This window comes from Clostridium sp. C8-1-8, from assembly GCF_009928445.1.
Taxonomy (GTDB): Bacteria; Bacillota; Clostridia; order Clostridiales; family Clostridiaceae; genus Clostridium_AR.
In genome coordinates, this window is the sequence record NZ_JAABNO010000030.1 from 1 (window position 1) to 57,671 (window position 57,671).

The following is a 57,671-nucleotide window of genomic DNA, read 5'->3' on the forward strand; positions in this document are numbered from 1 at the left end:
TAGCATTTTAGGCAATACTTTTCATACTGCAACGTGTCGCACCGGTATCATACCTATATCCTCTATACAGGTAAGGATTCTTCATTCCTACTTGATGCAAGTACTTCTGTAATTGCAATCGGCTTACCCCAAGTATCATAATAATTATACGCTACAACTTGTTTTTCATTTCCATCTACTTATAATATTATAACACCTTGAACTTCTCTAATATAATAAGAAAAAACCAACAGGTTTCCCCATTGGTTTCGTTTAATTATTGGTATCATTAATTAATCCGGTAAAAGATAGTCATCAACTATCTCACCTACAAGATTAAAAACCAGTTTATACTCTGCAATATTAATATCGTCATACTTTATAGATGCATATGCTATAATGCAATCATTCACATAGTCATCTGGCCAATTTACTATTGTCAACGCAACCTTCGATAACTTAACACAAATCATTTCTTGCTCTAGTTTACCATATATAGAGTAGAAGGTTTCTGAATCTTCCTCCAGAAAATTGTTATAGTAGTTCCAAAAACCTTTTATTGTTCTTTTTTCAATATCATTCTTTACAGCCCATTCTCTTAATTCAAGTGTATTCAATTCAATTTCTCCTTATAATATTTTTTAATGTAATGCTTTATCAAAAACATCCCAAACATATTCACCTGTGCTTTTGTCAAGGTTGCCATATAATCTATAATTCGCAAAGTCATCCTTTACTTTAACCTCAAATTCAAAAGCTTTACCTCCCACTTTAGTATTAGGAGCTAGTCTTTTTATCCCACTCTGTCCCTCTGGTCCAACAATACCTTTATTCATAGCTTTCGTAAAAGATTTGACTCCTGCTTTACCTAACTTTTTATTTAAGTTCTTTAGAGCACGGTTATTTATTCTCGAATTATTGCCAATCTTGCTTGAGTTTTCAGCCACCTTTTCCCCATTGTTTGGATCAGGACTATTATCACCATTTGTTCTTTCGACTGCATTTTGAACAGTAGAAGTTAACTGCGAACCATAGTTAGAAATAATCATATTCATTTCATTTATAATAGGTGGTCCGTATACTATAACTGCTGTAACTATAGCAGTTATTGCACCAATAATTTCTGGTGCAAACAATAATGGTAATAGGAAAGGAAAGTGTCCATCTGGATCTTGTAAATTTACAGGATTATTCTCGCAATATGCAAACATATTATGCGATAACAACTCGCCAGTTTGTCCAGCTAATCCATCAGCATTAATAAATCTACCCCACTCAGGATTATAATATCTTGATTGTAGATAATACAACCCAGTCTCGGTATCATACCTATACCCTCTATATCTATAAGGATTTTTAACTCCTACAGTATCTTTTAGACTTCCTGTTATTGATATAAGTTTTCCCCAAGTATCGTAAGTATAACTTACTACTTGGTTTCCTGAAGTGTCTATTAATCCTATTATATCACTTTGGGCATTTCTTATATAGAAGTATTCTGTGCCGTTTAGTACCATGCTAACTAGTTTTCCATTAGCATCGTAATTATATCTTATGCTTGTACCTTCTTCATCTTGCTGAGATATTACTTTATCTCCATCTAGATAGTACTTTGTAGTTACTCCATTTACACGCTTTTCTGTTCTTATTCCTGCATCATTATATTTAAATCCTACGACACGACCATCTCTTAAACTCATATACGCTAGTTGTCTTCCAGACTTCCAACCAAAGGTATTGCCATCATAAGACAATGGATTTCCTATTTGGTCATAGGTTATGCTCTTTCCATTGTAAGAAGTTAGTTTATCCTTCCAATTACCATCTCCATAGCTGTAACTAACATTATTTGTTGCAGCTCCTAAATTTCCTGTTGTGTATGGATACTGTACTTTGCTTACAATATTTCCACCAGCATCATAGCTATACACCATAGAATAATTTAATGTTTGATTGTCTTCTCTTGTAACTTCATTAAGCTCATTATAAGTATAAGATATAACTTGTCCATTTTGTGATATACTTTTTATATTTCCGTTGGCATCATAGGTATAACCTATATTGTTCCCATTATTACTAATGGTACCTATTTTATTGGAATCCTTCGAGTCTGCTCCCGGCTTAACTATATATATTCTTAAAGCCTCAAGTCTTAGGCTCTGACCTGTAGTCCCTGCCATAGCTCCGTCCTGTACTGGTTCTGTCCATCCTTTATCTTGTAATTGAGCTTGATACCAAACATGATAACCTGCTGGGGCATTTACTAAATTTATTTTTATTGCCTCAATTTGATAGTTTGACGCTATAGCACCTGCATTTGTTCCACCATAAACAGGATCTTGCCAGCCTATGTTAGATACATGGGTCTGATATTGAATTCTCATTTTATTTAGAGGATTATTTGTATCTGTAGGAACGTTAGTTAAATTCATATTGATTTCTTGATACTTCAAGGATTGTCCTACAGTTCCAGACAATTCACCATCTAATTTTGTTCCTTGCCAGCCCACAGTGTCTACATAACCATTATAGTTTACCCCAATACCTGAAGCAGTAGCCCCTGGAGCATAACTATAATTAACATTGTACTGAGTAGATCCTGTCTTTATAACATTGTTTGTCAACCTTCCCAAAGAATCATAATTATTATCATACTCGTCGGCTCCATAGGTAGTACTCTTTAGTTTATTATCAGCATCATAACTATAGTTTACGGTGTATGATTTGCCAGATGAATTGTAGTTTACAGAGCTAATATTATTATTATTGTCATAATTATAACTTATCATATTTCCAGTTGAATCAGAAACTCTTACTAGCCTATTAGAATTATCATATACATATCTATAACTAACGTGATTTTCTAAATCATTTTTATAAGCTAAATTACCAGCAGCATCATATTGGTAAGTATAGCTCGGCAACTCTACAAGTATCTTTACAGCTTCTATCCTTCTATTCTGTCCTACTGTTCCTGCTATATCCCCATTTGATACAGGATCCATCCATCCAATACCATCAGCATATACTTGATATCTTACATTATAACCTTCTGGGGCTCCTTCAAGTTGAATTCTTAATGCCTCTATACTTAGTGATTGTCCAACAGTCCCTGCTATACCTCCATCATATACCCAGTTCTGCCAGCCTACATTCTGAACATGAGCCATATACTTTACTTTCATACCAGATGGTGCATTGGTTAGCTGAACTTTTAAAGACTCTAATCTTAACCCTTGACCTGTTGTCCCAGCTAAACTGTTGTCACTTGACCAAGGATTCTGCCATCCTATATTTTGAAGTTGTGCATCATACGTAACTCCAACAGTAGTATTACCACCTACATTCCTTGATAAGATTCTATTAGAATTGTCGTAATAATTGCTTACCGATTGTCCATTTCCATAAGTGGATTTTGTCAATAAACTAGTTCTTGGTTCATAGGTATTAGTAATTAAATTTTGGTTTCCCACAGATACACCGGTATTGTTTCCCAAAGAATCATAAGCAAAATTATAGTTAAAGCCATTATGGGTAATCTGACTTATTTTATCATTCTGATAACCATAGCTATTAGTTATCTGCTGTCCGCTTACAGTCTTACTAGTACTTGTTAGATTATCAACACTATCATAAGTATTACTTGTCTTACTTCCTTTCGGGTCAGTTATACTATTTAATAACCCTTTGCTTTCATCAAAATCATAGCTTACTGTATTACCCATACTGTCTGTTAAAGACTTTATATAGTTACCACTGGAAGTATAATCAGCTTTTGTTTGAATATAGTCAGCTCCATCGCCTACTCTTGCACTAACTGCATTTCCATTGCTATCATAATTAAAGCTGTAATTTACGTTAGCAGCTGATGTTCCTCTTGTAAGATTATGTTTACTGTCATACTCGTACTTAAATGAGTTACCTTTTGGATCTACAGCTCTTAAAACGTCATTATTGCCATTATACTCAAACTTAGAGTTTTGTGTTGCTAGATCAGCAGTGGATACTAAATTACCCTTTGAATCATATTGGTAACTCTTCGAAAACTCTTCTTTGTATAATTGGACTCCATCAAAATATGCAGTATTTGCATTATCTCCATATATATAATATATATCTATTTTTGAATAATCTGAATTAGTTACGCATCTTCCAGATATATATTGCCAATCATTAGAGTCTTTGTTGAAATCGAAATTCACACTTTGACTTCCACTTGAACCGCTAAAGACAGCCTGCAACTGAAAAGTACCGCTTGGAACTGAATACGCTTTTGCCCAAGCACCAACTGTGTAAATATCTCCTGCTTTTCCTTTTATATTAATTGATTGACCTAATTTCTTTTGTACTCCATAAGAACCACTTACTTGATATACAGAATTATCTAGGTTTGCTGGGTGATCAGAATCACTAGTAGAAACTAATCCATCAGACCCTCCTGTGCTAATAGTATTCCATCTATTAGGCGTTCCTGAGGAGCCTGTTAAATCACCATTATCTACTAAGTTATATCTGTTTGCTACACCACCTTCTTCTAATTGCATACTATCAAAATACGCTGTGCCAGTTTCTTGTAGCATACTAACTCTAGTTAGTACATTGTAATCCGCTGCATCCATAGGAAGATTAAAAGTCGTTTGTAACTTCTGCCAGTCATTACTTCCATTTAAATAGTTAGAATCTATACGCTGATAGTTACCAGATTTATCTTTATAATAAAAACTTATTACCGCACCTTCTCCGTAGGTATTAGATACATTTACAGTCTTTACATAAGCTGAAAAAGTATAAGTTTTTCCTGGTTTCAATATATTCCACTGATCAAAATACTGTCTACTTACATTATCTGTTTTATTTATCGCTAAGCTTTGATTGCCCATATAACTAGCTGCTGATGTAAAGCTGCTTGATCCACTACCACCATCTGTACCAACTCCCCATGAATCTGAGTTTTCAGCATCATGATTTGTAAGCAAGTTAATTACAGTCTTTTCAAGCTTTGATTCTGATGTTACCTTTGAAGCATTTGTGCTGTCAGTATATTTATAATACTGAGCACTGCCATCTGCATCCTTCATACACAGTGTCTTACCTACATTATCAAATTGGTATATACTTCTTCTTCCTTTTACATCGGTAAATGTAGTGCTGTTATTCCCGTAGGACACACTTAATTCATCACCTAAGGTTCCATTGGTATTTGATTCTAAGAGATGACTTACTCTATACGGAGCAATCCCATAATATTGATAAGAGATTCTGTATCCATCATAATTTGTTGCACTTACTAAATTATGATTACCATCATAAGAGTAACTTGATGATTTATTATCTGGATAAGTAATTGTAGTCAAATTGCCATTTCCATCATAATTATAAGCTATAGTCCTGCCTGCTGTATCTTGAATTGATGTTAGTATTCCAGAAGAATTATAATTTAAAGATGTAACTCTCCCTGATCCGTCTGTGACTTTTGTAATATTCCTAACTCCACTACTTGAAGTACCTCCATAGGTAAATGTAATAGTATTACCATTAGCATCCTTTATATAATTTAAGTCATTAGTTGAGGAACTAAAGTTTATCTTATTATTCTTCTTATCGCTAATTGATAAAGATCCATCTCCCTCTTTTGTCAATGAGAGTCCTAAATTTAATTCATCATTTATTGGCATTGAGCCTGAATTTTGAAAATAATGTTTAGTACCATCTTCATCTGTATACTTATAGTATTGAGTATTATTTATGGTCTGACTCTCTAATCTTTGATTTATATTAAGTCTCCATCCAGCTCCAAAACCTATATTAGAAGTAGTAATATCATTACTATTAAAAACATGATTTATTGATACAGGCATTCTGCTTCCACTCATATCAATGTCATTGTGAGTAAATACTAGATTACCATTATAATCATTAATATAGGATGTACCGGCTCTCCCTACATTTTGAGAGTGATATGTCCAGTAGTTCTCGATTCCACTATTATTTATATAGTTGAAAGAAATCATTGGTCTTGCGGAAGTAAAAGCATCATTCATATCAGAAGACCAAAAGGCAGTATAATTAGAAGAATTATCTTGTTCCAACATAATTCCATAATTATTTCCCGTTGTGAACCACTGCTTTACAATACTAGTAACGTCCCAGTTTACCCATTGATTCTGATTACTTGTAATCATATTTAAGGCCTCAATATGAGAATCATAGCTTGGTTGAGTACCCCAAGTCAATTTACTTGCATCAAAGTCTTGAGTTACATTGTGGACATTTACTTGATTTGAAGACACGTTGCTTACATCTGAACATTGAAGTAAGTTTAACTGGGCATTGGTTATCATATCTCCGGTGGAAAGCTTAGGCAAATCAAACTTAATGTAAGTTCTACAAGTGCCTACATTACGTGGTGTTAGACCAACCCTCACATATTGATTATTGCATTTGTTTTCAGTATCAATTGATGCTACAAAAGTATCGTGAATCTTGCTACGTTCTAATGAAGTTTGCATTGAAGGGTCTATGGTTACTGGATATACTCTATCACTACTACTTAACCAGGTTTTATCAGGAGTTAAGGTTAATAAATATCCATTCTTAGATTGATTAATCGCTACCTCAATTTTATCACTGGAGTTGTTTACCTTATCATACATATAAGGTGCTTCTATTTGAAATACTTTTTTTGACTTGTCTTTAGAATCAAAGAATATTATTGATTTATCTTGTTGTAAAATTGGCGTAACATTCTTTGTATTTATGTTAAACGAAAAGCTAGTATATCATTATATTTATTAACAATTAAGTTCTCTTTAATATCACTACCATTTAAAATATACTGCAAATCAGTATTGTCATACACATTTTGAAAGTTTACCTGTGAAGTAATATTCTTTAAATCTTTAATTTTTTCATTAGTCTTTAAATCTTCCTTTATCTGTTGTTTTTCATCTGAGGTTACTTTTGTCAACTCCTTATCGTTATTAACCTCATTTTCTACACTTTTATCTATATCATCATTTATTTTATTTTCATCTGCAGTAACCACCGATGCTTTTGATGATTGGACATTTGATAAGCTCCAGTTTATTTCGTACTTATCTTTTTTCATTTGTACAAGCTTCTTTGAAGATGAATTCTTTGAAATTTTAACCTTTATGTTATTTTGTTTATTTTCCAATACATTATTTCCATCATCATCTTTATCTTTCGATTCCTCTAAAGTATTGTCAATATCTTTCCACTGACCACCGTCTTGATAGTGAATCGCTGAGTTGTATTGATCTACTTCAAAGCTTCCATCTTCCTTTTGAAATTTTTTGCTGTTTTCTGTTCTTTCATTTGTCAATTCTTTTGTTATTTTCTTTGACTTTTGATTTTTTACAACAGATGTATTAGTACTATTTTCAGCATTACCACTATTACTCTTGTTATCTTTAGCATAAACAGGTATCTGCATTGAAGAAACTGAAAAACAAATAACCAATAGTAATGAAATAAGTTTTTTTGTATTTGACATATAGACCCTCCTTATAACATAATTTAACAACTTCATTGTATCATGTTGTATATATCCTTTTATGTAAAATCATAGTGCAACTTTTTATTTTTTTGTTATGTTTTTTATCGTTAAATTTATAAATATTACATATTATCCCACAAAATCGTAACAAAGCAAGTAATTATCCAGTTATTTAAATAATTGAATAAATATTATGCAATTATTTTCCACAAAACCCTTTCTCTTATCGTTAGTTTTTGATATTATAAATCCTGTCTAAAAAAACTAATGATAAGCTGGTGACTTACGTGAGCGAAGGCCAAATAATTGAAATCTATAACGAAGGGATTTCTGAAGTAACTGATGTTATCAAAAATTTATCTAATCAAATAAAAGAACAAAATGCTCAAATTGAGTCATTGACATCACAAGTTAAATCATTATAAACCCAAGTTAATAAAAAAAGTAATAACAGCAGTAAGCCACCATCATCAGACGGTTTCAAAAAGAAAACTAAAAGTTTAAGAGTAAAGACCGATAAAAATTCTGGTGTTCAAGAAGGTCATGAAACAAAAGCTCTTGAACTTAATGATAATCCTGATAAAATAATTATTCCTACTGTAGATAAGTGCGATATTTGCGGAACATCCTTACAGGATATAAAATCGGAAAGAAATGTTATTCGACAAGTAGTTGATATCCCGGAGATAAAAGTTAAAGCTGTTGAACATAGAGCAGAAATTTAAAAGTTCCCAAAATGTAGAATAAGAAACACCTGTAAACTCTATTTCACCACTGCCAATACTAAAAAGGCATTTGCTCAATTTAAAGGAAATCCTTATATAGAATTTATAGTAACAACTTCAGACTTTGCAACAATTAGACTAAGTGGAAAATTTGAGTTTGCTAAAGATCTAGCTGAAAAGCAATTAGTTATAGATAATGCTCCTTTAGTAGCAAAAGGTTATAAAACAGCTGACAACCCAATTTTCGAAGTTTTTTATCTTCAACATGGTGAAGCTATATACTCAAACATATTATCTGGTAAGCCAGATGAAGTTTTCACTTTCTAAAACTAAGCAATAGAATAACTAAACAATTAAGAGAAGTCAATTTACCCTTTGACTCCTCTTATATTTTGGATGTACCATTTCATACTAAAATTATTTTTTTGGATTGAAGTATTGCTGATTCAACTATTTAGTTATATGTTCCCCATAACCCGTGATTATCGAACAGCTACAACTAAAGTTTAGATACAGCAATCCTTTATGCATGTGATAAAATAGGAAACATTAACTTGTGCTCTTCAAAAACTTTGCTTTTTTCTCCCAAGATAAAAAGCGTTGTATCATCTTCTGTTAGAGGCTCTAGATCGTACCCTTCAATAAACTTAGGAGTAAAACCGAAAAATACTTTTTTTATTTTTTTATTTACAAATCCACTAACAATGTTATCTAAATCGCTTTCTCTAGATGCAAATAAATCATTAATCGTTAAAGTACCTTTTTCAATATCTGCAACTACAATTGCATCTTCATTTCTTAAGTAATAGATTGAGTCACTATTATGACAATAAAACATTAGTAGCCATAAATTATTTCTAGCTGCAAGCTTTGAAAAGACTACTGAATTTGTAGCCTTATTCATAAATAATTGTCTATTACTTTCTAAAGACATGTCTAGCTTCTCAGCTAAACTCTCGCCATAGCAAGCTGATACATTTCTAGAATACTGATACTGTCTTGTTTGCCTAAAGCCGAACTTAGGATAAAAATCTAATACACTACTGTTAGCAAATAAATAAACAATATCGCATTTATCCTTCCACTGTTGCAGTATTCTTTCCATTAAAAATCTACACAAACCTTTATTTCTATAATTAGAGTCTGTCATCACAGTTCCAAGCTGTATAAATCTTTTATTGTTGTCTAATTCAACAAAGTCCATTATACTTACAGAAATATTAGCCACAACTTTGTTATGATGAACAAAAGAATAAGGTATATAGCTTTCTCCCCAATAACCTAGCATATACCACTGCTCAAAGTCGAATCCAAAGTTCTTTCGTGTTAGTTCATTAAAGCTTTGTCTATAATAAGTTTCATCTTTAAAATTTGAAATGAAGAAATACTCCTCATTATTTATAATTATACTCTCCATACCCTTATTCCCCTCTATATCTAAAAGAACTAATATCACCACCTTCTGAAAAAATCCTTATATATCTTTCTTCAAAAAAAGGCAACCTTTATCAATGTACCCTGTGGTGGATTTTTTAAGAATAAAAAACACTAATGACAAGATACTCACTAGTGTTTTATGGATATACCCCTTCATAACAAAGTTTATCTGTAAACGAAGAGATACTTCTATATCTAAATTAAATATCACCCAGATTGCTTAACAATCACTTTATTTCCTTCTTTTTCTTAGAAATAATTCTCTGTATAGATTTAGGTGATAGAAAATATTTCTCAGCTAAAGTATTAACTGAGTTACCTAATAAATAGTCTCCGTAAATTTTATTATTGCGCTCTAAAAGCTCTTTCTTACATTGGGTAAGCTCCCCCCACGCAATTCTGTTCTCTTCCTTTTTAGGTATATAAATATATTCTCCATCCACATACTTTTGTATTATTTCTAATATATCTTCAGGGAAAATGTCCCTGGCATTTGCATAGCTCATTTTATGCTCCTCCTAAATATAATTTAATTTTAGGATTGAGCAAAGGCTATTCTATATTTTAATTATTATCTTATGCAATAGCCTCTGCTACGCATAAATAACATATTCTGTCATAAAAACTTACCCCTTTCAATCATTCTTTTTCGTGATTAATTAGAACTTAATATCGATGATAAGACTATATATTCTTTGAAATTAAGCTCAATTATATTATAGTATATTAGAAAGTTATATGTCTATATTTCCCAGTAATTTAAATTGTATTATATTCATGTATAATATAAAAACTTCACCAAATCATATTTAATTTACTATTGCTGAACAATATATGTAGATTGTAAATGATGATTAAATATTTTACACACTTATCTATAGGTATGTTCAGCATAAGAGGAAATCTCAACAAACCCATTTCTTTCATATAACCTTTTAGCACCAGTATTTGTTTTCACAACTCCCAGTCTTATGTTATCAATAAATTTGGTTGCTTTCATATTTTTTATGCAATGTTCTAATATGTAACTTCCATATCCTCTATTTTGGTATATTGGATTTACAACAATATCCATAATATAGTTCTCTTTAATAATGTAAACACCAACTAATTCGTTATTTAGACAAAATGAATAAACTTGGTTAAAGCTATTCAAAGTATTAAGTTTTTCATGAAATTGTTCTTCATTTTTAGCGTACCCATTTATTTCCCAACCATTATCTATACTTAACTGATAATATGCACTATCAAATAAATCAATGAATTCTTTTAGCATACCGCTTTCAAAGCCTTTATCAGTTAAGTTGCTATTTTTTAATTTGGGTAGTTCTTTACTGGCATATTCAAGGTAATATCCTTCAATATCTAATTTAAAACCTAAATTCCTTACTAAATCAATTATTTTGGGATTATTTCCATACACGTTAAAACATACTTCTTTTGTATTTATGGTTGAAATGTATTCAGTAGTTTTATTATTAATTATTTCTAAAATATCTTCTATATTATCTTCATTAAGAAAAGAAGCATAAAAAATACAGCAATCCTTGTTGTCAACTTTAACAAAGACCCCCTTGTTCTGTTCTGTATGCATATAGTATAATACTTCAACATTTTTAAAGGAATTATATACATAATCCCTTGCTTGGGGGGATATATTACCTATTAACATCAATATTTCTTCTTGTGACATTATATCAATCCTTTCAATGCTATTGTTCTATAAGAAGAGCGAGATAACTTCGCCTTAATTTACTATATATATCTACATTGTAAACTAATTATATATTTTTTACCAAAACTTGTAGCAGATAGAGCCTTTGCAAAAATTAGTGTAAGGTTTAATGTAATTTATTATATAAATACCTTTAAATTATTGATTTAACCCAAAATAAAAGAGTGCAAAACCAATGTAATTTTGCACTCTTTTATTATTATATCTTTTGACTTTGCACCCTTCAAGTGAACCCATTAATAAAACCGGTGGCTTATTTAATTTTAGAGCTACAAAAAAACTAAAAGAGTTATCCTAGATGAAAAGTCCCCTTAAGGATAAAGTAGACGCTTTCATATCATGATGTCAGTAATTACAATTCTTCTTCACAAAGTCTTCAACTATATCTAACACTGTGTCTGTCCAAAATTGAGGTCCTCCATGATAGGCACCCTTTAGCTTATAAAAATCACTTTCCTTATCATGAGCTTTTAATGCTTCATAGAATAATATACTTTGTTCAAAAGGCACCAAAGGATCTTTATTTCCATGCATAATGAGAATGGGAGGGATAGTTTTTTCTTTGGATATATAATTAATAGGATTAGTTTTCTCAGCTTTCCCCTTATTTTCTATTACATTTACTCCTCCAATAAGTAGACCTTCTGGACTATCTGATGATATATGATCAGCTATGGATGCTACTTCATTCATCTTAGTTATATCTGTAGGTCCATAATAATCTATAACCGCATTGACCTTTGCAGAATACTCACTATATTCTTCCACATCAATATTTTCCATTTCCTGGGTAATACCAACTAAAACCGCAGTATGACCACCAGAGGAATCTCCCCAAACAGCTATGTTATTAGAGTCTATATTATACTCAGATGCATTCTTTCTTAGATATCTTATGGCTGTCTTTACATCCTGTACTTGAGCTGGAAATGGAGCTACTTGAGAAGGTCTATATTCTACTAAAGCCATAACATACCCTCTTTCAGCGAATTTTGATAATTGTGGTATGTTGGCATATAAATTTTGCTTCATCCATGCAGAACCTTGTACGTAAACTATACATGGAAACTTTTTACCTCTCATATCAAAGTAAGTTGGAATTATTATTTGAAGCCGTAAGTCTAAACCATCTCTACTTACATAAATTACATTCTCTCTATATTCTAAGTATCTGTCTTCACTATTTGTAGAAATAATCTGTACTCCCTCTGTAGTAGCTTCAGTCTCAGGAAAATCTTCGTATGGACAGTCCAATGGTTCTATCATATAATCTCCCTCCTAATTTCTTATTTCATTATTAGTCTCTCCTATCTTGTAAATAATGTCAATATTATACTATAACTTTTACCATACTTATTTAGATACCAATTTTAAATAAAGGCTATGTTTAATAATATTGTTGAAATTAAGTGGTCATGAAGGAGATGCTATATGAGCGAGCAGTTAGAATTAAATGATTTTTTCAGATGGAATGGCGTTAATAAACTGTATGTTCGAACGTAGTGAGTTTACAGTTTTAGCCATGGAATATGACAAAATCATATTAATTCTTTGCGCAAGCGAATCTAAGCATCGGATGACTGAGCACTTAATTTCAACACAGTACTTTAACAGATCCTAAATAAATTAGAAGGGGTTAAATTTCTAGCTCAACTTATGCTTCTTTTTTCACAATTGGTATCCAAACCTCAGAGTAGCACTTTCCATTACTTAAGTCGAAATAAACTTCAAGCTCCGGACCATCTGCATGTTCATAGCCTGAAGTCAGAAACCATTCTGGGAATATTCTAGCCCATACCTCTTGTATCTTCTTTGTGGTTTCATCTTCATTGTGCTCTTCAGTTCTAAATACCACCCAAGTATAGGCAGGTATTGATATTGAAGTAAATTCTTCAGGAACTTCTGCATTTCCTTCTAAATCAAATACACCTATCATATATGGGAAAGTATCTTCTCCAGTATTTCTGTAACACATAATTGCGTTTACACCTGTTGTTGCATCTTCTTCTAGTTTTGCCTCAGGCATAACCTTATTCAATCGGTCAATTGTTCCATTTTTGAAGCAATCTTGCCAAAACTTTGGTATTCTCACCAAATTATTGCCATTTGTCATGTCCTCTACTTCTTCTATACCAAAAAACTTAAATGGGGCTTTCTCTACGATTTTATAATTCATCTCAACCTCTCCTTTTATCGATATATGAAAAGAAATTGGTGGATAGGCCTTAAGTTGTGCACCTTTTTCCCTAGCGAAAGTTGGTGAAACACCATGAAGATTACGAAAAGCTCTAGCAAAGGCTTCTGGTGATTCATAGCCATACTTCAAAGCTAGGTCTATAACTTTAATATTTGAACTTTGAAGTTCTAAAGCTGCTAAGGTCAATCTTCTCCTCCTTATATATTCCGCTAAAGATACATCAGTTATAAAAGAAAACATTCTTTGAAAATGATATTCTGAACAACAGGCTATTCTGGCTATCTCTCCATAGCTTATATTTTCTGACAAGTTTTCTTCTATATAACTTATGGCACCATTCATCTTTTTTAGCCAATCCATAACCATCTCCCCTTTCATTTACTATAATAGCAGGATTAAAAATATAAAACCTTGCATTTTGTGCACCATATTGCAAGGTTTTATTTCATCAATATTCTATATTAATTCTTTGTGTAAGCTCATTAAATCATCAGCTTACCTACACTTAATTTTATTCCAGTTCTTTAACATTGCCTAAGGTTTAAACTGTTATACCAGGAAACATTAGCTTTTTCTTAATTTCTTTATACCCAAAAGCTTCATAAAGCTTAACTGCTTTTTTGTTTAACTGCCATACCTCAAGCCTAGACTTATATAAGCCTTTTGATATAAAATAATCGAATATATAATTCATAATATATTTAGAAACGCCTTTTTCTCTAGCCTCAGGCAGCACATATAAGGTTTCTATATAGCCTACTCCATGTTTTTGAAAAACAGTACATCCACCTATTAAGGTACCTTCCTTAAAAAATTCTAAGTTCTTAAAATATCTTCTCTGCTTTTGCTCTTCGTAACTTTCTAAATCCAATGGAGTGATAAATATCTCATCATATAATGATTTATATTCTTCTAATTCTTTTTCTGAATTCAGCTTAAGTTCTTTAACCTTTATATCCTTAGGCAGAGAATAATAAAAATCTTTAGCAATCTCTGCCTCCATTATAATGCTATAATCTTCTTCAAAACCATTTTTAATGTAAAAATCTAAATTATATATATCATATTCAAATCCAGAATATATTCTAGCCTTCAAATCAGGTCTAATATTTCTTAATTCCTTTGCTCTAAAAAATACTTTATCAAAAAGTTTTTGCTTTACTTCATCTGCTGTGGACTTTTCTAATTTATCCTCGATGTTTATACTAAGAAAAATTAAGTATGGAGTATCATAAGTTTGATGAAAGTTTATTGATGGATATACATAGGCACTTCCTAAATAGTCCCCCTCTTCACTTAAGGCTATAAAGATATTTTCCTTACTATTACCATATTGATCTTCTTGCGCATTAAATATGTTAATATTCATCTATTTACCTCCAATATATTTTATTAAAGCTATAGTACTTCAATGAAAAGACTATATTAAACTCTTAAGAAAATTATACTACTTTTAAAACCTTATATAAATTCTATTTTACTACAGAAAAAAGACATCCAATTCAATATGAATAAGATGCCTTTATATTTAAATATCAACTTTTATTTTAGTATCTCATGAACGCTTTCGCCCTTTTCAATAAAATCCACCAAACTATTTACCGAACTACAAACCATGCTAGTTACAGCAGCATCTGTATAGAAAGCCATATGTTGTGTCATTATTACATTAGGGAATTGTCTAAGATAAGCCATATCTCTATTGCTTATTATATCAGTACGCCTATCTAAATGATATATTCCTTCCTCATTTTCAAATACATCTAGTCCTAAGGCTCCTATTTTTCTTGTCTCAACTCCAGTTATTAAATCTGGAATATGCATTAGCTCTCCTCTAGCACAGTTAATTAGTACTACATTATCCTTCATCTTAGCTAGAGCTTCAGTATTTATCATATGATAGGTACTATCTAATAGTGGTGTGTGTAAGGTTATCACATCACTTTCTTTATACAAAGTATCCAAATCTACATAAGTTGCCTTTTGTTTAACTTTTTCATTTTCGTACTTATCATAGGCTAATATTTTTGATCCAAAACCTTTAAGATTGTCAATTACAGTTGCACCTATTTTTCCAGTACCTATAACCCCTATAGTAAGATCCTTCATTTCTTTGCCCTGTAGTCCCTTTAGAGAATAGTCATTTACATTTCCTCTAAACATTGCCTGCTTATAATGTCTTATACACATAAGTATTAGCATAACTGTGTAATCAGCCACTCCATTAGGCGCATAATATGAGTTGCTTACTTTTATCCCCAAGGTTTTTGCGTAATCGATATCTATATGATTGTATCCCACCGTTCTAGTTGAAAGGTAGTTTATCTTAAATTCCTTAAGCTTATCCAATATAACCGAATCTACTTTACTATGACCTAGAATCGTAACACCATCAAAATCTTTTGCTAAATCTATATTATTTATGTTTAACCCCTCTAAAATTAGTTTAATTTCTATGTTTAACTTCTTTGATAACTCTTCAAAAGCGTTTCTCTCATCATCTCTAGTATCGTAAGCAATAAATTTCATTAAGTACACCTCTCCATTTAATTTTATCTATATTAGTTTAGTTAGAAATAATATTTTAGTTACTTATAGCTGAATAACTTACTGGGAAAATTTATATTTTCCAACCCTATAATTTAAACTCAATTGAACTTTAATTTTAGTATTTTCTAAAGCATACTATTGAAATCAAGTGAGCATTAATCTAATGCTTTAATAATTTTACACAATGATTATACTATGGGAACTTAACTCAATCTATTAATATGAATTAATTTTCTTATTTAACATGGTGAAATAACACTTTATTAATATACCCACTTGTATTTTATTAAAATATTAATAGTCATTATATCAATTCTAATTCACTTAAAGCATAGTTTTCTTATTTTTTTCTATAAGTCACTATAATTATTGTGCTTGAATCCTAGAGTGGACTTGTTTCTATCTGAAGTATAGTTTTAGGTTTTATATCCCTATATGAATGTATTAAAAAAATGTGGGTGAGATAGAATCTTTTAATCTTTACTTTTATAGCTCTTGTAAAAATACAGCATACAGTGTAAGCAAATAATAATGCCTACTACTAAAAACGATTGATGATATGCACCGAGCATCCATTTAAAGCTTTCATCTCTATATTGTTGTACATCTACTAAGTTAAAATATATTAAAGTTAACTTAAAAGAAATTATTGGGGAAAATATTATTAGGATAACAGCAAAAACAAACAAAACAGCCTTACTTGCTTTACCATTACTATTGTCAGGTTGCTCAGTTTCCACTTTTTCAATTAGTTCGCAATTACAATCGCTGCAAATTTTATATTCGTCCTCATATTCACTATTGCATCTAGGACATTGCTTCATAACTATACTCCTTCATTAATTACTTTTACTTCGAATTGTTTATACGTACCAACCCTATCGCCCTGTTTTAAGTCCATATAATCTGAAATGATACTCTTTAATTGCAAATCATTAACTTCATAATCGTCATCTATCTTAAACCTATTACCGCTATTAGTTATAACTCCGCTAAGAATGTCATGATTGTCCCCATAGTAATTAAAGCTCACAGTATCTCCTACACACAGTTCTTGTCCATCATAAACAAAAAGACCTGTAGGTGTACCAATGTAACCACTAAAATTTTCTCCATGCTTTGATAAATATAATTTTTCATATGCCATAATTAATAAACTCCTTACTAAAAACTTCCTATACCAAAACATAATTTATAATTATCCGATAGTACCCACTTATAGGGATTTTATTCATATATAAATTGTAGTTGAACTTGACACTCTATATAAGGTTCTATTACGAAAACTTAAGTTGTGCATATTCAAAAAACCTGTAACTATGAACTCTAAGCATGCATAAATTAATCTCTGAAGTTAGATCACTATAAATATATACCACTTCAATTCAAAGTATACTTGAAAAGTTTGTTTTTAAGCACTAACTGTATCATCATAATATTTTGCTTGGGCATTCCATAAGCTATGATATAACCCTTCTTTATCTTTTAAAAGCTCTTCATGGCTGCCTCTTTGAACTATTTTCCCATTGTCAAATACAGCTATCTCATCACAAAATCTACAGGAGGAAAGCCTGTGGGATATATAAAATGTTGTCTTAGACCCTACTATTTCATTAAATTTGGAGTAAATCTCGAACTCTGCAATAGGATCTAATGCAGAAGTTGGTTCATCTAATATTATAATTGGAGCATTTCTATAAAGAGCTCTAGCTAAAGCTATTTTTTGGGCCTCTCCACCTGAAATCTCTACACCATCCTCTTCAAAGTTTTTGTATAATGCTGTGTTCAATCCCTTAGGCATAGTTTTAATCCTATCTCCAAATCCAACCTCATATAAAACCTCCTTAGCATAATCTTCGTCGTAATCTACAGAAGCTGCCACATTTTGACCTAAAGAGAAAGAAAACAATCTAAAGTCTTGGAATACAATAGAAAACACCCTAGTATACTCTTCGTAGTCATACTTGCTTATATCAATGCCATTTAAAAGTATTTGTCCTTCATTAGGCTCATAAAGTCTAGAAAGAAGCTTTATAAAAGTAGTCTTTCCAGAACCGTTCATACCAACAATAGCTAACTTTTCACCTATCTTAAGCTTTATAGATAAATTGTTAAGCACATAATCCTTACTACCAGGATACTTAAATGAAACATTCCTAAATTCTATTTCATATTCGTTATCATCTCTTTTTTCCACTGGCAGACTTCCTTTAACCTTGGTATTTTCAAGTTCTAAGAATTCTTTATAGATCTCTATATATTGATTATTATTCAAGATGCTTCCCAAAGATATTAAAAATTGACCACTTCCATCCATGAACTGCTTAATACTTCCTATATATTGAACAATACTACCTATAGTTATAGCTCCTATAATAGCTTTAAATCCTATAAATAGATACACCGCTCCACTTACAAGAGAAGAAATTAGACCATCAGCTCCATTGTATTTTGCATTTTTAATACCAACCTCATTAAATAAATTTTGAGAATTTGTATTAAAATCATTCATTTCCTTTAGTATTAATTTCTTTTCATCATATAGTCTAATTTCCTTACCCACATTGTAGTCTAAGATCTGATTAAAATAATAGGAAAAAAATCTATCCATCACTATTATTTTAGAGAAACTTTTAAAGAAAACATTGTTAGCTTTAGTTTGAAAGCTTATGCTGATTAGAACACTTACAATTATTAATATAAAGAAACTATAAGTAAATAAACTTGAGTTTATAAAAGATACATTTCTATCTCCTAATGCTTTTTCATTAAACAAGTTCATAACCATAACAATTGAAGTTATAAGTGTAAAGCTTCCTTTTCCTAGCTCTCCTAACTCATTCATAAGAAATATAATTCCTCCGCCATTTAACTTTGCAGCCTCGGTTATCTTTGTTCTTAAGATATAAGTTTCTGGATTTTCTATGTTTTAATAGGACATATTTAGTATCTTCTCATCAAGCTTCATTTTTTGATTATCTTCTATAAAACCTTTTAACTCACTGGCTACATGCTCTAATATAGTTGAAATAAGATGAACTAGTAGATTTAAGCAAATAGTAACCACCACTAAAGTTAATAGTTTGTTTTTATCTTTTGCCCCTGCTAATTGATCAATAATCTTAGAAGACATATATATATTTATAAATGGAAAGCTTGCTTTAAAAAAGGCTTCCAAAATGGTAACAGGTATTACCCAGGGCTGGAGATTAAAAATTTCTTTTAGACCAAACTTAAGTATAGCTGCATTTTTCTTAAATTTATCTTTATGCATATTTCTCATCACCTACACTTTCTTTATAGTAGTAACTTTGCATGTCATACATCTTCTTATACTGTCCATCTCTGTTCATAAGCTCTTCATGGCTTCCTTCTTCTAAGATATTGCCTTCTCCAACAAATAGTATCCTGTCACAAAATCTAGTTGAAGATAATCTATGAGATATGAAAATAGAGGTGCTACCTTTTGTAAGTTCATTATACTTTTCATATATTTCACTTTCAGCTAAGGGGTCTAAAGCTGCGGTAGGCTCATCCAATATTATAATAGGTGAATTTTTATACAAAGCTCTAGCAAGCATAAGCTTTTGCATCTCTCCACCAGATAGATCTATTGCTTCTTCATATATTGATTTAACTAACAGAGTATCTTTTCCTTTCTCCAAATTATTAATCTTTTTTGAAAGCCCTGACATTTTAATAACTTTATCTATTTCTTTAGAGTTTATTTCTTCAGTTGATTTCAAGGCTATATTTTTTTCTATGGACATCGGTAGCAGGTATACATCTTGAAATACTACAGAGATTAACGAATAGTATTCGTCTCTATTATATAGTTCAACCTTTGTACCATTAATTAGTACCTCTCCTTTTGTTGGAGTATAAAGACCGCAAATAAGCTTAACTAAAGTACTTTTTCCTGCACCATTAACTCCAACTAAAGCAATCTTTTCTCCCTTTTTTATATGAACATTAATTCCTTTAATAGTATAATCTTCGGCACCTGGATATTTATAATATAAATTTCTAAGCTCAATATCAAAAGGCATCTCATAAGAGTCCGGAAGCTTAACCCCTTGCTTTCTATTTTTACTATCTTCTAATTCTAAGTACTCTCTCAGATCACACACATCTAAACTTATTGAATTTAAAGAATTATAATTTTTAATAACTCCAGTAAGCCAGTTAGAAAAGCCACTTACTGCTCCAAAATATAAGACAAAATCACCTATAGACATATGTCTATATAATACAGAATAAATAAGAAAACCATAGGTTATACCATCTCTTAAGAAAATCAAGCTTCCATCAACAAAATTACTAAAATATCTATGATATATATTCTTCTTTCTATAATATAACTTTTCTTTTTTTAACCTAGAAAACATCTCTTTAAACCAGGGAAACATATTATATAGCCTCATATCCTTAGCTACTTTAAAGTTCCCTGCCCAATTTATCACATATCTAAGTTTCATTTGTATTGGTGTTATATTAGCCTTATTTCTATGTTCATAGTTATTTACATATCGTCCTACTAAATAATTAATTATTGAAGAAAGTACTAAAAACACAACTATAAAAGGATGTATTTTAGATATTATCTTTGAATAAATAATAAAACCAATAAGGTTTGAAGAAAGTTCTATTAACACCTTTATTATAGCCTCTGTAGCTGAATCATTTGAATCTATTGAATTACATGCCTTCTCAATCCGCTGTTGTCCCGTTGGGCCATCTATATTTTCAAAATCTGTATCCAAAGTTTTCTCTGTGATTAGTCCACTATATTTCATTCTGTAAGCTATACTTTTAAACATTGATAAGGATCTTAAACTGCTTAAAAGTATATTTAAAATAACCATACAAAGCACTGGCGCCCACAAACTAATAAACAAACCATTTATTGAACTTTTTCTAGTTACAGAGTCAATTACAATCTTAGGAATATAAATTCCTAGCAAAGGCATAACCACTATAATAGGTACTTGAAGCAATGCTACAAAAAATAATTTTTTGTCCCATCTCCATAAATTTTTTATAAGATAGCTTACGTTCTGTAAGGTTGAATAATTAGGTTTATCTTTATCGTTTTTACTTCTCATACTTATCACCTCACCCTCATGATAACAAGAATTTTAAAATCAATAATAAAAAAAGCACCAATGGTTATAATATTGACACCAATGGTACCTATACTACTTAAAGCGGAAGCATTACCTCAGTGGCAAATACTCCTTCTTCACTCTGTCTATTTATAAATCCATTATATTTATGAACTATACTATCAACTCTTTTTATTCCAAAACCATGATTGTTACCTAGCTTAGTAGTTATATATGAAAAGCCAGTTTTCTTTACATATCCACAGGTAGAGTTAGTAATTGAAATATAAAGCTGCTGCTTCATCTCTCTTATATACACTCTTATAAATCTATCCTCTTCTTTTTCTATTTTTAGAACAGCCTCCATGGCATTGTCCATAAGGTTACCAATAACAACACTTAGATCTATATCAGATATCCTTATCTCTTTAGGAACTGAGGCTTTTGCATTTACATTAATCTTATTACTTAATGCTAAGGATAGCTTTGAATTTAAAATTGCATCCACCATCACATTGCCGGTTTTCAAAACAGTATCTACTGATGTTAGGTCTTTGTCCAATGCATTTAAATACTTTTCCATATCGCTATATTTTTCTAATACAAGATGAGCTTTCATGGTTTGAATGTGATTATGATAATCATGTCTCCAACCTCTCATCTGCTTATATATATTCTCAACCTCGTTATAGTGCTTTGTTATTAAATCATTTTGATAATTGGCTACATAATTATTTAACAAGCGATAAAATATGTATCTAATGGTTATGGCCATCACTAAAGTTAAGAGTAGTACTCCAATGATTATGCCTAGTATTTTTATACTACTCATTTATGTCACCTCTAAAATATTTAATAAAGGCTAAATTAGTATCAGCATACATTCTTCTGCTTATGGGAATCTTTTCGCCACCGTCCAGTTCTAACTCACTTGTCCCAATTTTACTTATATATGCTAATCCAACTATGTACGATCTGTGACATCTTATAAATCTTTGTTTATTTAATTCCTTTTCTATAACACTAATACTTTTTCTTATAGTATAATTTTTATCTTTAGTATGCAATTCAATGCTGTGAGCAAAAGCTTCAATATAGGTTATTTTATTTTGCTCTACTTTAAGTATTTCCCCCTCTGAATTTATAAGGATAGTTTCAACTTCCTTAGGAAGCTTTGATATAGCTCTATCTAAGCAAAGATATAACTTTTCTTCTTTTATGGGTTTTATTAGATAATTTATAGCAGCTACATCATATCCTTCACTGATGTAATCAGTAACTGCAGTTATAAAGATTATATTGATTATTTCATCTTCAGTGCGTATCTTTTTTGCTAAGTCTATACCACTTTGTCCCTTCATCTGTATATCTAATAGTAGAATATTATACTTCTTATCCATACTATAAGCAAAATCAAAGCTTTCGGCGCTATAAAATCTCTCTACACAAACTCTCACAGCTTTATCAAAAGCCCAACTCTTAACCAATTTCTCTAATAGCTCAACCTGAATCTCTTCATCATCTACAATTGCTATATTAATTATGTCATTCATCTCTACTTCACCCTCTAATACTTATGATTCAAACTTAGTAACACCACTTTGTTCTTCAATTATATAATACAACTTATTACACTTCAAACATATATTGCCTCACACGGAAATGCCCTTTTAGTTATAACGATAAAGATATTGTTTTTGATGAACTATGGAATCTAACGTGTTAATGCTTACAACCTAAAGTGCTATGTAAATTAGAATAATTTTCCAAATGCAGTGACGAATATATTAGGAACAGTTTATATTTGTGATTTTGATCCCTATATAAATGTATTTAAAAAATGTGGTTATCAAAATCAAATACATATTAAATTTATCTATATTACTCATCAACATTTATTTAATACATTCGCATATAGTAGTATTTCTATCTATAATACCCAGCTTTAAAAAATGTACCACTTCAATCAGAAAAAATATTCAACCCATGTTTAAGGTTAAAAGAAGTTCTAAAATAATTTATCAGGTTTACTGGTACATATCTAAAGATAATCAAATGTAAATTTACTAAAACATACAAAAATCGTTGCTAATCTAAGATATTTAAAGCTTTATATTTGTACTACTCAGTACAATAAACTAATTAACCCTTAAAGGCTTTTTACAGATTTATACAATTACACCTCTTCGTGTTATATTGTACTTGTCAGTACAAAAAAATAGTGAGGTGTTTTATTATGAAAAACTCTATTAAGAAATCATTAATTCTAATGCTAGCCTTTATAGTGTCTTTATTCATTCCCTCTACAGGAACCTTAGTTAAAGCTAGTACTACTACTACTACTACTACTATGGCTCAACCTTCAACTATAGTTTCACCTTTACCTCAACTAAATAATGACTACCCTATTGTAATGGTTCATGGTCTCTTTGGCTGGGGAAACGATGAACTTTTTGGAATTAACTATTGGGGCGGTCAAAACAGTCTTAAGGATTTATTAAACAGCAAAGGTTATAAAGTCTTTACTCCAACCATAGGTTCCATATCTAGCAACTGGGATAGAGCCTGTGAATTGTATGCTTACTTAAAAGGCGGCACTGTAGATTATGGAGAAGAACATTCAAAAAAAGATGGACATTCGCGTTATGGTAGAACTTACCCAGGAGTTTATCCTGAGCTTGGTACCGTCGGCCCAAATGGTCTTAGAAAAGTTCATTTAATTGGTCATAGCATGGGTGGAGAAACCATTAGAGTATTAGCCCAATTACTTGAAAATGGGGACCCAGACGAGATAAAAAATAATACAAAAGATATCAGTACATTATTCACTGGAAATCATCATTGGATAGACAGTATAACTACAATAGGAACTCCTCATGATGGAAGTCAAGAGGATGAAAAACAGGACAACTTAGAGCCATTCTTTCATCAAATTTTCGCTGCTATGGCAAGCAGAGGCGGAGTGATTGATTCTAGCAATCCTTGCTTTGATTTTAGAATGGATCAGTGGGGCTTAAAAAAACAACCTGCTGAATCCTTTGACAGTTATGCTCATAGAGTTTTTACCAGTAACCTCTGGAAACAAACAAAAGATTTAAGTATATGGGATCTCTCCCAAGAAGGTGCTAAAGAGCTCAACAGTTGGGTAAAGGCCCAAAGTGATATTTACTACTTCTCCATAGCCTGTGTGGATACCCATGAAGCTTTATTAACAGGTCATCAAATCCCTAACATCAATATGGATCCATTACTTTTAAAAAGTTCTATATTTATGGGACAATATACAAACAACACTCCTGGTAAAGTTCAAGTTGACAGCTCTTGGTGGAGAAATGATGGAATAGTTAGTGTTAGATCTGCCATAGCACCACATGAAGGCTCCACAGATAGAATCGTAAATTATGATCATAGCAGTATGCCACAAAAAGGAGTATGGAACTATATGGGTGAGATAAATGACGTAGATCATATAGAAGTAGTGTCTCAAGACAATCCCCTATATCAAAAATATCTTCAGAACAGGTTTATTGATCTAGCTAAAATGCTAAGTAATCTACCAAAATAGCTTATTATTTCTTCAGTAGAACTCTATACAAAAACAGATTATCTTTATATAACTATATATGATTCTTAATTAATAGAAGCCATGGATTAAAGTCGGTTATTTTACCCTTTTATCCATGGCTTCTATTTGTACAAATGCTTTTATACCATTATAAATAATCTCTTTTTACTAATTTTTTTGACAACTTATTTTTTGATAATTAAACACCTTTCAAATAAATAGAAGTCTTTCATATTATTCAACCAAACTAAACTTTCTTAAGGTAGGCGTTATAATCTTCATAAACCAGTCTATTAATGGTCCATAGATAAACATACCGATTATTGTACCCTCTCTTACTGTCAGCTTGTTTCTAAAAATCAATGCAACTGCAACGGAAATAATTATAGATAATATATCAACTGCTTGTCTTATACTTCCAAAGTTTTTATTAATTCTTTTAGCTACAACCATACAAGCAGATTCTAGTGGAAAGCTAATAAAGTTGATAGCCATGATAACTGACACTGCAAAAGCACAAAGGATAAAACAGGCAAATAACAATATCAAACTTGTAAAATAGCTATTTACTGTGAACTTTGAACATATATCATAATATACGTAATTTATTACTAGTCCTACAAGTATAGATGCAAATACTTGTAGAGCATGTTTTAATTTAAATTCCTTCTTCAATAAGAATAATTGTAGTAGCACACAGCTTATATTTAAAATCATTGAAAGAGTTCCTACTTTTATTAATAATACTGTTGATATAGTTTGACTAAGGGCATCCCATGCAGTTACCCCAATTGCAGCTTTAAGTCCTAGGCTTGCCCCAATTGCTGTCAATATTATATTGATTGTTACTACTATAAATTTACTAATACTCTTTTTCATACAATCTCCTTCTATAGGGAACCTTTACAAAACTTAATTTATACGAATTCGATAATCATAAGATATAAAATTATCAAATAATGCTCAGCTTAAGTTTATTTAATTTGTACCTATAACTAATAATTTAATGACTGAATTTCATACCTTATAATAATATACAAAATTTAGACAAACTTAAATATATAATTTTAAAAAACAAGATTAATTTAGCTATTTTATTAAAATCCGGTATTTTTACTTCCACTATATGTTTACTATGTAATACCTTTGAATTATAAATTGAGCAATCTTCCATAATAATAAAAGAATTTATGATGCAAGATCATAAATTCTTTTATCTAAGCTAAAATATAAAATTATTGATTAATCTAACTCAAAGCGTGGTCTTCCATCATTGTCCCATTTTATCTTCAATACCATAGTGTGACGATTGTAATCGTATAAAGGATTACCAACAATCTTTTCATATGGACGAGCATGATAAATTAGTAAATCATCTCCGTCTTCTGAAACAGTAAAACTATTATGGCCAGGACCATATATATTTCTATCTGGATCAGTTGCGAAAACTGGCTTTCTTGATTTTTTCCAAGATTGTGGATCAAGTAAATCAGCTGTGTCATCAGCTTCTAAAAGTCCCATACAATAAGCAGCGCCAGTTGAACTACAAGAGAAGGTTACAAATATCTTGCCATTTCTTTTTAGTACTGCTGGTCCTTCATTTACCCAGAACTCAAATCTTTCCCAATCATAATCAGGTGTAGTTAGTAGGACTTGTACAGTTTTTAGCTTAACTGGTGATTCCATCTCTGCTATATAAAGATTAGAAATACCACCATCTCCGCCTACCTTTTCAGCCCAAATAAAATATCTCTTTCCATTATGTTCGAATACTGTAGCATCCAATGAGAAGTCAGAGAATGAAAAAGGATCATTATCAGCTCTTTGCATCATACCTCTTTCAACCCACAAATCAGACATTGGGTCATCTCCAGTACACTCTAAAACATATGGGCGTATCTTCCATACATCTTCTTTTTCACCTGCAGCAAAATATATAAACCATTTTCCATCAAGGTAATGAATTTCTGGTGCCCATATATGTTCACTCATAGGACCACTTTCATGTCTTTTCCAAACTGCTTTTGTTTCAGCTGTTGCTAAACCTTCTATGGTTTTTGATCTTCTAAGCTCGATATAATCATAAGTTGGCACAGAAGCAGTAAAATAGTAATATCCATCAGTATGTTTATATACATACGGATCTGCTCTCTGCTCAATTAAAGGTTTTGTAAAAGTATTTGCGATCATCCGTTTATTCCCCCTAGACATCAACTAAATAGATTAAAATACTTTAGGTTTTACTAAAACAATTCAATCTAACACCATTATATATCATATTTAATTTAATTTCTATACCTTTCATTTAATATTTATTAAAATAAACAAAATTTAATTTAAAGATATTATTAAATATATTATTAAATATATTATTTTATAATATAATGTATATATTTAAGTTCTCACCAAATAAACCACAATAATTTTTCTTATAGATATTCAATACTTAGCTAATAAACTTATTCTACGAATATGCTTTCTTTTCTATTTAATACACTGTCAAATTGCTCTAATCCTGTTAAATCAATAGCTTTAGCTAACAAATGAAAATACAAAATTCTTGTATAGTAAAAAGATTCATTGAATTATTTTATTCAATGAATCTTTTTACGAGAGCTAAAACATCAAATTTGCATTATAAAAATACTACTTATATATGATATAAAGTAAGCTACATAATAGAATTTTGTATTCAAATTTATGAATATATTTAATTTTTTTAAAACCTCAAACAAAAACTAATTTAATAAATACATTCACTATTTTATAATTATTTAAAAAGGTCTTATAAAGCTTTTAATTTTAATTTCTGATTAAAACAATTAAATCTTACAGCTAATTATTTTTCTTTGACTTAACTATTGTTACTAAGTTTAGGAAAAGTAGCTTAGAACCACCTCTTCATCACTAAAATGAATAGTTTCATCCTTTATGATTTGATAATTTTCATGGCCTTTACCAGCTATAATTACAGCATCCTCAGGTTTAGCTATATTAAGCGCTCTATTGATTGCTTGCTTTCTATCTTGTTCTCTTTCAAATTTGCAATTAGTACCCATTAACCCCTTTTCAATATCTTCTATGATTTTTATTGGGTTTTCCTTTCTAGGATTGTCTGATGTAACTATGCAATAATCACTAAATGTACCTGCGATTTCACCCATTATAGCTCTTTTACTAGAATCTCTGTTTCCGCCACAACCAAAAACTAATATGATTCTTCCCTTAGTTATTTCTTTTACTGACATAAGAATATTTTTTAGGGCATCCGGGGTGTGAGCGTAGTCAACTATAACTAAAGAACCCTTATTATTAGGAATGGCTTGAAATCTCCCTGGCACCCCCTTTATTTCCTTAACAGCTTTTATAACCTCCTCTAATTCAAAACCAATAAGATTACAGCTAGCAATTGCTGCTAAAATATTGTAAACACTGAATCTTCCAGGCACATTCAGTTCTACCTTAAAAGTTTTGTTATCATGTTTAAGGTTAAAGTGTACTGAACTATTGTTATACTTTATGTCTTGCGCTTGAAAATCACACTTTTTATTTACACCATATCCTAGAACCTTACAACTTGAACTAGCTAATATCTCTATGGAAAACGGATCATCAACATTTACCACTGCATTTTTACACATTTTAAAAAGCTTTAGTTTAGCTTTCTTATAGTTTTCCATGGTTCCATGTTCCTCTAAGTGATCCTGAGTTATATTTGTAAATACCCCTACATCAAATTCACAGCCATAAACTCTATCTTGAGCTAAAGCCGAAGAAGTAACCTCTATTACCGAATGTGTTGCTCCTAGTTCAACCATCTCTGAAAAAGTACTTTGCAGTTCCATAGAGTCTGGAGTGGTTGGATTTAATTTTTTAGTCTTCATTTCTACCCCGGAAACAGTATTCTGTATAGTTCCTATCACACCACACTTAACCCTAAGAGATTCAAGAATTTGTGCTATAAAATAACTAGTTGAAGTCTTTCCATTAGTTCCTGTAATCCCAACTACTTTTAGTGCTTTCATAGGCTCTCCATGATATTTTGAAGCTATTATTGACATTGCTTTTCTAGAATCCTTGACCTTAATAACTGTAACGTTTTTAGGTAGTTCCTTCTTAATATCATGTTCAACAATAACAGCTATAGCTCCCTTTTCAATAGCCTCTAGCACAAAATCGTGCCTATCCACATTTGTGTTCTTTACAGCTATAAACAAAGCTTTATTGCTAACACTCCTTGAATCCCACGCTATATGATCTACTTCAACAGCTGTATTTCCTTCTAATATTTCATACTGAATTCCTTCTAAAAGTGTATTTAATATCATCTTTCTCCTCCTATATTCTTATTTATAAATATTTGTATAAAATTTACTTACTTATGGTATTTTTTCAAGTATCCTACTTTCCTTATAAAATATTATATACTCACTATTTGCATATTATATTGCAATAAATGCTTATTTCATTGCATATAGTGCTATAATATAAACATCAAAGTAAATATAACAAAGTAATCTATTTTAAATTAAAATATTTTGGTTTTATAGAAAAGCAACTATTAATCATCGGATTATTAGACTAACTTATGGGAGGAATTGAGATGAATGGACAATCCACTACAGAAAATATTAAACGAGGTTATCTTAATGAAGACTTTCTTTTTTTTAAGCTAAAAGATCAAAAAAAGTCAGAATATGAATTGCATTATCACGATTTCAGTAAAATAATCTTCTTTATATCTGGTGACGTTACCTACATTATTGAAGGTAAATCCTATAAGTTAAGACCTTGGGACATCCTACTAGTTGGTAAAGATGATCTTCACTTACCAATAATAAGTTTTAATGAACCTTATGAAAGAATAATACTTTGGATCAATCCTTTATTTTTAGAAAAATATAATGCTCCCAGCACCGATTTACTCAACTGTTTTAAAGTTGCCAATGAAAGAAAGCTAAACCTAATTAGATTAAATTCTGTACAGCTTGATACTTTAAAGGAACAACTTTCAAACCTAGAAAAAGCAGTAAAAGATGATGGTTTTGGAAGTGAAGTTTTAAGGAAGGCTTTATTTCTTCAATTAATTGTTGAAATTAATAGACTGTATTTAGAAATTGATAATTATACGAAATTAGAAGATATTAAGTATGACCCTAGAATAGAAGAAATATTAAATTTTATAAACTCTAACTTAGGTAATGACTTATCAATAGAGCTTATAGCTAATAATTTTTACTTAAATAAATACTATCTAATGCATCTATTTAAAAAAGAAACAGGCTATACATTATATGGATATATACAAAAAAAGAGATTAAGAAAAGCTGCAGAACTCATTAAATCAGGATTACAATCTAGCGAAGTCTGCTCGCTTTGCGGATTTATCGACTACTCAAGCTTTGTCAGAGCTTTTAAAAAGGAATTTCAATTTTCTCCCAAGCAGTATTTCAAAGCCTCTTCTAGTAACTAGCTGTTCTAAAGCCTTCATATTGCTAGGACTTGATAAAAACCTTTTTATACTTTCATAAACAGTAAATAATAATATAAATTACTTAATTATCGGTTCTAATGAAAACCTTTAATAATATAAATATTATAGAGAGTTATTTTTATACCAAATAAGTATACTTTCATAATATTTATTTAAGAATAGGCTACCTTTTATCAAATTATTTTTGAAGCCTTTATTTTCTCCTGAGTAAATGCTTTAAAGATAGTTTTAGATATGAAGTAGCTCGTACTTATGAGTAATATATCTATCAATTTAGATATATTTATTAAAGGGAGGGATATATATGTTTTTTAAGACAACTGCACAACATGAGGACTTAAGAATGAAAATTAGAGCCTATGCTGAAGATGAAATTAAACCAATTGCATTTATGCTAGATCAAGAAAATAAGTTTCCATCTGAAGCTATTACTAAGTTAGGCGAATTAGGCATGTTAGGTATTCCCTATCCAAAGGAATACGGGGGAGCTGGTCTGGATGTAATAAGTTATGCTATTGCTGTAGAAGAATTGTCAAGGGTAGATGGCGGTGTTGGTGTTATTCTTTCCGCTCATACCTCTTTGGGAACATATCCGATTGCTGCCTATGGTAATGAGGAGCAAAAGCAAAAATATCTCATTCCATTAGCAAAAGGTGAAAAGCTTGGTGCTTTTGGTTTAACAGAAGAAAATGCTGGAAGCGACGCTGGAGGCACTGAAACAACTGCTGTTTTAGAAGGCGATTATTATACCCTAAATGGTTCAAAGATTTTTATAACCAACGGCGGTGAAGCTGATATTTATGTAATATTTGCAGTTACTACACCTGATATTGGTACTAAAGGTATAAGTGCATTCATAGTTGAAAAAGGCTATGAAGGTTTTTCCTTTGGAAAGCACTATGACAAAATGGGTATCCGTTCCTCTGCTACTGCTGAGCTTATCTTTAATGATGTAAAAGTACCTAAAGAAAATCTGCTAGGTAAAGAGGGCGAAGGCTTCAAGATTGCAATGTCCACTTTAGATGGCGGTCGTATCGGTATTGCTGCTCAAGCCTTAGGTATTGCTCAAGGTGCATATGAGAATGCCCTAGAATATTCAAAAGAAAGAGTTCAGTTTGGTAAACCTATATGCAGACAGCAGATCATAGCATTTAAGCTAGCAGATATGGCTACAAAGCTTAGAGCAGCTAGACTACTTGTATATAGTGCTGCAGAGCTTAAGGAAAATCATGAATCTTATAGTATGGAAGCAGCTATGGCAAAACAATATGCTTCAGATGTATGCCTTGAAATAGTGAATGATGCGCTTCAAATATTTGGAGGTAGTGGTTATCTAAAAGGTATGGAAGTTGAAAGAGCTTATCGTGATGCAAAAATATGTACAATATATGAGGGAACAAATGAAATTCAACGCTTAGTTATTTCCTCTCATATCATTGGAAAGATGCCAAAAAATGAGACTGCTAATAGAGCTTCTAAACCTGAACCTGCAACCGGATATCGTAAAAAAGTTATCTTTAAGCAAGGAACTTCTGAAGAAAAGGTTGCTGCTCTAGTAAAAGCTCTTAAAGAGGATGGATATGATTTTACTGTAGGAATTCCTTTAGATACTCCTATAACCAAGGCAGATAGAGTTGTCAGTGCAGGTCTAGGTATAGGAAGTAAGGAAAATATTAAGCTTATAGAAGCTCTAGCAATTCAAGCTGGCGCTGCTATCGGTTCCTCAAGACCTGTAGCTGAAACGCTGAAATATGTGCCAATAAATAGGTATGTAGGCATGTCAGGTCAAAAATTCAATGGTAATTTATATATTGCCTGCGGCATTTCCGGTGCTGGTCAGCATCTAAAAGGAATAAAAGAGGCTACTACAATCGTAGCTATCAATATTGATCCTAACGCAAAGATCTTTAAGAACGCAGATTATGGCATAGTAGGCGATTTAAATGAAATTCTACCTCTACTCACTGCAGCTTTGGACAATGGTGAAGCTAAAAAGGAAGCCCCTCCAATGAAGAAAATGAAAAAAGCTGTTCCAAAACATTCCTTACCAAGTTATAAGCATCACGTATGTAATGGCTGTGGTTATGAGTATGATCCTAACTTTGGAGACTTAGAAGGAGAAATACTTCCAGGAACTTTATTTGAGAAGCTTCCAGAAGAATGGTCCTGTCCAGCCTGCGGTGAAGAAAAAAATATGTTTATCGAAGCTTAGTTACAGTAAAAAAGTTTTAATTTTAAGGAGGATAAAATTCATGTACTGTTATAGAAAAATAGATGAAGATCTTTACTGGATCGGAGGAAATGATCATAGACTTGCTCTTTTTGAAAATATACACCCTATTCCTAGAGGTGTTTCCTATAACTCCTATGTACTTTTAGATGAAAAAAATGTGTTATTCGATACAGTTGATTGGTCTATTTGCCGTCAATTCCTGGATAACCTTAAAGAAATACTAAAGGATCAAACCCTTGACTACATGGTAATAAATCATGTTGAACCAGATCATGCGGCTTCTATAGAAGAAGTGCTTTTGAGGTACCCTAAGGTACAAATTATCTGTACAGAAAAAGCAGCTTTATTCCTACGCCAATTCGGCTTTCCTGTAGATGGAAAGTTAATAGAGGTAAAAGAAAATGATACTATGAGCTTTGGCAAACATAATGTGGTTTTCGTTGCTGCTCCAATGGTTCACTGGCCAGAAGCAATGGTAACTTATGACACTACCACCGGTACATTATTCTCCGCAGATGCTTTTGGTTCTTTCATAGCCTTAGACGGAAAACTGTTCAATGATGAAGTAAACTTTGATAGAGACTGGATAGATGAAGCAAGGAGATATTATACAAATATAGTTGGTAAGTATGGTCCTCATGTTCAAACCTTATTAAAAAAGGCTGGAACCCTTGACATTAAAGTTATCTGCCCACTTCATGGTGTAGTATGGCGTAATGACTTTGGGTATTTATTAGATAAGTATGACAAGTGGAGCCGATATGAACCAGAAGAAAAAGGCGTAGTCATAGTTTATGGAACCATGTATGGCAATACTGAAGCTGCTGCAAACTATTTGGCAACCAGTTTAGTAGAAAAAGGTCTAAAAAATGTAGTGATGTACGATGTTTCCAAAACTCATGTATCCTACTTAATCTCTGAAACCTTCAAATATAGTCATTTAGTGTTAGCTTCTGTAACCTATAACTTAAAAATATATCCACCTATGCTAGATTATATAAATGATATGAAAGCCTTAAATTTACAAAAGCGTAAGGTGGCTATAATAGAGAATGGTTCTTGGGCACCTCAATCAGGTAAGTTAATTACAGAACTGTTAAATGGAATGAAGGAAATGACCATCTTAGGTAACAATCTTTCAATAAACTCCTCAGTTAAGGAAAACGATATTCCTTCTATTGATGATCTAGCTGATAGTATCATTGAATCAATGGAATAATCATTTTAGCTCGCAAATTTGTCTAAAACTTAATCTCCAATATAAACTATAAAAAATAAATTCACTGAAGTATTCTTCTTCAGTGAATTTATTTATGCATATGTTTTTATTATAAAATAACTCTTCATATATAATTCATAACAATAGTGTCTAGAAGAAATTTTCTATTATTTTCTTTAAACCTAATTATACTTCTAATTATATATATCAGAGAACTCTATGCTGATGTTTTGAACATTAGATTGATTAGTCAATTCGCTCACAACATCATCTTCTTTTGTATCAGCAATAAGTTTTGCCGGAAGTGTTATTATAAATTCTGTCCCAACTCCATAAGAACTTCTTACCTCTATGCTTCCCTCATGCAACTCAACTAAAGCCTTAACTATAGATAGACCTATTCCACTTCCTTCGTGACTTCTACTTAACAAAGGATCCACTTGTTTAAATCTTTGAAAAAGCTGAGACAACTTTTCTTCAGGGATTCCTATACCTGTATCCCTAACTGAAATTACTACATACTCTCCTTTATCATGTAGGTTCACATATATCTCATCACCTGGTTCTGTAAACTTAGTAGCGTTAGAAATTAAATTAAGCAAAATACGCTCTAACTTTTCAGCATCAAAAGCCATTATCTTATCTTCTTCATCTGTATCAAATACTATTCTTCTATTCATATGCTGTACATATTCTGCTGTAGACTGAGTAATATCCTCAGCAACTTGTACTATATTACGATTTCTCATTTCTAACTTCATAAACCCAGAATCTATTTTTGTCATATCAATTAGATTATTTACTAATCTAAGCAACCTATAACAATTCTGTTTTATACTGCCAGTATAGTTTTTAATCTTCTCTGTGTTTAAGCTCTCACCCTTATTTATAAGCACATCAAAAAGTTGCGCTGTTGAAAATATTATATTTAAAGGTGTTCTTAATTCATGAGACATGTTAGCTATAAATTCCGTCTTTAACTTGTCATATTGAAGAGTTTCTTCTAATAGCCGCTTATTTTCTGATATCATATTATTAAAACTACTAGAAAGCACCCCTATTTCATCTTTACTTTCAATATTACACCTTACTGACAAATCTCCTTGTCCTGCTATTTCCATGCAGGCTTTCAACTTATCAATTGGTTTTACTAAGGTGTTAGCCAATATTAACGCTATAATTCCGCCAAAAATTATGATTATGGTTCCAGTTACTATAGTTGTAATCAAAATTGATCTTGAAGAAGAATTTAATTCATCATAATTAGCAGTAGTAACTATATACCAATGCCAAGGCTCAAAATATTTATAATATGCCAGTTTTTTCACACCATTATATGAATACTCTATAGTTCCGCTGCTTTTAAAGTGCATTTTCTTTACAAAATCATAATAACTAACATTCTTACCTTTATCCGTAGGATGAATAAGCACATTTCCCTCTGAATCTAATACATATGCATAACCTGTTTTTCCTAACTTTATATTACTTAAGGTAACTTCTAAATAACTGTTTACAATCTTATTACCTATACCTATAGCCCCAATAATTCTATTATTTTTATCTAGAAGCGGCTTCATTCTTGTTACATATCCATTGCCTTCTATTGAAATATCCCCAATATATTCTTCATTATTAAGTATTTTTTTATAAGGCACAGAATCACTATTAATGTATGTACCTAGTACACTATTATCATTCTTATAAATTGTACTTGAAACTCTTATTAGCTTATTATCATACAACAAAAAAATTGTTGCAGCGGTTCCAGTGGACTGCTTAAGCTTGTCAACTATAGTATTATCAACAGAAAGTCTTTGATTACCAGTATATATAACTGGTAATTTAAAGCTTCCAACCTGTATATTTTCATTATAATTCACGGTTAAATCTTGAAAGTTATTTAGTAAAGTATCCGCAAAGTTTAAATCAGAATATGACTTTTCAGTTAGTAATTCATTTCTCACACTCAATGTCGTACTAATTGATTCTGTTAGTCTTTGACTTTTTTCGTTAACTTCAGTGAGCACCGCATTATTGGCCTTTTTAGCAATCAAAAATCCTAAAACGCTTACAGCAAATACGATTAAAGCCATATAGCTTATGATAAGTTTATACTTTACTCTCATAAAAACCACTTCTCCCCTAGTGTATATATAATCAAAATTTCAATCCATAAAAAGGTATTCTCTACTTTCGTCCTAAAAGACAATATTCTGCTAATTATATCACACTTTGAGCTTATTTTCATTTAAATTTTATATCTTATCAATATAAAATATAATATAACTTAAATTGCAATTAATCATAGTATACATATAAATATATTATATGTTAATTCCAGCTTTGTAAACCATATATAAAAATTAGGTTGACAATTATTTCTGGTTATTTTATACTTATTTGGACAAGTTAATGAAATTGTCACTAAAGAAAGCTTTTTTGAACAACAGCCTTTCAGAATGTATGTGAGGATAATCTGTAAGGTCACATAATTTGTCTTTTTATTCTTTATCACATATCAAAATTTTAGAATTCTACGAATACCTATCAACAATTCTAACTTTGATATAAATGCCTAAAGAATAAAAGAAATATACTTATTTTGGAGGAATCTTAATGAATAAAAAAATACAACTTATAGACATGATTTACGCAGCTCTTTTTGCAGTTCTAATTTCAATACTTGGATACTTGATTATTCCTTTACCTTTTAGCCCAGTTCCATTAACTGGCCAAACTCTCGCAGTTATGCTAGCAGGAAGTGTTTTAAGTCCTCTTCAAGCAGGATTAAGCTTAATTACATTTATTTTTATGGGTATAATTGGACTTCCTGTTTTCTCAGGTGGAGCTTCAGGTATAGGCGTAATTGTAGGTTCTAATGGAGGATATCTGATAGGATTTTTAATTGGAGCTATTATTATTAGTTTAATCAGAAACAAAAGCAACTCTATTCCTTTACTAATAGCTGCAAATATTTTAGGTGGTATTATTATAGTTTATATTTTAGGAGTTCTTTGGCTTTCATTTATCACAAAAATGGGGATTTATAAAGCATTTACATTAGGTGCATTACCTTTTATTCCTGGTGATATAATCAAAGCTATAGTTGCAGCATTTATTGCCAAAAGAATAAACACTCTTAGAAGGAAAGCCGTTTCGTATTAAATATTAATAGGAGTTACTTTTTACTGTTTAAACTAAATAACCATCCTAAATCCTTGAAGTTACTAGGTTTAGCTTAGAAAAGTTTCACACTATTTTTTAAAGTAAAGAAGTCATGACTAGATAGGCACATAGTTGCTCTATTTAGTCATGACTTTTTATCTTTTAATTATTCGACTTTCATACAATTCTTTATGAAGTCTAAATTCACTTTATGGTATTCTTCAAACTCTTTTGAAGGTATTTCTATAAATTCATCCTTTAGTACTTTACTGACGTATTCTAAATTTTCCTCAATTAGTGTTTTGTCCTCAATACCAGTGTGTCCTCCTATGACTATACCTATCTCATTATTGAGATAGTCCTTAAGTGTATCAACATACTTTTCTAATTGAATAGAACTTAAATAAGGAATGGGCCTCTCAACATTATCTCCTGCATATAAAACCTTATCTGCTTTATCAATAACTGATATACAGTCAACAGTATGACCAGGAGTATAATAAAGTATTAAGGAATCCTCTTCAAAATATATTTTATCTGTAAAAGTCATATTGGGATATACTAATTCAACTTTACCTTTTTCATACTGTCTATATTTCTCTAGCTCAGCTGTACCTTCTTCTTCAATTAATTCTCTACATCTTTTATGAGCTATGATTAAGTCAGAACTATATAGACTATTTCCCCAAATATGATCCCAATGACTATGGGTATTTATTATAACTTTACTACTACTTCCAGCCTTTCTCTCTATATGCTCATTGACCTTTTGCATTACTTCTGGCCCTAAATAGGTATCTATTATATAAACATGCTTCTGTCCATAAATAACGTACACATTAGTAGCTATTCCAATATCATAGAAAGTGAATAGCTCGCCTCTACTTCCAACTTTAGTTATATCCATAAACTCACATCCTTCTGTATTCCAGAGCTATCTTTGTTGAGCTTTATTAATATTTTTAAATTCTAGCCCAATGAGGTTAATATTCTCCCTAATATGCCTTTAATCTTTACAGTCCAAAACCTTAATCATTACAATAAGAATACTAACCTAAGATAAGCTTTTATGGTACCCCATACTAATAATTAATGGTATATATGAATGTATTTAAAAAATGTGGGTGGCTTTTTTATTTGAATATTTTAGCTATGTTAAAGCACAGTGTGGAAATTGAACATAGACAATATTTAAAATCAAAAGTGTTAACAACATTTATTTAATACATAACAATATAGTGCTAAATATATACATATAAGGTTATAGAAAATTATATTATTTTAATTTATCTAATATATTAGTGTAAACTTCATATGGAATTAATAAGTTATTGTTTGTACCGCTACCTAATTCAACTTCTGGTCTATTTTTACCATGATAGTCTGTACCACCAGAAATAATTAAATCATATTTACTAATTAAGTAATCTAGAAAATCATAATCCTCTTTAAGGAAGGTTGGATAATATCTTTCCACACCATCTAAGCCTAAATCAATTAAATATTTAAACTCTACTTCCATCTCTTCTTTTGTCAAGCCTTCAAAACCTATTCTCTTATTATAATGAGCTACAAAAGATAAGCCTGCTGCTGCCTTTATTATCCTAATAGCATCTTCAGTCTTAATAAGTTCTTTATCTCTATATGGAATGGGATCCAAATATTTATGCCATATTTCATCTGAAGAATTACCTAAATTATTTTCAGACATATATCTAAAAATATTATATCTATCTAGATATTTTCCATGAGCCTTGTTTCTTAAATCTTCAATATTAATATCTAATCCTTTTTCCTTAATGCTTTCCAATATATATTGAACGCCTTCATCTCTAGTTTCCCTCATTTCATTGTAGGCCTCTAAAAATTCTTCATTGCTTGGATCTATTCCAATTCCTAATATATGTACTAGTCTTCCATCCTTATATAAGGAACTTATTTCTATTCCATTTAAGAATTCTATTCCATTTGCTTTTGCTAACAAAGAAGTTTCTTCTAATCCCATTATAGTATCATGATCTGTAAGCGCTATAGCTTTAACTCCTTCTCTAACTGCAACATTTATTAGTTCTTCTGGAGTGCTTGCCCCATCAGAATATTTAGTGTGAGCGTGAAAATCAACTTTATACTTCATATAAACTCCTTCATTTTTTAACTATATTATTTTATATTAAGGCTATTTTAAAGTGCTGTATCGAAATTAAGTGATACGTCATCATAGGATAGCTTAAAGCACATGTACTAATAGCTTTATATATCTTATACAAACTACATTATAACAAATTCTTTCTAAAGATGTACCAGTGCCAAGTAGAATATAATCAAGTAAAACGCCATTACTAATAAAAGTAATTTATAATAATCTTGAAGACTATGCTTTATTAAAATCTCTTATATGGTTGTTTTACATGTACTCAAAATTTAGATAAAGTCAACTACATTAATGTTCATAAATAAAAGCCATACATAAAATGAGATTACTCTAATTTTTATGCATGACTTATATTTTTATAAATGTCTTTAAAACTTTTCAGCTATATTTTTACTAATCTTCCGTACTTTTTTGTATTCATCCAGAACAAAATTTCATAAAAAATTATTCATTTGATAGCTGTTTTTCATGTTTTGCAAAGAAGTCTACTCTTGGCTCTAGATACTTTAATTTGTGATTTTCTATATCGTCTATAAGTGAGTACATATTATCAAAAATATAATCCCAGCTCCATAACCTTTCATCTACACCTAAATATTCTCTAACCATCTCACAGCTAGTTGGTGCAATTGGGTGGATTAAGGTAATAGCTGTTCTAACCGCATGAAAGCTATCTATAAGTACTTGTTTGCGTAAAGCCTCATCATTGGTAGTTTCTGCAGTTCTCATATTATTGACCCAGTATTTATTCATGTTACGAATATAACTATCTAAAACATAAGTCACACTATGGAATTCGTGATTGTACATATATCTTTCATATGTCAAAATCGCTTCATTCGACTCATCTAAAATATTTTTACTTATTTCTCCTACAGGAATAGTACCGTCGAAGTATTTTTGAGCTGTATAGAAGCAAGAACGAACAAGTCTATTAAATACGTTTGTAAGCAGATTACCATCTTTTAGAACCGTATCTGGTCCTTGTTTATCCTTATCATCCATAAAGGCTTGTGGTGCAAAGCTAACACTTTTCTTCACTAAGCCAAGGCTTAAGAAATGCATCCTCAATTGCTCTGCTGTATAGTATTCTAGCAACTCTCTTGCCATAGGAGGTTTTATAGAGCCACTGCTACTAGCCTTTTTATCCATGAATAGAAGATGATTATTAGCAATTAAATGTGGAGGATTAACCTCTTCCCAATTTACTTTGTCATCTTTATCTATGCCAAGTAAGGCCATAAACATTGCCATCTCAGCAACTCCGTAGAAATATATATTATCTTCACCAATGAATTGATAAACCTTAGAATCCTTAGATAACCAATATTCCTTCCAAGCTTCCTTATCCTTACCAATACTTTCAAGGTAAGTTTTAGTAAAGGAAACTGGAGCCCATAGAGATTCTGGCCAAACCCAGAAGGTTAAGTCTTTAAGATCTTCTTTATTAGGAACCTCTATTCCCCACTCTACATTTCCTGAAAGCCTAAATGGAACTAAGGTTTTACCAGTTCTAAAACGTATACCCATCTTGTCAAATACTTCTCTTGCTGCATCTCTATCGCTTAGGTTCTCAAACACAAAGGAAACAGAAGGTTTCTTTGGTTCATCAATGATTGTATGTTTTGGAAGTTTACTTTTAAGGTCCGTAACCTCTTCTAATTGCTTACGCTTTACATAAATTATTGGAGGTTTTAAGAATTCCTCAATGGTATTCAAAAGATATTTTCTCCAATTTGAATTAGTTCTTAAGTAGTTCATTTCCTCACTTAAAAGATTATTGTACTCATCCAGCTTAAAATACCAATTAGTAACATCCCTAAGTTCAGGAGTCTTTCCTGATAATGTACTTTTGGGATCTATCAATTCTATTGGCATAAACTGATGTCCTAGGTCGCACTCATCAGCATAAGCCTTTTCAGAGGTACAGCCTTCTATAGGGCACTTACCAACTACTTGACGACCATTTAGCAAAACTTTTCTCTCTGGATCATAAAACTGTGGTGATGAAAGCTTAACTAAATAACCACCTTCATATAACTTATTGAATATCTCTTCTGACACCTCTTTGTGGATTTCTCCGGCTCTATCAAGTGCGGAGGCTGCATAGAGATTAGGTTCCATTTCATATTTTCTCAAAACTTCCTTTTGCTTTTCATGGTTTTCACGAACATAATCTTCTATAGTTCCTTTATACTTATTCTCCTCTACAAGTTTACGGTAACTTGCATATATAGGAGATCCGTAACAATCTGTTCCTGAAACAAAAACAACATTTTCCTTACCAATTCTATCTCTTAAAAATCTAGCAAATGTATCTGCATGAACAAATACACCACCTACATGACCAAAGTGTAATTCTTTATTTCCATAAGGCATTCCTGAAGTTATAACTGCCTTTTTAGGAAATATTGGGCGTTCTACTTTTTTTCCTTCCATGATGCACACTCCTTAAAATCAACTTATGTTTATAATAAAATTATCAAATAAGATCTTTATAAATATAATTATTTTGAAAATAAAAAAAACACCTCCTACAACTATATGTAGGGGCGAATTAACCGCGGTACCACCCTGCTTCATTAGTATGTCGCCATACTAATCTTGTCGAGTACAAAACTATACTCTAGTTCAATAACGCGAACTCACGTCATAGCATCATCTATTTATAAATAGAATCCGTATGCAGCTCCAAGTCTTGTTTCATTAACTATAATACTGTTCCTTCTCAGCTTCTGGAACTCTCTGTAAGCATATATATTAATTACTCTTCTCTTCATTACCTTTATCTAAATATATTAAATTGGAAGATTTGTGTCAAGGGGGTATAATAATTAAATTTTCTAAATGATAAGAATACAAAAGTCCAGCATAAATAAGTAACGTAATATTATTATTTATGCTGGACTTTTAAATTTATATACGGTGTATGTTGAACATATAGCAATCTTTTTTATTTTTCACCAATTATCTCCTTCAACTGAGAAAGCTCTGAAATTTCATAAGTTGGTTCTATATCAGTTCTATTAACTATCTTATTTGGGTTATACCAGCATGTATCAATACCAAAATTAAATCCACCCTTTATATCTGAAGTCAAACTATCCCCAACCATTAAAACTTTACTTTTATCAACGTGGTTCAAGTTGTTCAGAGCTATCTCAAATATCTTCGGATCAGGCTTTGCCACCTTTACTTCCTCTGATATTACAACATCTTCAAAATACTTTGAAATAATTGACTGTTTAATTCTTTTATTCTGAACCTCCTTTAACCCATTGGTAACTATAGCTAATCTATAATTCTTATGAAGGCTTTCAACAAGTTCAATGCTGTCTTCATATACAAATGAAGCATTAGCTAAATGTTTCATATAAGATTTTGCAAAGGAATACTCGTCAAAGTTAATATTTAGCCTGTCTGCAAGTCTTTTGAATCTCTCTACCTTTAACTTTTCCTGGGTAATAATCCCATTTTCAAATTCTTTCCATATTACTGAATTTATCTCACTATATATTTTTAGATGATGATTTTCATCATATTCTATCTCAAACTCCAGCATAGCATTTTTAAAGGCATCTCTTTCTGACTTCTTAAAATCAAATAAAGTTTCATCAGCATCAAAAATAATAATTTCGTATTTCATAATTATCCCCCTATATATGTACCACTCCGCAATAAAACTTATAATTAAAAATTCTCCTCTCAGAATCTAGAGAAGCTTTAAAAATTGATTTCTGAACAAAGTGGTATATCTTTTAAACCTTATCTTTACAATAAATAAAGAATGCTTTATAAATAATTTATAATAACTTTAACAAATTTACTAGGACATTTGTCTTATTTAAGGAGAATTTATGAAAAGAATATTGGATGCTACTAAACTTAATAGATACTTGGATAAATATAATATAGAAAATTTATTTGATAAAAAGATTATAGAATTTGCAGAACTTCAAACATATGAAAAAGGCGAAGTTATTATGAAAGCTGATACTAAACTAGAATATTACTATATTCTAGTGGAAGGCCAAATAAAGATATCTTATCTTTTTGAGAACGGCAAATCTATGCTTTTAAAGTTTTACAGGGACTTTATAACAATAGGAGATATAGAGCTTTTAAAAGATAAACCTATTCGTTGCAATGTTGAAGCTATGGATGAAATATACCTTATTGCAATCCCAGTTGATATCATTAGAAAACGCTACATGGATAATGTGAACTTTCTTCATCATCTAATAGATTCCTTAAGTGAAAAGCTTGACGCTACAATCAATAACACTTCTTATAATTATATATATCCGCTTACTAATAGGCTTGCAAGCTATTTATTAGAACATATTACTAATGAAAACTATATACAACTGACCTCCTCCTATAAAGAAATAGCCGAATTTCTTGGTACTACCTATAGGCATTTAGGAAGAACTTTTAAGGAACTAGAAGAAAAATCTATAATTAAAGTAGATAAAAAAACAGTATATATTTTAGATGAGATAAGACTTAAGGAATTATCCAAGAATTCTTTCATACGAACTTTTTAATAACAAGTTTGGCTAAGTCAGTGTTTTCACCACACTATTTAGTTATAAGCTTATTAACCTCTTTTTCGCTAAGACCGGTGATTTCCATTATGGTTTGTATATCTATGCCCTTGCTTAATCCATCTCTAGCTACTTTTTCTGCTTCGTTATAGTATTGCTTTTCATCTTGCTTTTTAAGTGCCGCCTTCAACCCTTTTTTAAAGCCTTCTTTAAATCCCTTCTTATTGGCTTTTTTTAATCCTTTCTTTACCTTTTTCTTTAGCTTATGCTTTTCACTATTTTCAGTGTTTTCAAGATTATACTCATTATTTTCCGACACTATAATTAACCTTCAATTAATATTATAGGGTTCACATATCAAAATTAAAAGTTGAGCTGTGCCCCCATTAAAACAAACTCAAAATTTATTTTAACTAAATACAATAGATAGACTTACCCCTTAACTAATTTCACATAAAACACCTTGTATCAAGTAACGCATGAAATATTATATAAAAATATATTATTTTCATTGGCCTTTAGGGGTATTTTACCATAAACCCTATGCAAAAAGAATGTTTTCCTTTAATAAAACATCTTTAACTTCAAGTGGAAAAATATAGACATTTAAGTTACAATATTATTAATTTACTTATATTATTTTCAAAATTAGTAAAAATAAAACTTATACATAATATTAAGGATTGGAGAGTTCAATATGGAACAATTAACGAGAGCTTGGGATTGGTCTAAGAATAAAGATACCCATTGGTTTATACCTTCGGAAGAATCCTATTATCTTCTAAGTCGTTGGAAAGATAAAAATTTCAATAAACTTCTTGATTTAGGCTGTGGTCTTGGTAGACATTCTATTCAGTTTGCTAGAAATGGGTTTAATGTTGATTCAGTTGACTTATCTGAATTAGCTGTAGATATGCTCAACAACTGGGCACATAAAGAAAAGTTAAATTTGAAAGCAAAGGTTTCAAATATGATGGATTTACCTTTTAGTGAGAATTACTTTGATTGCCTACTTGCATATCATGTTATATCGCACACAGACAGTAAAGGTATAGTTCAAGTGCTCTCTGAAATAAGAAGGGTATTAAAAGAAAATGGAGAGTTTTACCTAACACTCTGTTCAAAGCAAGGTTTGAATTTTGATAATCCTGAATTAGTAAAACTAGATAAAAACACAATAGTTAAAACAGAAGAAGGTCCTGAACAGGGTATACCTCATTTCTTTGTAAATGATGATGACATAAAAGCAATATTTAAAGATTTTAAACTTATAACTGTTCGCCAAGTTCAAGAGGTTATAGTTGGTGGTGAAAACTATAATTCATGGCATTATTTTATTTTAGGTAAAAAATAGAAATACAATACTATGCTACTATCTAATAAATTTATTACACTACACTTTATTAAATAGTTTATAAGGACACACTGACTAAATGGAAAATTTCTAAAACAAAGGAATAAGAAATAATCAAATATATCAAAAACTTTGTATAAAACAGATTTATTCTCTTATTTATTCGATGTATAATATTTATATAGCTAGTTAAATAGGGGGATAATATGTACGTAAAAGATGACTTATTAATATATGATAATACACAAGCTTTTAATGATGATCTAATAGGAATTGGACATATTGATTCTAGAGGAAGAGTAAAAACTAGACAAAAAAGTAATCCTAATATCATTAACTATAGCAATATGGATAAAAAGCTTCAGAAAAAAGTTGATAAAACAATATCTATAAAGATTCCAAAATGGATAACTATCCCAATAGGCATAATATTATATTTTTACTTATTCGTGGAGCATACAAGATTCTTTGGAATACTGAATACTTTGGGAGCTATAATGCTTATATACTATCTAGTTGAAAAAAGCATAAGATTTAGGCGCTTTAATTTCTTTATCAAATTTTTATCCATTGCATTAATATGTATATACACTTTATTTTTTGGACTTGGAGCAATTTTTGCTGAGTCAGATAAGGATAGCAATACCTATAAAGAAAATCACAAGCATTCCATTGAAACAGCATATAATAAATAAAATACATAAAAAAAAACACTGAAGCCACTCAACACTTCAGTGTTTTTTTATATAAATCTATTATGGTAGTGAGTTACCTGCTGCTAGATATATTTCATACCATTCTTCCCTGCTTAACTCAACATTTGAAGCCTTACAAATCTCTCTTATACGAGTTGGATTCATCGAACCAATTATTGTTTGTATCTTTGCCGGATGCCTCAATATCCAAGCTGTAGCTATGGCAGTACTAGTAACCCCTTTTCTTTCTGCAATTTCATCAATTTTCTTATTTAATTCTGGGAACTTGTCATTACCTAAGAAAACGCCTTCGAAGAAACCATATTGGTATGGTGACCATGCCTGTATGGTTATATCTTTAAGTCTGCAATATTCAAGAATGCTTCCATCCCTATCAATGGATCTATCAACATTCATATTAACATTTATTCCTGAATCTATTATACCAGTATGCATTATTCCAAATTGCAACTGATTTATTATTATGTTATTGCTTCCTAAGTATTTATTTAAAAGCTCTATTTGCATTGAATTTTGATTACTTACTCCAAAATACTTTACCTTCCCGCTGTCATGTAACTTTGTAAAAGCTTCAGCTACTTCTTCTGGTTCCATTAATGTATCTGGACGATGTAATAGTAATGTATCCACATAATCAGTCTTTAAACGTTTAAGACTACCATCTACAGAAGCTAGGATATGCTCTTTTGAAAAGTCATACATCTTTCCTGGCACTATAGAACATTTAGTTTGGATTATCATTTTTTCTCTCAAAGAAGAATTCATTTCTATAGAATCCGCAAATATTTCTTCTGATTTACCACCACCATAGATATCCGCATGATCAAAGAAGTTAATTCCCTCTTCTAAGCATGTTCTTATTACCTTCTCTGCATCATTCTTTGTAAGGCCAGCCATTCTCATACAACCTAAAGCAATTTCTGATCCATCAATTTGTCCATTTCCTATTTTTATATTTTTCATTGTATATCCTCCTTACACAAGTTACCTCTATTTCATTATTTTTATTGTACAGAATTTTTTAACCAAATTCAAATGAAAACATTTTCTTTTTTTGCAAAATTAGCTATCTATAATCTTAATATCTGACAAAGAAGGATACTGAAGTGTTCTTCTTCAATAGTGTTCTTTGTCTCCTTCTGCTTTTTCTGAACATATGCAAGAAGATTCTAGCAGGTGATATAACTTTATTTTCTATTTTATATCTTAACTAGCTAGTCTAAATACTTTATATTACTAGGTTTAGTAAGCAAAAATTCTATACTTTCTCAAACTGTAAAAAAGTAGCCTTTCTCGTCATGCAATCACATAATAGAAAGAAACTACTTTTTCAATAAATATTTTAATCCATATTATTAATCAATTAATAAAAAAAGATGCTTTACTAGCTCCTAAAGCCAAGGCTATGTTTAAGAATATTATTGCTATTAAGTTGAAGGAGATGCTGTATGAGCCAGCAATTTGTTCAAGCTCATAAGCATCTGATTACTTACTACTTAATCTCAATACGGTACTTTACAGAGCAAAACAATACCTTTTTGAGTTTATCTAGCATACTGCCTTTTCTTTTTTCCACCACTAGTCTTGGCTAGAAGCTTAGCTTTCTTTTCAGCAAATGCCGCCTCTTTTTGTAATTTTAAAAAGTTCTTCCATCTGTCTAAGGTAAGCTCACCTGTTTCTAAAGCAGCTTTAATAGCACAGCCTGGTTCTGTTTGATGCTTGCAGTTACTAAATTTGCAATTAACTTCAAGCTGCTCTATATCAGAAAAAGTTGTACTAAGCCCTTCATCTAAAACCCACATTTCAAGTTCTCTCATACCAGGAGTATCTATTATCATAGTACCATTTTTCAGCATAATTAGCTGTCTATGAGTGGTGGTATGACGGCCCTTGCTATCATCTTCTCTTATACCGCTAACCTTCATAACATAATCCTCTGCAATAGCATTTACTAAGGATGACTTACCTACTCCAGAAGAACCTAAAAGCACTATAGTGTTTCCCGGCTTAGCATATTCTTTTAATTGATCAAACCCCTGCCCAGTAACAGAGCTCACAGCTATTGTTGGAACTCCAAAGGCAATACTTTCTACATCAGCAACATAGCTTTCATAATCTTCACATAAATCTGCTTTGGTAAGAACTATAATAGGGGTAGCTCCACTATCCCAAGCGCAGGCAAGATATCTTTCCACTCTCTTTAAGTTAAAATCATAATTTAAAGAGGTTACTATAAACACATAATCAAAATTAGTAGCTACTACCTGTTCTTTTTGATTAAAAGAATCCATTCTTGCAAACTTACTCTTTCTCTCCAATACTCTGTATATAACATCCTCACCGAAGGGATTATTCTTTACCAACACAAAATCTCCTATAGAAGGAAATACAATACTTGGATCTTCATTGTAAAATACAGATCCTTTTAACTTTGCGTCCTTTTCTCCAGAAGCTGTTACAATCTTATATTGCTCCCTATGAACTTCAATTACCCTTGCTGGTACTAATTCATCATTTTCATAATCAAAATCACCTAATTGTCTACTATAAAATTCATTATAACCATATTGCTCAATACTAATATTATTCATCCAATTCCTCCAAATATATATATTTATCTCTTACTAAATTTCTTATTATTAACGCCATTTTACATTTCTCCTTTCATGTATTAAATTTTTTTAAGTCCCTGAAGTAATCTTCTTCAGTGAGCTTTTTTGCCCATCTGCCTTTTCGAATATATATGAGAAAAGGCTGTCAGATGACATAATTCCTAAAGAATAGAAAAGCCGTAGACAAGCAACCCTTTTATTGAGCTGCTATCTACGGCTATTTAAACAAATATAAAGTTATATAGATAAAATACTTCACTCCTTAGACACAAGATAAAAATTGCACTGATTCTAACAATCTTCATTTTGATAAATAATCATAGGATTTAGCTATTCTATACTTTTAAAGCTTCATATCCTAACTTATATTTTCAAAGTTTGCTCTTAAAGCTGAGATAATCTTCAAAAATAGCGTTTAAAATGTAGTTTTAAAGCTTTATAACTTTTATACATGAAAAAAACACGACCTTCCTGTCGTGTTACTATCCTTTAGGCAGTATATTTATGAAAGGTTATATTACTGCAAAAATACGAACCAAATAAGAGGTATAACCCCCTAAAGTTATATTCTTGCCAATATTAAGTTTTAGACTGCAATCACCTTTAACTCTGCATTCATAAAACAACTCTCCTTTCAATAATAATTTACTATAGATGATCCTTTAGCAAATTATTTATCACATCTGCCTTTAATAAATAATTTTTAAACTTATGGCAGATGAAATATACATTTATCTTATTTAGTTATTAATACTATAATTATTAACTTCATCATAAGTATTTATTCATAAATACTATTAAATAATAATTAAGTGAAGTAATGTCAAATAGTATATTACATATTCATATTACCTTTTAAAGAAATATTTGTCAAACCTTTTTTTACATCGTTGTCTGCTCTATTTTTTATTCTACTAATATATTTACAAAAAAAGATAATACTATGTTTTGTAAAAGTACTATTTAACTATAGATAATATTCGATGTATTATAGGAGCCATACTATGAGCAGTAATAAATTTTATGAACCTACTTCAAGAAGATATGTTGCATATTTAAGCGTTTTAGGCACTACACAATTGCACCTAAGAAATCCATATATAATTGCAGCTTGGTCCTTAGCCTTTCCGGGTATGGGGCATCTTTTACTTTCAAAATACCTTAGAGGATTTGTTTTGTTTATATGGGAGGTATACATAAACTATAAGTCTCATATTAATCTTCTAATTTTATACTCTTTTATTGGTGATTTTGAAAAAGCTAAACAGGTTGCGGATATCAGATGGATGTCCCTTTATATTCCTACATATATATTTGCTATTTGGGACAGCTATAGAACTACCATTGATTTAAATCACGCTTATATATTAGCAGACCGTGAAGGTGGAGAAATTAAGCCCTTTAAAATAACTTCAATGGAGATAAACTACCTAGATAAGAGAAGCCCTCTAGTCTCTGCTGGTTGGTCATTACTAATTCCCGGTTCTGGTCAGCTATATATTCATAGACTTATTGCAGCTTTTTTCCTTGTTGCATGGTGGATTTTTATTTGCTACAGCTCCAATCTGTTGCCAGCTTTTCACTATACATTTTTAGGCGACTTCCTAAGTGCAAAAAATGTGTTAAACATGCATTGGTTCTTAAACGTTCCTTCAGTATATTTTTTTGCAGTATACGATGCCTATGTCAATACTGTAGAAAACAATAAATTATTTGATAAGGAGCAATCAAAGTTTCTTAAAAGAACCTATCAGGAATACAATAAAGATGCCGTATTGGCATCACTTAATAAATCACATAGAGGTGATGATATGTACATAATCTCTACCTTTGAACACTCCATATATCTAGAACTAGCTCTCTCTGAGCTAGAAATTAATGGACTTGATAAAGATAATATACTGGCTATACCATTAGATAAAAATATTAGCAGTATCTCGCTTTTTGATTCAATTCACTCTTCTGATGGTTTAAGTTTATTCGACTTACCTGCCATAATAGCCACCATATTTGGGATTTTTGGTGGTATATACGGCTTTGTGCTAAAATGGGGACCTCTCTTTTGGGGATTGATAGGAATTATATTGGGTTCTATATTAGGATTAATTATAAAAATAATATTTACATGGAAGAAACGTCATAATCTTATAACTAAAAAACACTCAGAGGTTGTAATTTTGATAAAATGCAATAATGAGCAAGTAGAAAACGTAAAAAATATACTGTGGAATAATAAAGCTTTTGGTGTTAGTAGCTTAAGACTCTAAGATTCGTAAAAGATTTTCTTTCTAAGCTATACTGCAAGATAGGAGGTATCGTTTTTGAATATAGTAACTTTACTTTATTTATTAGAAATAGTCTTTATAGTGTATTCGCTATTCAAATTCATACCTAAAGAAAAGCGTCGTGAAGCTATAGCAGTATATACCTATACTCTTACAATTACATGGTTTTTTGGACTTATGGTTGCAGAGTTTAACCTTATAGAGTACCCCATTAGACAGTTTCCAGAAGCAATAAAAACGAGCTTTTTGTTTGAATATTTTCTTTTTCCATCCATTTGTGCATTATTTGTAGTTAACTATCCTGAAATGAAAAGTAAACTTAGAAAGTTCTTATACTATCTCGCTTTTTGCAGCATTTTAACTATTATAGAGATGTTTGAAGAAAGATATACCTTAGTACTAAAATACATATTTTGGGATTGGTATGTTACTTGGATTACATTCTATATTACTTTTTATGCATGTTACAAATATAAAAAATGGTTTTTCAAAAAGTATAAACTTAACAATTAATCATTTACATTTCATAATAAATGTAGTAAGTTATTACATGGGTGGCATCGAAAGAGCTATACCAGACTTTTAAGAAAAATATTTAAAATTGTGCACATATCCATTGGAATGAGACATATTTCTATTCAGGTTTCACCTTTTAATCACTTTAATAAATACGGGGGTGACGCCTATTAAAATTGGTTTTATAGGAGCTGGAAAGGTAGGCTTTTCTTTAGGAAAGTACTTTTCAGAAAATAATCTTAATGTAATTGGGTATTATAGTAGAACTCTGACTTCCTCAAAGGAAGCAGCAAATTTTACTAATACAAAATTTTTTGAACAAATTGAGGATTTGATTGATGTTAGTGATATTATTTTTATCACGACACCTGATGATGAAATATACAATACATGGATGCACATAAAAAACTATAATCTTAATGAGAAAATGATCTGCCATGCCAGTGGCTCTTTATCTTCTACTATCTTTTCTGATATAAAAAAGTCTGATGCATATGCTTATTCAATTCACCCACTTTTTCCAATTTCCAATAAATATGAAAGTTATAAAAAGCTTAAAGATTGTGTTTTTACCATTGAAGGTGATGAAAAACATCTTCAAAGTATAATTATTATGTTTGAAAAACTGAATAATAAAGTTATTAAGTTACAAAGCCAAGATAAAACACTTTACCATCTTGCAGCTGTTACTTCTAGTAACTTAGTAAATGCACTATTAAGTTTTTCATGCTCCTACTTAAAAGGTTATGGTTTTACTGAAGATGAAGCAATTAAAGCATTATTTCCTTTGATTGAAACCAACATAAACAATGTAAAAACCAACGGTCTTATTCCCTCTTTAACTGGACCAGTTGAGAGGTGTGCTTTGACAACGGTAAAAAAACATATTGATGTAATACCTAAGGAACAGAAAGATATATATATATAATTATCGCTTCAGCTTTTAACACTTTCAAAAATAAAAAATCCAAATACTAACTATGGACAGTTGGAAGAATATTTGATAAATCAGGAGGGTAAAAATTGAAAAATACAGTTACTACTTTTAAGGAAGCTAAAAATAATGGTAATAAGCTAACTATGCTTACTGCTTACGACTACTCCACAGCAAAATTAATTGATGAAGCTGGTATTAATGGTATTTTAGTTGGAGATTCACTCGGGATGGTTTGCCTAGGCTACGAAGATACTCTAAGCGTTACAATGGAAGATATGATTCACCATTGCAAGGCTGTAGCTAGAGGAAACAAAAATACTCTATTAGTCTGTGATATGCCTTTTATGTCATATCAGACATCAGTATATGACGCTGTATCTAATGCAGGAAGACTTATGAAAGAAGGCAGAGCCCATGCTGTTAAACTAGAAGGAGGCTCCGAATTTTCTGAACATGTTAAAGCAATAGTAACAGCTTCTATTCCTGTAATGGGACATATAGGCTTAACTCCTCAATCTGTAAATGCCTTTGGAGGCTTTAAGGTACAGGGTAAAAATGAAGCAGCTGCAAAAAAACTGATTGAAGATGCAATGGCTTTAGAAAAAGCAGGCGCTTTTGCAATAGTTTTAGAATGTGTGCCTGCAAAGCTTGCAGATGTTATCAGTAAGAAGGTTTCTATACCTACTATCGGAATAGGTGCAGGCAATAAGTGTGATGGTCAAATTCTTGTTTATCAAGACTTATTGGCGTTATTCTCAGACTTTAAGCCTAAATTCGTAAAACAGTACGCTAAAATAGGCGATCAAATGAAACTTGCTTTTTCTCACTACATAGAAGAAGTTAAAGAAGGAGTATTTCCTGCTCCAGAACACGAATTTGCTATATCTGATGATGTATTAGAAAAGCTTTATTAATAGCTTAATGGAGGAAATATAAATGAGAGTTGTAAATACCATTAAAGAAGTTAGAGATATCATAGGACACTGGAAAAGAGAAGGGCTTTCAGTAGGTTTAGTACCTACTATGGGCTACCTTCACGAGGGGCATGGTTCCCTTATAGAAACGGCCCACAAGGAAAATGACAAGGTGGTAGTAAGTGTTTTTGTAAACCCAATACAATTCGGACCTACTGAGGATCTTGACAAATACCCAAGAGATCTTGAAAGAGATAGCAAAATAGTTGAAGATTTTGGAGGAGATTTAATCTTTACACCTACCCCTTCAGAAATGTATGTAGAAGACTTTGCTTCTTTTGTTGAAGTATCTAACCTTACAGAAGGACTTTGTGGCGCTAAAAGACCTGGTCACTTTAGAGGAGTATGTACTGTAGTGACTAAACTTTTCAACATTGTAACTCCTGATAAAGCGTACTTTGGCGAGAAAGATGCTCAGCAGTTAGCAGTTATCAAAAAGATGGTAAGAGACTTAAATGTCCCTATTGAAATAGTAGGATGCCCAATAGTAAGAGAAGCAGACGGACTTGCCAAAAGCTCTAGAAATGTATATTTAAGCTCTGAGGAAAGAACCGCTGCACTTATTTTGAGTAAAAGCTTAGCAAAAGCCAAGGAGGCTCTTAATAATGGTGAAAGAGCTAGCAAAAGCCTTAGCCAATTAATAATAGATACTCTTTCCTCTGAGCCTTTAGCAAAAATTGATTATGTAGAAATAGTTGATATTTTATCACTTATGCCTGTAGAAAATATAGAAAAAGATATATTAATAGCTCTAGCAGTATATATTGGAAAAACTAGACTTATTGATAACTTTACTTATAGGCTTAGTTAAAGTAGCATGAGACATTAAGTATTCGCTCATCTGATGCTTTAATGCTAGGTTTAGATAATTTAAAGTATTTGTAACTTCATATAGATAGAAAATATACGACTATAAATTTATAGAATTGATTTTTAAGTTTTTACAATATAGGGGGAAAAATAATGGTATTAAATATGCTAAAATCTAAAATTCACAGAGCTACTGTAACTCAAGCAGAGTTAAACTATGTAGGCAGCATAACTATAGACAAGGTGCTAATGGAGGCTGCTGGAATACATGAATATGAAAAGGTAGCTATAGCTGATATAGATAACGGTGAAAGATTGGAAACTTATGTAATACAGGGGGAAGCAAATAGCGGTGTTATCTGCTTAAATGGTGCGGCTGCTCGTTGTGTTCAAAAAGGAGATAAAATTATAATAATGTGCTACTGCCAAATGGATGAAAATGAAGTAAGGGAGCACAAACCTAAAGTTGTATTTGTAAATGAAGACAACTCAATCTCTAAGGTTGGTAACTACGAAAAACACGGTGAGATAGCCTTAGCTGATTAATCATATAAATAAAAATAATCACTGAAGATAGTTTCTTCAGTGATTATTTTTTTACACACATTGTTATTATCACCATAGTTAACAAATTCATTCCTACTACATATCTCTATTTTTTATTATATTCTTCTTCACATCTCTTCATAAAATTCATTATATTAATCATGATGAGTATTGAAAGTATAAATAAAGCTATGGCATAAATAAACCCTATTTTCGGAATAAATATTATAATAAAAGCTGCAATCCCGCCTATTTGCAAGTATTTATAGTATTTATAATTTTCATTAGCTTCTACAAATAAGTATGGATTATCTTCTATTTCCCTCATACAGCTTATACCTAGAAATAAGTTTTTCACCATAAGTATATTTATTACAAAATATAGAACTGTAAATAAGAATATAACAATAAACTTAAAACTGATTTGAAAGTATGTTACTGATATATAATAATTCCACAACTTCATTATGGATAAGGCTATTAAGAACCAATTATAATTCTGTGCCTTTAGGAAAAATATATTTTCCTTTGATAATATGTTAAGTCCTACTGCAAAAAGTATGTATCCAATAACATCTGGTAATAAATCAAAGTTATTAATATTTACATTTAACATTACGAAAAAGAAACCCCAAAAGAACAATAAAAAAGCATTTTTTCTCATATATCAGCCTTTCACTTTCCAATTTATGTAACTATATTAATAATAACACTTTCTACCAAAACTTAAAACATCAAATTTAATTGATATTGAGCTTCCCAAAAGAAGTAATCGTCGCAGTTATGTTCCATAAGGCATTGATCGCTGAATAGATTTTCTTAAGTGATACTGGTCTAGACAGTAAAAAAAGTATAGATAACTAAATCCCTGTAGTTATCTATACTTTTATGTTTTCATGAACTATTTTTATTGGTTTTATATATTATTAATCCTTATAATCTGTACAACTTTCGAAGAGCACATATATCATATCAGCACATTTATCAACACACAAATCAATATTCTTTATCTCATTATCGTAAAGAATTTTGTGACAAGCATCTTCAATTAATAAAAAAGAGTAATGGAGAAATATATTTTCTTCCTCTTCATTCTTAAAGGGAATTGAAAGAGATCTAAAGATTTCTCTTGTTCTATTTATTCTATTTTGCTCCTGCTCTCTTCTTACTTTTGCTATATCCTCATCTAGTAGCGCTAAAGCGTCCATTTCATCATGAAAGGTTTTAGAAAAATCATGATAGTCTATCATCATCTTGGTAAATAATTTAAAAAGCTTTTTTGACACCTCAGAGTTATGCAACTCTTTGTCTTCATTACTAATCCAAAACTCTCTGGTTGGATAATTAAACTTTTCACTTATATTTTCAATTACTTTTATATATATCTCTTTCTTATCTTGAAAATAGGCATATACTGATCCGGTAGCCACATTTGCTTCTTTAGATATATCTGCAGTAGTAGTATTGTAATACCCTTTTTCATTAAATAATTTATAAGCTGCATCAACAATTCTATTGAACTTTTCTAACGCTCTTTTTTGAGTTGGTACTCTTGTTTTTCTTTCCATGTCCATCACCTAACTTAATAATAAATTAACATAAAATAAAAGTCAATAAAATATGAAATTCATTTCATGTATTGACTTTTATATTTTTCCAGTTTATTATTAAAACATGAAATTAATTTCACATTCATATTTATTATTATTGGAGGTTATTATGAATAAAAAACAAAAAATCTTAGCTTTTATATCTTTAGCAATTGCATGCTTTTTAACTGTATTAGACGGAACCATAGTAAATGTATCACTACCAACTATGGCAACTTACTTTAATACCGACATGGTAGGAATATCTTGGGTAAGCACAGCCTACCTAATACCTTTCTCAGCACTTTTGATAAACTTTTCAAAGATAGCTGATATCTTTGGAAGAAAAAAATTGTTTATTTTGGGACTTTTCATCTTTGGGTCTGCATCTATATTTTGTGGTCTCTCAACTACACTACCTATGATAATAAGTTTTAGAATACTTCAAGGTATTGGTGCAGCAATATTAACACCTCTATCAATTCCCTTAGCTATTGAGGTATTTGGAAAAGATGCTATATCTAAACTTGCTATCCTAATCGGAATGATAATTTCTATAGCAGCCGCATCTGGACCAGTGGTAGGTGGAATTCTGAACGAAGCCTTTGGCTTTAAGGCAATTTTCTATGTAAACACTCCTTTTATTATTATTTCACTTTTCTTTGGAATAAAGTTTCTTACAGAATGCTATGACAGAACTATTGAAAAGAAAATAGATTTTGTAGGTTCAATACTACTAGCTTACGGAATTGGTGCATTAACCTTTCTACTTGTAAAAGGTAATGACTACGGCTGGGGTAGTACAAAAATAGTTACATTGATTGTAACTTCAGCAATAGCTATACTATGTTTCTTAATATATGAATTAAGAGTAAAAAACCCTATGATAGATTTTAAGCTATTCAAAATAAAGAGTTTTACTTCTTCTATAATCATAATCGGGGTAATATTCTTTGCATATATGCCTATATCCTATCTGATGAACTTCTATCTTGAAAAACAACTAGGCTATACAGTATTGAAATCAGGGCTTATTCTTGGAGTAGTAAGTGGTATTTCCTTCTTTATGTCTCCGATCTTCGGAATAATCTCAAAGAAGTTAGGAGCTAGAGTAACTTCCCTACTTGCTATAGTTTTTGTAACTCTTGGTGACTTCATGTTCGTATTTATGAATAGTACTAATAATATGAAGACTATCTACAGTGCATTTATTCTTGTGGGACTTGGTATTGGAGCAACCTCTCCGCTTTATCAAAGTGCTTTTGAAGAAGTTTCTCAAGACAAAAACGGCCTTGCCTCTGGAATATTAAATAGCTTCAGACAACTAACCGCTTGTCTTGCCATTGCATTAGTTTCAACTTTAAGCACTCACTTCACTACTGTGGCAATAGACAATACAAAAACTAAGATAATGGATGCAGTAAATAAGAACACAATACTTGAACAACAAGTAAAAACTACAATAAATGATAAGATAATGACTTCAAACACAAATTCAAATTCAACCTTTTCTAAAGAAAATGCTGATAAGATGATTGCTGCACAAGAAAAACAGGTGCTATCCACTGTTCCAGATAAGATGAAACCAGAAGTGAAAGAAAAGTTTTTAGTACAAACTAAAGAAATTTACTCAATAATTGATGAAGCTTCTACTATCAAATCTGATGAAAGCAATAAGGTTTATAATAAATGTTTTCTAATCACAGC

General features: G+C 30.9%; 45 protein-coding genes, 1 pseudogene and 1 other annotated feature (1 of these 47 running past the window's edge). Of the genes and pseudogenes, 16 read left to right on the forward strand and 30 right to left on the reverse strand.

Going from position 1 to position 57,671, the window contains the following annotated elements; translation table 11 throughout:
• Positions 1-272: 272 nt before the first annotated feature.
• From GXK57_RS21685 to GXK57_RS21695, 3 genes are all read right to left on the reverse strand, one after another.
• Positions 273-596, reverse strand: a complete 324-nt coding sequence (locus tag GXK57_RS21685; protein WP_160680109.1) for a hypothetical protein — start codon at positions 594-596, stop codon at positions 273-275.
• Positions 597-620: 24 nt separating this feature from the next.
• Entirely contained in the window at positions 621-6,632 is a 6,012-nt protein-coding gene (locus tag GXK57_RS21690; protein ID WP_160680110.1) for a DNRLRE domain-containing protein, read from the reverse strand.
• A 101-nt stretch (positions 6,633-6,733) separates the two neighbouring features.
• Positions 6,734-7,495 carry a hypothetical protein gene (locus GXK57_RS21695; protein ID WP_160680111.1) on the reverse strand — a complete coding sequence of 254 codons (762 nt, stop codon included), beginning with the start codon at positions 7,493-7,495 and terminating at the stop codon, positions 6,734-6,736.
• Positions 7,496-7,938: 443 nt separating this feature from the next.
• On the opposite strand from GXK57_RS21695, the pseudogene GXK57_RS26695 reads away from it, so the two are divergent.
• Positions 7,939-8,223 (forward strand): annotated as a pseudogene (locus GXK57_RS26695) (DUF6444 domain-containing protein); the annotation flags it as partial.
• 523 nt (positions 8,224-8,746) lie between these two features.
• Here GXK57_RS26695 and GXK57_RS21705 read toward each other — a convergent pair.
• The 14 genes from GXK57_RS21705 to GXK57_RS21770 form a co-directional block, all read right to left on the reverse strand.
• On the reverse strand, positions 8,747-9,640 hold the full coding sequence (locus GXK57_RS21705; RefSeq protein ID WP_160680112.1) for a GNAT family N-acetyltransferase: 894 nt from the start codon (positions 9,638-9,640) through the stop codon (positions 8,747-8,749).
• Positions 9,641-9,887: 247 nt separating this feature from the next.
• The gene (locus tag GXK57_RS21710; RefSeq protein ID WP_160680113.1) at positions 9,888-10,166 is read right to left on the reverse strand and encodes a CD3324 family protein; all 279 of its coding nucleotides are present in this window, start codon (positions 10,164-10,166) and stop codon (positions 9,888-9,890) included.
• A gap of 365 nt (positions 10,167-10,531) precedes the next feature.
• Positions 10,532-11,353: a GNAT family N-acetyltransferase gene (locus GXK57_RS21715; protein WP_160680114.1), complete on the reverse strand. Its 822-nt coding sequence runs from the start codon at positions 11,351-11,353 to the stop codon at positions 10,532-10,534.
• 387 nt (positions 11,354-11,740) lie between these two features.
• Complete coding sequence (locus GXK57_RS21720; protein ID WP_160680115.1) at positions 11,741-12,661, reverse strand: alpha/beta hydrolase; 921 nt, start codon at positions 12,659-12,661, stop codon at positions 11,741-11,743.
• A 388-nt stretch (positions 12,662-13,049) separates the two neighbouring features.
• Positions 13,050-13,952, reverse strand: coding sequence for an AraC family transcriptional regulator (locus GXK57_RS21725; protein WP_160680116.1), 903 nt, complete (start codon positions 13,950-13,952; stop codon positions 13,050-13,052).
• 181 nt (positions 13,953-14,133) lie between these two features.
• A complete protein-coding gene (locus tag GXK57_RS21730; RefSeq protein WP_160680117.1) occupies positions 14,134-14,961 on the reverse strand; it encodes a GNAT family N-acetyltransferase in 828 nt (275 codons plus the stop codon).
• Positions 14,962-15,134: 173 nt separating this feature from the next.
• On the reverse strand, positions 15,135-16,121 hold the full coding sequence (locus GXK57_RS21735; protein WP_160680118.1) for a D-isomer specific 2-hydroxyacid dehydrogenase family protein: 987 nt from the start codon (positions 16,119-16,121) through the stop codon (positions 15,135-15,137).
• Positions 16,122-16,615: 494 nt separating this feature from the next.
• Positions 16,616-16,966 carry a hypothetical protein gene (locus tag GXK57_RS21740; RefSeq protein WP_160680119.1) on the reverse strand — a complete coding sequence of 117 codons (351 nt, stop codon included), beginning with the start codon at positions 16,964-16,966 and terminating at the stop codon, positions 16,616-16,618.
• Between the two features lie 2 nt (positions 16,967-16,968).
• Positions 16,969-17,289, reverse strand: a complete 321-nt coding sequence (locus GXK57_RS21745; RefSeq protein ID WP_160680120.1) for a hypothetical protein — start codon at positions 17,287-17,289, stop codon at positions 16,969-16,971.
• Between the two features lie 264 nt (positions 17,290-17,553).
• Positions 17,554-18,987, reverse strand: coding sequence for an ABC transporter ATP-binding protein (locus GXK57_RS21750; RefSeq protein WP_160680121.1), 1,434 nt, complete (start codon positions 18,985-18,987; stop codon positions 17,554-17,556).
• Between the two features lie 84 nt (positions 18,988-19,071).
• On the reverse strand, positions 19,072-19,416 hold the full coding sequence (locus tag GXK57_RS21755) for a hypothetical protein (RefSeq protein WP_160680122.1): 345 nt from the start codon (positions 19,414-19,416) through the stop codon (positions 19,072-19,074).
• Entirely contained in the window at positions 19,409-21,247 is a 1,839-nt protein-coding gene (locus GXK57_RS21760) for an ABC transporter ATP-binding protein (protein WP_160680123.1), read from the reverse strand. Before GXK57_RS21760 ends, GXK57_RS21755 begins: the two co-directional genes overlap by 8 nt.
• A 97-nt stretch (positions 21,248-21,344) precedes the next feature.
• Positions 21,345-22,079, reverse strand: a complete 735-nt coding sequence (locus GXK57_RS21765; protein ID WP_160680124.1) for a GHKL domain-containing protein — start codon at positions 22,077-22,079, stop codon at positions 21,345-21,347.
• Positions 22,072-22,800: a LytTR family DNA-binding domain-containing protein gene (locus GXK57_RS21770; RefSeq protein WP_160680125.1), complete on the reverse strand. Its 729-nt coding sequence runs from the start codon at positions 22,798-22,800 to the stop codon at positions 22,072-22,074. Before GXK57_RS21770 ends, GXK57_RS21765 begins: the two co-directional genes overlap by 8 nt.
• Positions 22,801-23,483: 683 nt before the next feature.
• Here GXK57_RS21770 and GXK57_RS21775 point away from each other — a divergent pair.
• The gene (locus tag GXK57_RS21775; protein ID WP_160680126.1) at positions 23,484-24,812 is read left to right on the forward strand and encodes a lipase; all 1,329 of its coding nucleotides are present in this window, start codon (positions 23,484-23,486) and stop codon (positions 24,810-24,812) included.
• 234 nt (positions 24,813-25,046) lie between these two features.
• On the opposite strand, the gene GXK57_RS21780 is transcribed toward GXK57_RS21775, so the two are convergent.
• From GXK57_RS21780 to GXK57_RS21790, 3 genes are all read right to left on the reverse strand, one after another.
• Positions 25,047-25,691, reverse strand: a complete 645-nt coding sequence (locus tag GXK57_RS21780) for a hypothetical protein (RefSeq protein WP_160680127.1) — start codon at positions 25,689-25,691, stop codon at positions 25,047-25,049.
• Between the two features lie 363 nt (positions 25,692-26,054).
• Positions 26,055-27,002, reverse strand: a complete 948-nt coding sequence (locus GXK57_RS21785; RefSeq protein ID WP_243156486.1) for a glycoside hydrolase family 43 protein — start codon at positions 27,000-27,002, stop codon at positions 26,055-26,057.
• A gap of 683 nt (positions 27,003-27,685) precedes the next feature.
• Positions 27,686-29,140 carry a UDP-N-acetylmuramoyl-L-alanyl-D-glutamate--2,6-diaminopimelate ligase gene (locus GXK57_RS21790; RefSeq protein WP_160680129.1) on the reverse strand — a complete coding sequence of 485 codons (1,455 nt, stop codon included), beginning with the start codon at positions 29,138-29,140 and terminating at the stop codon, positions 27,686-27,688.
• Positions 29,141-29,415: 275 nt separating this feature from the next.
• Between GXK57_RS21790 and GXK57_RS21795 the strand changes: the two genes are divergently transcribed.
• The 3 genes from GXK57_RS21795 (at position 29,416) to GXK57_RS21805 (ending at position 33,758) form a co-directional block, all read left to right on the forward strand.
• Positions 29,416-30,285 carry an AraC family transcriptional regulator gene (locus GXK57_RS21795; RefSeq protein WP_160680130.1) on the forward strand — a complete coding sequence of 290 codons (870 nt, stop codon included), beginning with the start codon at positions 29,416-29,418 and terminating at the stop codon, positions 30,283-30,285.
• Positions 30,286-30,610: 325 nt separating this feature from the next.
• Complete coding sequence (locus GXK57_RS21800; RefSeq protein WP_160680131.1) at positions 30,611-32,518, forward strand: acyl-CoA dehydrogenase family protein; 1,908 nt, start codon at positions 30,611-30,613, stop codon at positions 32,516-32,518.
• Between the two features lie 40 nt (positions 32,519-32,558).
• Positions 32,559-33,758 carry an FprA family A-type flavoprotein gene (locus GXK57_RS21805; protein WP_160680132.1) on the forward strand — a complete coding sequence of 400 codons (1,200 nt, stop codon included), beginning with the start codon at positions 32,559-32,561 and terminating at the stop codon, positions 33,756-33,758.
• 194 nt (positions 33,759-33,952) lie between these two features.
• On the opposite strand, the gene GXK57_RS21810 is transcribed toward GXK57_RS21805, so the two are convergent.
• On the reverse strand, positions 33,953-35,887 hold the full coding sequence (locus GXK57_RS21810) for a Cache 3/Cache 2 fusion domain-containing protein (protein WP_160680133.1): 1,935 nt from the start codon (positions 35,885-35,887) through the stop codon (positions 33,953-33,955).
• A gap of 490 nt (positions 35,888-36,377) precedes the next feature.
• On the opposite strand from GXK57_RS21810, the gene GXK57_RS21815 reads away from it, so the two are divergent.
• On the forward strand, positions 36,378-36,926 hold the full coding sequence (locus GXK57_RS21815) for a biotin transporter BioY (RefSeq protein WP_160680134.1): 549 nt from the start codon (positions 36,378-36,380) through the stop codon (positions 36,924-36,926).
• A 166-nt stretch (positions 36,927-37,092) separates the two neighbouring features.
• On the opposite strand, the gene GXK57_RS21820 is transcribed toward GXK57_RS21815, so the two are convergent.
• The 4 genes from GXK57_RS21820 to GXK57_RS21835 all read right to left on the reverse strand — a co-directional run bounded on the left by GXK57_RS21820 (position 37,093) and on the right by GXK57_RS21835 (position 42,724).
• Positions 37,093-37,833 (reverse strand): MBL fold metallo-hydrolase, encoded by a 741-nt coding sequence (locus GXK57_RS21820; protein WP_160680135.1) that lies wholly within the window; start codon positions 37,831-37,833, stop codon positions 37,093-37,095.
• Positions 37,834-38,202: 369 nt separating this feature from the next.
• Complete coding sequence (locus GXK57_RS21825; RefSeq protein ID WP_160680136.1) at positions 38,203-39,060, reverse strand: PHP domain-containing protein; 858 nt, start codon at positions 39,058-39,060, stop codon at positions 38,203-38,205.
• Positions 39,061-39,522: 462 nt separating this feature from the next.
• Positions 39,523-41,517, reverse strand: coding sequence for a class I tRNA ligase family protein (locus GXK57_RS21830; protein ID WP_160680137.1), 1,995 nt, complete (start codon positions 41,515-41,517; stop codon positions 39,523-39,525).
• 106 nt (positions 41,518-41,623) lie between these two features.
• Positions 41,624-41,867: a binding site (T-box leader), on the reverse strand.
• 164 nt (positions 41,868-42,031) lie between these two features.
• The gene (locus GXK57_RS21835; protein WP_160680138.1) at positions 42,032-42,724 is read right to left on the reverse strand and encodes a YjjG family noncanonical pyrimidine nucleotidase; all 693 of its coding nucleotides are present in this window, start codon (positions 42,722-42,724) and stop codon (positions 42,032-42,034) included.
• A 211-nt stretch (positions 42,725-42,935) separates the two neighbouring features.
• Here GXK57_RS21835 and GXK57_RS21840 point away from each other — a divergent pair, with 211 nt between their 5' ends.
• Positions 42,936-43,625, forward strand: coding sequence for a cyclic nucleotide-binding domain-containing protein (locus GXK57_RS21840; RefSeq protein WP_160680139.1), 690 nt, complete (start codon positions 42,936-42,938; stop codon positions 43,623-43,625).
• Positions 43,626-43,659: 34 nt separating this feature from the next.
• Here GXK57_RS21840 and GXK57_RS21845 read toward each other — a convergent pair whose 3' ends face one another.
• Complete coding sequence (locus GXK57_RS21845; RefSeq protein WP_160680140.1) at positions 43,660-43,944, reverse strand: hypothetical protein; 285 nt, start codon at positions 43,942-43,944, stop codon at positions 43,660-43,662.
• Positions 43,945-44,322: 378 nt separating this feature from the next.
• Between GXK57_RS21845 and GXK57_RS21850 the strand changes: the two genes are divergently transcribed.
• Both GXK57_RS21850 and GXK57_RS21855 read left to right on the forward strand, forming a co-directional pair.
• On the forward strand, positions 44,323-44,979 hold the full coding sequence (locus GXK57_RS21850) for a class I SAM-dependent methyltransferase (protein WP_160680141.1): 657 nt from the start codon (positions 44,323-44,325) through the stop codon (positions 44,977-44,979).
• Between the two features lie 206 nt (positions 44,980-45,185).
• A complete protein-coding gene (locus tag GXK57_RS21855; protein WP_160680142.1) occupies positions 45,186-45,674 on the forward strand; it encodes a hypothetical protein in 489 nt (162 codons plus the stop codon).
• A 60-nt stretch (positions 45,675-45,734) separates the two neighbouring features.
• Here GXK57_RS21855 and GXK57_RS21860 read toward each other — a convergent pair whose 3' ends face one another.
• Together GXK57_RS21860 and rsgA are read right to left on the reverse strand one after the other, a co-directional pair.
• Positions 45,735-46,658 carry an aldo/keto reductase gene (locus GXK57_RS21860; RefSeq protein ID WP_160680143.1) on the reverse strand — a complete coding sequence of 308 codons (924 nt, stop codon included), beginning with the start codon at positions 46,656-46,658 and terminating at the stop codon, positions 45,735-45,737.
• Between the two features lie 581 nt (positions 46,659-47,239).
• Positions 47,240-48,286: a ribosome small subunit-dependent GTPase A gene (gene rsgA / locus GXK57_RS21865; protein ID WP_160680144.1), complete on the reverse strand. Its 1,047-nt coding sequence runs from the start codon at positions 48,284-48,286 to the stop codon at positions 47,240-47,242.
• Positions 48,287-49,311: 1,025 nt separating this feature from the next.
• Here rsgA and GXK57_RS21870 point away from each other — a divergent pair.
• The 6 genes from GXK57_RS21870 (at position 49,312) to panD (ending at position 54,375) form a co-directional block, all read left to right on the forward strand.
• Positions 49,312-50,574 (forward strand): hypothetical protein, encoded by a 1,263-nt coding sequence (locus GXK57_RS21870; protein WP_160680145.1) that lies wholly within the window; start codon positions 49,312-49,314, stop codon positions 50,572-50,574.
• Between the two features lie 54 nt (positions 50,575-50,628).
• Positions 50,629-51,105: a CBO0543 family protein gene (locus GXK57_RS21875; protein ID WP_160680146.1), complete on the forward strand. Its 477-nt coding sequence runs from the start codon at positions 50,629-50,631 to the stop codon at positions 51,103-51,105.
• Positions 51,106-51,268: 163 nt separating this feature from the next.
• Entirely contained in the window at positions 51,269-52,036 is a 768-nt protein-coding gene (locus GXK57_RS21880; RefSeq protein ID WP_243156487.1) for a Rossmann-like and DUF2520 domain-containing protein, read from the forward strand.
• Positions 52,037-52,131: 95 nt separating this feature from the next.
• Entirely contained in the window at positions 52,132-52,959 is an 828-nt protein-coding gene (panB, locus tag GXK57_RS21885; protein WP_160680147.1) for a 3-methyl-2-oxobutanoate hydroxymethyltransferase, read from the forward strand.
• Between the two features lie 22 nt (positions 52,960-52,981).
• Positions 52,982-53,830 carry a pantoate--beta-alanine ligase gene (gene panC, locus GXK57_RS21890; RefSeq protein ID WP_160680148.1) on the forward strand — a complete coding sequence of 283 codons (849 nt, stop codon included), beginning with the start codon at positions 52,982-52,984 and terminating at the stop codon, positions 53,828-53,830.
• 152 nt (positions 53,831-53,982) lie between these two features.
• Positions 53,983-54,375, forward strand: a complete 393-nt coding sequence (panD, locus tag GXK57_RS21895; RefSeq protein ID WP_160680149.1) for an aspartate 1-decarboxylase — start codon at positions 53,983-53,985, stop codon at positions 54,373-54,375.
• A 106-nt stretch (positions 54,376-54,481) separates the two neighbouring features.
• Here the strand turns inward: panD and GXK57_RS21900 are convergent, their stop codons facing one another.
• Both GXK57_RS21900 and GXK57_RS21905 read right to left on the reverse strand, forming a co-directional pair.
• Positions 54,482-55,039, reverse strand: a complete 558-nt coding sequence (locus tag GXK57_RS21900) for a hypothetical protein (protein WP_160680150.1) — start codon at positions 55,037-55,039, stop codon at positions 54,482-54,484.
• Between the two features lie 262 nt (positions 55,040-55,301).
• On the reverse strand, positions 55,302-55,943 hold the full coding sequence (locus tag GXK57_RS21905) for a TetR/AcrR family transcriptional regulator (RefSeq protein ID WP_160680151.1): 642 nt from the start codon (positions 55,941-55,943) through the stop codon (positions 55,302-55,304).
• A gap of 151 nt (positions 55,944-56,094) precedes the next feature.
• On the opposite strand from GXK57_RS21905, the gene GXK57_RS21910 reads away from it, so the two are divergent.
• Positions 56,095-57,671: the 5' portion of a DHA2 family efflux MFS transporter permease subunit gene (locus GXK57_RS21910; protein ID WP_160680152.1), read on the forward strand. It continues 91 nt past the right edge of the window; the window shows 1,577 of its 1,668 coding nt (coding positions 1-1,577); the start codon lies at positions 56,095-56,097; its stop codon lies beyond the right edge, outside the window.

Bases quoted from the DNA above. Each gene is read 5' to 3' on its own strand.
- GXK57_RS21690 (WP_160680110.1), bottom strand. From the start codon at position 6,632: ATGTATGATAAGGTAAACAACTCCAGTGATAAAATTGAGGTAGCGATT.
- GXK57_RS21695 (WP_160680111.1), bottom strand. From the start codon at position 7,495: ATGTCAAATACAAAAAAACTTATTTCATTACTATTGGTTATTTGTTTT.
- GXK57_RS21705 (WP_160680112.1), bottom strand. From the start codon at position 9,640: ATGGAGAGTATAATTATAAATAATGAGGAGTATTTCTTCATTTCAAAT.
- GXK57_RS21710 (WP_160680113.1), bottom strand. From the start codon at position 10,166: ATGAGCTATGCAAATGCCAGGGACATTTTCCCTGAAGATATATTAGAA.
- GXK57_RS21715 (WP_160680114.1), bottom strand. From the start codon at position 11,353: ATGTCACAAGAAGAAATATTGATGTTAATAGGTAATATATCCCCCCAA.
- GXK57_RS21720 (WP_160680115.1), bottom strand. From the start codon at position 12,661: ATGATAGAACCATTGGACTGTCCATACGAAGATTTTCCTGAGACTGAA.
- GXK57_RS21725 (WP_160680116.1), bottom strand. From the start codon at position 13,952: ATGGATTGGCTAAAAAAGATGAATGGTGCCATAAGTTATATAGAAGAA.
- GXK57_RS21730 (WP_160680117.1), bottom strand. From the start codon at position 14,961: ATGAATATTAACATATTTAATGCGCAAGAAGATCAATATGGTAATAGT.
- GXK57_RS21735 (WP_160680118.1), bottom strand. From the start codon at position 16,121: ATGAAATTTATTGCTTACGATACTAGAGATGATGAGAGAAACGCTTTT.
- GXK57_RS21740 (WP_160680119.1), bottom strand. From the start codon at position 16,966: ATGAAGCAATGTCCTAGATGCAATAGTGAATATGAGGACGAATATAAA.
- GXK57_RS21745 (WP_160680120.1), bottom strand. From the start codon at position 17,289: ATGGCATATGAAAAATTATATTTATCAAAGCATGGAGAAAATTTTAGT.
- GXK57_RS21750 (WP_160680121.1), bottom strand. From the start codon at position 18,987: ATGAATGAGTTAGGAGAGCTAGGAAAAGGAAGCTTTACACTTATAACT.
- GXK57_RS21755 (WP_160680122.1), bottom strand. From the start codon at position 19,416: ATGCATAAAGATAAATTTAAGAAAAATGCAGCTATACTTAAGTTTGGT.
- GXK57_RS21760 (WP_160680123.1), bottom strand. From the start codon at position 21,247: ATGAGAAGTAAAAACGATAAAGATAAACCTAATTATTCAACCTTACAG.
- GXK57_RS21765 (WP_160680124.1), bottom strand. From the start codon at position 22,079: ATGAGTAGTATAAAAATACTAGGCATAATCATTGGAGTACTACTCTTA.
- GXK57_RS21770 (WP_160680125.1), bottom strand. From the start codon at position 22,800: ATGAATGACATAATTAATATAGCAATTGTAGATGATGAAGAGATTCAG.
- GXK57_RS21775 (WP_160680126.1), top strand. From the start codon at position 23,484: ATGAAAAACTCTATTAAGAAATCATTAATTCTAATGCTAGCCTTTATA.
- GXK57_RS21780 (WP_160680127.1), bottom strand. From the start codon at position 25,691: ATGAAAAAGAGTATTAGTAAATTTATAGTAGTAACAATCAATATAATA.
- GXK57_RS21785 (WP_243156486.1), bottom strand. From the start codon at position 27,002: ATGATCGCAAATACTTTTACAAAACCTTTAATTGAGCAGAGAGCAGAT.
- GXK57_RS21790 (WP_160680129.1), bottom strand. From the start codon at position 29,140: ATGATATTAAATACACTTTTAGAAGGAATTCAGTATGAAATATTAGAA.
- GXK57_RS21795 (WP_160680130.1), top strand. From the start codon at position 29,416: ATGAATGGACAATCCACTACAGAAAATATTAAACGAGGTTATCTTAAT.
- GXK57_RS21800 (WP_160680131.1), top strand. From the start codon at position 30,611: ATGTTTTTTAAGACAACTGCACAACATGAGGACTTAAGAATGAAAATT.
- GXK57_RS21805 (WP_160680132.1), top strand. From the start codon at position 32,559: ATGTACTGTTATAGAAAAATAGATGAAGATCTTTACTGGATCGGAGGA.
- GXK57_RS21810 (WP_160680133.1), bottom strand. From the start codon at position 35,887: ATGAGAGTAAAGTATAAACTTATCATAAGCTATATGGCTTTAATCGTA.
- GXK57_RS21815 (WP_160680134.1), top strand. From the start codon at position 36,378: ATGAATAAAAAAATACAACTTATAGACATGATTTACGCAGCTCTTTTT.
- GXK57_RS21820 (WP_160680135.1), bottom strand. From the start codon at position 37,833: ATGGATATAACTAAAGTTGGAAGTAGAGGCGAGCTATTCACTTTCTAT.
- GXK57_RS21825 (WP_160680136.1), bottom strand. From the start codon at position 39,060: ATGAAGTATAAAGTTGATTTTCACGCTCACACTAAATATTCTGATGGG.
- GXK57_RS21830 (WP_160680137.1), bottom strand. From the start codon at position 41,517: ATGGAAGGAAAAAAAGTAGAACGCCCAATATTTCCTAAAAAGGCAGTT.
- GXK57_RS21835 (WP_160680138.1), bottom strand. From the start codon at position 42,724: ATGAAATACGAAATTATTATTTTTGATGCTGATGAAACTTTATTTGAT.
- GXK57_RS21840 (WP_160680139.1), top strand. From the start codon at position 42,936: ATGAAAAGAATATTGGATGCTACTAAACTTAATAGATACTTGGATAAA.
- GXK57_RS21850 (WP_160680141.1), top strand. From the start codon at position 44,323: ATGGAACAATTAACGAGAGCTTGGGATTGGTCTAAGAATAAAGATACC.
- GXK57_RS21855 (WP_160680142.1), top strand. From the start codon at position 45,186: ATGTACGTAAAAGATGACTTATTAATATATGATAATACACAAGCTTTT.
- GXK57_RS21860 (WP_160680143.1), bottom strand. From the start codon at position 46,658: ATGAAAAATATAAAAATAGGAAATGGACAAATTGATGGATCAGAAATT.
- rsgA (WP_160680144.1), bottom strand. From the start codon at position 48,286: ATGAATAATATTAGTATTGAGCAATATGGTTATAATGAATTTTATAGT.
- GXK57_RS21870 (WP_160680145.1), top strand. From the start codon at position 49,312: ATGAGCAGTAATAAATTTTATGAACCTACTTCAAGAAGATATGTTGCA.
- panC (WP_160680148.1), top strand. From the start codon at position 52,982: ATGAGAGTTGTAAATACCATTAAAGAAGTTAGAGATATCATAGGACAC.
- panD (WP_160680149.1), top strand. From the start codon at position 53,983: ATGGTATTAAATATGCTAAAATCTAAAATTCACAGAGCTACTGTAACT.
- GXK57_RS21900 (WP_160680150.1), bottom strand. From the start codon at position 55,039: ATGAGAAAAAATGCTTTTTTATTGTTCTTTTGGGGTTTCTTTTTCGTA.
- GXK57_RS21905 (WP_160680151.1), bottom strand. From the start codon at position 55,943: ATGGAAAGAAAAACAAGAGTACCAACTCAAAAAAGAGCGTTAGAAAAG.